General features: G+C 26.1%; 30 protein-coding genes. 28 read left to right on the forward strand and 2 right to left on the reverse strand.

Features of this window, described 5'->3' with window-relative positions; all coding sequences use genetic code 11:
- Positions 1-647 (forward strand): hypothetical protein (locus AB0T67_RS12040; protein ID WP_369220517.1); only part of this gene is annotated, 647 nt, incomplete at its 5' end.
- A gap of 236 nt (positions 648-883) precedes the next feature.
- On the opposite strand, the gene AB0T67_RS12045 is transcribed toward AB0T67_RS12040, so the two are convergent.
- Positions 884-1384 (reverse strand): hypothetical protein, encoded by a 501-nt coding sequence (locus AB0T67_RS12045; RefSeq protein ID WP_369220518.1) that lies wholly within the window; start codon positions 1382-1384, stop codon positions 884-886.
- Positions 1385-5732: 4348 nt separating this feature from the next.
- On the opposite strand from AB0T67_RS12045, the gene AB0T67_RS12050 reads away from it, so the two are divergent.
- From AB0T67_RS12050 to AB0T67_RS12090, 9 genes are all read left to right on the forward strand, one after another.
- Complete coding sequence (locus AB0T67_RS12050; RefSeq protein ID WP_369220519.1) at positions 5733-6689, forward strand: hypothetical protein; 957 nt, start codon at positions 5733-5735, stop codon at positions 6687-6689.
- 210 nt (positions 6690-6899) lie between these two features.
- Complete coding sequence (locus AB0T67_RS12055; RefSeq protein WP_369220208.1) at positions 6900-7904, forward strand: IS30 family transposase; 1005 nt, start codon at positions 6900-6902, stop codon at positions 7902-7904.
- A gap of 60 nt (positions 7905-7964) precedes the next feature.
- A complete protein-coding gene (locus tag AB0T67_RS12060; RefSeq protein WP_369220520.1) occupies positions 7965-8777 on the forward strand; it encodes a hypothetical protein in 813 nt (270 codons plus the stop codon).
- Positions 8778-9506: 729 nt separating this feature from the next.
- Positions 9507-10454, forward strand: a complete 948-nt coding sequence (locus tag AB0T67_RS12065) for a CNNM domain-containing protein (protein ID WP_369220521.1) — start codon at positions 9507-9509, stop codon at positions 10452-10454.
- A 71-nt stretch (positions 10455-10525) separates the two neighbouring features.
- Positions 10526-11413, forward strand: coding sequence for a bestrophin family protein (locus AB0T67_RS12070; protein WP_369220522.1), 888 nt, complete (start codon positions 10526-10528; stop codon positions 11411-11413).
- A 670-nt stretch (positions 11414-12083) separates the two neighbouring features.
- Positions 12084-12980, forward strand: coding sequence for a nucleotidyltransferase domain-containing protein (locus AB0T67_RS12075; protein ID WP_369220523.1), 897 nt, complete (start codon positions 12084-12086; stop codon positions 12978-12980).
- A 116-nt stretch (positions 12981-13096) separates the two neighbouring features.
- Entirely contained in the window at positions 13097-13582 is a 486-nt protein-coding gene (locus AB0T67_RS12080) for a Cap15 family cyclic dinucleotide receptor domain-containing protein (RefSeq protein WP_455432252.1), read from the forward strand.
- Positions 13583-13733: 151 nt separating this feature from the next.
- A complete protein-coding gene (locus tag AB0T67_RS12085; protein WP_369220525.1) occupies positions 13734-14621 on the forward strand; it encodes a hypothetical protein in 888 nt (295 codons plus the stop codon).
- A gap of 752 nt (positions 14622-15373) precedes the next feature.
- Entirely contained in the window at positions 15374-18034 is a 2661-nt protein-coding gene (locus AB0T67_RS12090; protein ID WP_369220526.1) for a tetratricopeptide repeat protein, read from the forward strand.
- Positions 18035-18586: 552 nt separating this feature from the next.
- Here AB0T67_RS12090 and AB0T67_RS12095 read toward each other — a convergent pair.
- The gene (locus tag AB0T67_RS12095; RefSeq protein WP_369220527.1) at positions 18587-19039 is read right to left on the reverse strand and encodes a Panacea domain-containing protein; all 453 of its coding nucleotides are present in this window, start codon (positions 19037-19039) and stop codon (positions 18587-18589) included.
- A 358-nt stretch (positions 19040-19397) separates the two neighbouring features.
- Between AB0T67_RS12095 and AB0T67_RS12100 the strand changes: the two genes are divergently transcribed.
- From AB0T67_RS12100 to AB0T67_RS12185, 18 genes are all read left to right on the forward strand, one after another.
- On the forward strand, positions 19398-20402 hold the full coding sequence (locus AB0T67_RS12100) for an IS30 family transposase (protein ID WP_369218598.1): 1005 nt from the start codon (positions 19398-19400) through the stop codon (positions 20400-20402).
- 39 nt (positions 20403-20441) lie between these two features.
- On the forward strand, positions 20442-21728 hold the full coding sequence (locus AB0T67_RS12105) for a hypothetical protein (protein WP_369220528.1): 1287 nt from the start codon (positions 20442-20444) through the stop codon (positions 21726-21728).
- 1270 nt (positions 21729-22998) lie between these two features.
- Positions 22999-24240 carry a hypothetical protein gene (locus tag AB0T67_RS12110; protein WP_232118762.1) on the forward strand — a complete coding sequence of 414 codons (1242 nt, stop codon included), beginning with the start codon at positions 22999-23001 and terminating at the stop codon, positions 24238-24240.
- Between the two features lie 161 nt (positions 24241-24401).
- On the forward strand, positions 24402-24983 hold the full coding sequence (locus AB0T67_RS12115; RefSeq protein ID WP_271230361.1) for a hypothetical protein: 582 nt from the start codon (positions 24402-24404) through the stop codon (positions 24981-24983).
- A 696-nt stretch (positions 24984-25679) separates the two neighbouring features.
- Entirely contained in the window at positions 25680-26684 is a 1005-nt protein-coding gene (locus AB0T67_RS12120; protein ID WP_369220208.1) for an IS30 family transposase, read from the forward strand.
- Between the two features lie 1839 nt (positions 26685-28523).
- Positions 28524-29474, forward strand: coding sequence for a DUF4238 domain-containing protein (locus AB0T67_RS12125; protein WP_369220529.1), 951 nt, complete (start codon positions 28524-28526; stop codon positions 29472-29474).
- Positions 29475-30658: 1184 nt separating this feature from the next.
- Positions 30659-31183 (forward strand): hypothetical protein, encoded by a 525-nt coding sequence (locus AB0T67_RS12130; protein WP_369220531.1) that lies wholly within the window; start codon positions 30659-30661, stop codon positions 31181-31183.
- Between the two features lie 1474 nt (positions 31184-32657).
- Positions 32658-33131 carry a hypothetical protein gene (locus AB0T67_RS12135; RefSeq protein ID WP_369220532.1) on the forward strand — a complete coding sequence of 158 codons (474 nt, stop codon included), beginning with the start codon at positions 32658-32660 and terminating at the stop codon, positions 33129-33131.
- Between the two features lie 403 nt (positions 33132-33534).
- Positions 33535-33660 (forward strand): hypothetical protein, encoded by a 126-nt coding sequence (locus AB0T67_RS12140; protein WP_369220533.1) that lies wholly within the window; start codon positions 33535-33537, stop codon positions 33658-33660.
- Positions 33661-33673: 13 nt separating this feature from the next.
- Positions 33674-33799: a hypothetical protein gene (locus AB0T67_RS12145; protein WP_369220534.1), complete on the forward strand. Its 126-nt coding sequence runs from the start codon at positions 33674-33676 to the stop codon at positions 33797-33799.
- 7 nt (positions 33800-33806) lie between these two features.
- Positions 33807-34043: a hypothetical protein gene (locus AB0T67_RS12150; protein WP_369220535.1), complete on the forward strand. Its 237-nt coding sequence runs from the start codon at positions 33807-33809 to the stop codon at positions 34041-34043.
- 244 nt (positions 34044-34287) lie between these two features.
- Entirely contained in the window at positions 34288-34434 is a 147-nt protein-coding gene (locus AB0T67_RS12155) for a hypothetical protein (RefSeq protein WP_369220536.1), read from the forward strand.
- A gap of 644 nt (positions 34435-35078) precedes the next feature.
- Positions 35079-36269: a hypothetical protein gene (locus AB0T67_RS12160; protein ID WP_369220537.1), complete on the forward strand. Its 1191-nt coding sequence runs from the start codon at positions 35079-35081 to the stop codon at positions 36267-36269.
- Between the two features lie 4 nt (positions 36270-36273).
- Entirely contained in the window at positions 36274-38187 is a 1914-nt protein-coding gene (locus AB0T67_RS12165; protein ID WP_369220538.1) for a prenyltransferase/squalene oxidase repeat-containing protein, read from the forward strand.
- Positions 38153-39349 (forward strand): zinc metalloprotease, encoded by a 1197-nt coding sequence (locus AB0T67_RS12170; protein WP_369220539.1) that lies wholly within the window; start codon positions 38153-38155, stop codon positions 39347-39349. The genes AB0T67_RS12165 and AB0T67_RS12170 overlap by 35 nt, the downstream gene beginning before the upstream one ends.
- Before the next feature lie 258 nt (positions 39350-39607).
- Positions 39608-39853 (forward strand): hypothetical protein, encoded by a 246-nt coding sequence (locus tag AB0T67_RS12175; protein WP_369220540.1) that lies wholly within the window; start codon positions 39608-39610, stop codon positions 39851-39853.
- Positions 39854-39863: 10 nt separating this feature from the next.
- Complete coding sequence (locus tag AB0T67_RS12180) at positions 39864-40289, forward strand: hypothetical protein (RefSeq protein ID WP_369220541.1); 426 nt, start codon at positions 39864-39866, stop codon at positions 40287-40289.
- Between the two features lie 1299 nt (positions 40290-41588).
- Positions 41589-43427 (forward strand): hypothetical protein, encoded by a 1839-nt coding sequence (locus AB0T67_RS12185; protein WP_369220542.1) that lies wholly within the window; start codon positions 41589-41591, stop codon positions 43425-43427.
- Positions 43428-43563: the final 136 nt, after the last annotated feature.

A 43563-nucleotide genomic window follows, 5' to 3' on the forward strand; every position in this document is an offset into this window, starting at 1 on the left:
AAAAACGTTGTAGCACATTTGACCAAAAACCAATGAACATAGTTAAAAAAAATAGAGATTTTAACAAACCAATAAAATGGAATGGTGACTTAAAAAACGATTGCATAGCGAAATGGTCAGGTCTAATATTACGTGCTGAATGGATGGACGAAAATTATTGGTGGTGGTGTGTTTACGATATACTTAATAAAGAAAACCAAATTGATAGTTCTAATGAATATGATAAACGAATTATTTGCGGAGAGAAAGCAAGAGGAAAAGTTGAACAAATTGCTCGAAACTATCTAAAAGAGGAGTTGATTAATAAACTGAAAAAAGGTGAAGAAGAAGCAGATATAGACAAATTAATTGTGGATTTAAAACTTATTGGAATCTCGCCAATGCATTCTATTCTTACTTTAATAAAAGATTTCGGATTTAACCATAAAGAAGCAAAAAACAAGGTATTTAATTCACCTATTTGGAAAGGATTAAGAGAACAATCTGAAATGTTGACACAAGCCTTTTTGAATGTTGGAGTAGAAAATTCTGATGAAGTGGAAATCGTTGATGGACAAGTAGCTTCAATAACTTTTGATTTGACAAAAGACGATACTAAAAAAGAAAAACAAACTTTTTGGAAAAGAATAAAAACGAAATTTAAATAATAAAAACGTACTACAACACCGTATATAATTTATTGCTAGTACTAACCTACTTACGAAAATCCTTAGGGGATTTTCTATTCCGCTTTTATTTACTAAATTAGGTGCTTGAAATACGCAACAAATAATATACAAAAACGTTGGGCAACATAACCGATAATAATTTATAAATTATGAGTGAAGAAAAAGAAAAACCTAAAGGCTTAAAACCAAAATCTAGACCTAAAATAACATCTAGCCTAACAACTTTGAGTGCAGACATAAGCAAACAAAATAAAAAAAACAACAAGAAATAGAATAAAGCAATATATTGAGTTTTTATATCTTTTTACCATTTTAGTTATAAGCGTTTTATTTATATCCATTGAATCTTCATAACTTAATATAGTAGATATTAGATACTCCTTTTCAAGACCTTCCCCTTTGAATGAATCAAAATATTCTAAAAAAAAACGAGAAGGGGAAGCTCCTATTATTTCTCTATTATTTGGAAAAATATTACGTCTAATGAATAATATACTAATAACGCCTCCAACTAATAAAACAATATACTCGTAATCTTGAGTAATTATTTTAGAGAAAGAAAAAGTTATTAAGGTTATATAAATACCAAGTAAAACGAAAGACCTATTTATGTTTCTATTTACTGAATTTAATATCTCTGTGAAATGTTTATTTGCCTCATTAAAAATGAATTCTAAAGAGTTCTTTGTTTGATTTTCTATATTTATTTCTTTCATTTTTTTTTGTAAATTTAAGTTAATATTCTGAATTAAAAAACGTTGCCCAACAACATATATAATTTATTGCTAGTGCTAGCCTACTTACGAAAATCCTTAGGGGATTTTCTATTTCGTTTTTATTTAATATATTTAGTGCTTTAAAAACGCAACAAACCATATACAAACCGTTGCCAAAAACTCAGAAAAATAAAATGCTGAAAACCAATATTACGGAATAAAAAAGTCAAATTGACATTTTACTTAAATTTAATAATTTAGAATTTATTGAAAAACCCGAAGTTTATAAAATTGAAAATAAATATCGCGGAATTTAAAACGTAGAATTAAAGTTTTACTCAAATTGAATAGTTTAGAAAATATTGAAAATTTAGAGGATTATAAAAACTGAAATAAATATCGCGGAATTAAAACGTGGAATTAAAATTTCACTTAAATTGAATCATTTAAAAATATTGAAAATTTAGAGTTTTATAAAAACTGAAAATAAATATTACGGAATTAAAAAATGCTGAATTAAAGTTTACTTAAATTCAATAATTTAGAAAATATTGAAAATTTAGAATTTAAACAAAAAATCGCATTTGGCAACAACATATATAATTCATTGCTCGTTTATTTTCCTTCGGAAAATACTCACAAATGTAGATGTTTGAGTTTTTTAAACTATATTAGTAACTTGAAACACGCAACAAATCATATATAAAACCGTTGCCAAAAACTCAGAAAAATAAAATGCTGAAAACCAATATTACGGAATAAAAAAGTCGAATTGACATTTTACTTAAATTTAATAATTTAGAATTTATTGAAAAACCCGAAGTTTATAAAATTGAAAATAAATATCGCGGAATTTAAAACGTAGAATTAAAGTTTTACTCAAATTGAATAGTTTAGAAAATATTGAAAATTTAGAGGATTATAAAAACTGAAATAAATATCGCGGAATTAAAAACGTGGAATTGAAATTTCACTTAAATTGAATAATTTAAAAATATTGAAAATTTAGAGGATTATAAAAACTGAAATAAATATCGCGGAATTAAAACATGGAATTAAAATTTCACTTAAATTGAATCATTTAAAAAGATTGAAAATTTAGAGTTTTATAAAAACTGAAAATAAATATCGCGGAATTAAAAAATGCTGAATTAAGTTTTGCTAAAATTCAATAATTTAGAAAATATTTAAAGTTTAGAATTTAAACAAAAAATCGCATTTGGCAACAACATATATAATTCATTGCTCGTTTATTTTCCTTCGGAAAATACTCGCAAACGTAGATGTTTGAGTTTTTTAAACTATATTAGTAACTTGAAACACGCAACAAATCATATATAAAAACGTTGCCAAAAACTCGGAAAAATAAAATGCTGAAAACCAATATTACGGAATAAAAAAGTCGAATTGACATTTTACTTAAATTGAATAATTTAGAATTTATTGAAAAACCCGAAGTTTATAAAATTGAAAATAAATATCGCGGAATTTAAAACGTAAAATTAAAGTTTTACTCAAATTGAATAGTTTAGAAAATATTGAAAAATTAGAAGTTTATAAAAAACTGAAAATAAATATCGCGGAATTTAAAACGTAGAATTAAAGTTTTACTCAAATTGAATAGTTTAGAAAATATTGAAAAATTAGAGTTTTATAATTTTATAAAAACTGAAATAAATATCGCGAAATTAAAACGTGGAATTGAAATTTCACTTAAATTGAATAATTTAAAAATATTGAAAATTTAGAGGATTATAAAAACTGAAAATAAATATTACGGAATAAAAAAATGCTGAATTAAAGTTTACTTAAATTCAATAATTTAGAAAATATTGAAAGTTTAGAATTTAAACAAAAAATCGCATTTGGCAACAACATATATAATTCATTGCTCATTTATTTTCCTGCGGAAAATACTCGCAAATGTAGATGTTTGAGTTTTTTAAACTATATTAGTAACTTGAAACACGCAACAAACCATATATAAAACCGTTGCCAAAAACTCCGAAAAATAAAACGCTGAAAACCAATATTACCGAATAAAAAACGTAGAATTAAAGTTTTATTTAAATTGAATAATCTAAAAAATATTGAAAATTTAGAATTTATAAAAACTGAAACAAATATTACGGAATTAAAAACGTGGAATTAAAGTTTTACTCAAATTTAATAATTTAGAAAATATTGAAAATTTAGAATCTTATAAAAACTGAAACAAATATTACGGAATTAAAAACGTGGAATTAAAGTTTTGCTCAAATTTAATAATTTAAAAATATTGAAAATTTAGAGTTTTATAAAACAATAAATATCACAGAAATTAAAACGTAGAATTGAAGTTTTAATCAAATTTAATAATTTAGAAAATATAGAGTTTTATAAAAAATGAAGACAAATATCGCGGAATTAAAAAATGCTGAATTAAGTTTTGCTAAAATTCAATAATTTAGAAAATATTTAAAGTTTAGAATTTAAACAAAAAGTCGCATTTGGCAACAACGTGCATAGTTCATTGCTTGTTGATTTTCTTGCAGAAAATCCTCGCGCACATTCAAGTTTCAGTTTTTTAAACTATATTAGTGCTATAATTCCGCAACGAAACCATGCACAAAAACGTTGCAAGTAATGGCGGAATTTCAGCCTGAAATTCCTAATTAGTGATTTATCTTTTCTAGAAATTAATATTGAATAATATTGCGCTGGAAAAATTGAAAATGACTTCTAATCTATTTTTATAAAATCAATCCTAAAAAGAGAAAAACAGAATTTAACGCTGAAAAATAAAGCGTGAATAAATAAGCGGAAATTAATTAAAGCGGAGTTTTAAGTAGAAACGTCAAAAAAGCAGAAGTTAACGCTGAAAATAAATCGTGAATAAATAGGCGGAAATTAATTAAAGTGGAATTTTAAGCAGAAACGTAAAAAAAAAAGAGAAATAAAACGGAAAAATTGAAAATTAAGAAATGAAAAATATAGTTAGAAAATCACTACTTGCAACACCGTATATAATTTATTGCTAGTTTTTAAATATTTATGAAAATATTTTTTTAAATTTTATATTTCGCTTTTTTTTACTAAATTAGTTGCTCGAAATACGCAACAAATAATATACAAAAACGTTGTGTCTAATGGCGGAATTTCCTCAGAAATTCCTAATCAGTATTTTATAACCGAAAAATTAAGCTGACACAAACTCTAGACAAAAAACACTAAAAACTGAAAAAGACTTCTACTCTATTAAAATAAAAAATTGAAACGTGAAAAAATCAGCGCAGAAATAATTATTTTAATAAAATAGCTGAATACAAGTAGAAACGTAAAAAACTCAGAAAATCGGCGGAATTAAGCTCTGAAGTGCAAATTAAAAAGTAATTATGAAAATTCATAAATAAATTGAAAAATTTAAGCTTTTAATAAAATGAATGAATTGAAAGTTGAAACGTAAAAAAATCGGCTGAATTAAAATCTGAAATCAAAAAAGCTCATTAAAATGAAAATGAAATTATAAATAAATTGAAAAATTTGAATTTCTAATAAAATTAATGAACTAAAATGCAAAAACCACTAAACACAACAACGTATATAATTTATTGCTAGTTTTTAAATATTTATGAAAAGCTTTTTTAAAATTTTATATTTCGCTTTTATTAACTAAATTAGTTGCTCGAAATACGCAACAAATAATATACAAAAACGTTGCCAAAAACTCGGAAAAATAAAACGCTGAAAACCAATATTTCCGAATAAAAAACGTAGAATTAAAGTTTTACTTAAATTGAATAATCTAAAAAATATTGAAAATTTAGAATCTTATAAAAACTGAAACAAATATTACGGAATTAAAAACGTGGAATTAAAGTTTTGCTCGAATTGAATAATTTAGAAAATATTGAAAATTTAGAGTTTTATGAAAAATGAAAACAAATATCACGGAATTAAAAAATACTAAATTAAGTTTTGCTAAAATTCAATAATTTAGAAAATATTGAAAATTTAGAGTTTTATAAAAAATGAAAAGAAATATCGCGGAATTAAAAAATGCTGAATTAAGTTTTGCTAAAATTCAATAATTTAGAAAATATTAAAAATTTAGAGTTTTATAAAAAATGAAAACAAATATCGCGGAATTAAAAAATACTGAATTAAGTTTTGCTAAAATTCAATAATTTAGAAAATATTGAAAGTTTAGAATTTAAACAAAAAGTCGCATTTGGCAACAACGTGCATAATTCATTGCTTGTTGATTTTCTTTCAGAAAATCCTCGCGCATGTTCAAGTTTTAGTTTTTTAAACTATATTAGTGCTGTAATTCCGCAACGAAACCATGCACAAAACCGTTGTGCATAATATGAACAAACCCGATTACTTTTGGAAAAATTTTCGACTTGGAACAGAAGTACAAGTTGCAGGAACTCATATTTACAATGCAATATATTTTTTAGATAAACTCGAATATCTAAGAAATGAGGAAGATATTTTTGAATTTCTTTATAATGTTTCTGTTGGTATTGAGAGAATTCAAAAAATAGCCATAATACTATTAGAACATAACGAAAATGTAGATCAAGAAAAATTTGAAAAAGATTTAATAACACATAATCACCTTGAATTATTAAATCGAATCAAAAAAGAAAAAGAAATTAATTTCGGAAAAACTCACAAGAAATTCCTGAATTTAACTTCTGACTTTTATAATTCTTATCGCTATCAAAGATTTAATAAATCATCTGTTTACGAGAAAAACTCTGACAAACATAAATTTTTAGAATTTATTATTACGGAACTAAAATTAGAAGTTAATAAAGACTATGAATATATAGAAAACACTAAACAAGTTAAAAAATTTCTTGGAAAGTGTGTAAGTAAAATAGTTTGTGATTTTTACACTATTGTTAGGGAAAGAGCATTCGAAATCGGAACATTTACTTATGAAATAAGATATGAGTCAAAAGCGTTTAAAATATTCACTGCTAAACAGTACACATTTGAGAATGAGAATAACTTAAAAAGAGAGATAATCATTAGTTTAATTAATGAAAAAGGATTGAAAGATGATTTTACAGATTATATCAAATCTATTACACCTTTAAACTTTGAAAATCATAATTCTAGTTACTACATAAAGCATCTATTCAATGACATTAATGATTTTAGTGCAATTAATGATTATGAATATCTAATAGACGACAAACAAATTCCTAAAGAAAGGAATGAACTTATTAAAGAAATTGGAAATAGTCATCATTTACAAAGTGACTTTCCAGAAAGTAATTTCTTAGAAGATATTTTAGATGAAGAAGAATAAAATACTATGCACAACACCGTATATAATTTATTGCTGGCTTCTCGCCTACTTACGAAAGTCCTCGCGGACTTTCTTGGTCGGTAATTATTTACTAAATTAGTTGCTTAAACTACGCAACAAACCATATACAAACACGTTGGCAATAATAGAAAAATACCGAGCTCCATTCAATAACTTAACGCAACAAATCTAAAATTATAGATTTGTAAAATGGAAATAAAAAAGCATAGACGTTTAACTCTAAAAGAAAGAGTTATTATTCAGACTCTTTTAAATGAAAAAAAGTCTAAATCTTATATCGCTAAAACATTAAAAAGAGCACGTTCAACAATCTTTAGAGAAGTCTCTAAATGGGTACAAAATAAAGAAGATAAATATGATGCTGAATTAGCACATTGGAACGCTAAAGATGATTATGTGAACAAAAGAAACCTTGATAAAATAAGCACCTATTCCCTACTCAAATTTTTTGTTTATAAAGGACTTTTATCTAACTGGACTCCTGAACAAATTTCAGGAAGACTCAAAGAGTTATATCCAAACAACCCAATAATGTCTATTTCACATGAAGCTATCTATAGACACATTTACACCAGACCACAAGCTAGTTTAAATAAAAAATTAATAAAACTTCTAGTTCGTAAAAAAACAAGGCGGAGACCTCATAAAAAAAAACGTGGTGGTGGCTCTAAAATAATCAATCAAGTTAGTATTGACAACAGACCTAAGCATATTGAACTTAGAGATGAAGTTGGACATTGGGAAGGTGACTTAATCATTGGAAAAGACCATAAAAGTGCTATCGGAACAATTGTTGAACGCAAAACAAGGTTCACTTTAATCATCAAACTAAAATCGAAAAAAGCGATGGAAGTTGCCAATCAGTTTAGTAAAATATTGAATAAATTAAATCCTATTTATAAAAAATCAATGACATATGACAACGGAATTGAAATGGCAAGGCATCAAAAAATAACACAAAAAACAGGTATGAAAATTTACTTTGCACATCCATATTCTTCGTGGGAAAGAGGCACCAATGAAAACACAAATGGACTCATTAGACGATATCTGCCTAAGGGTACTAATTTTAATGAAATTAGCCAAAATCAACTACAAATTATTCAACAAAAATTAAACAATAGACCTCGGAAAATTATAGCGTACAAAACTCCTAAAGAAATGATGGATATTGAAATAAAAAACATAGCTTAGTACCATCAAAAATTAACAACGCTTTGTTGCGTTAGAACATTGAATCCAAGCGATACAGAAATGAAAAAAATACTGATAATTTTACTTTTTACATATTTTAATATTAACGCTCAAAACGAAAATCAGAAGAAAAAAGAGTTAATAATTAAGAACAATATCAGTGAAATATTAACTTATCAATACAATCAAAATGGAGATAGTATTCAAACAGGAATTGATATTTATGACAAAAAAGGAAATCACATAGAAGATTTAAGACTAAAAAGTGGAAAAGTTGTTTTTAAGTACTTGATTGAATACAATGAAAAAAACTTAATGACAAAACAAACTGGCTATAAAGAAAATGGAGAAATTTCTTCTATTTTATTATATGAATATGACGATAATGGAAATCAAACTTCTTACAAACAGGTAAAGGAAAATGGAGAAATATTAGGACATCAAAAAAGGAAATATAATTCTAAAAATCAAAATACTGAACTATACAATTTTAATAAAAAAAATAATGATTTCTTTTTAAGTTACAAATTTTTCTACAATAACGAAAATCAATATGATTATACAGAAAGTTATAATTCAACTGGTAAATTAATTAACAAATCTGAATACGAATATGAAGATGGGAATTTGATTAAATTAATTAGTAAATCAAAAAAAAAGTATAAAACTTCATATGAATATGATCAAAAAAGTCGTCTAATTAAGAAAAATCGTAATAGAAAAAGAACAGTAATTCTGAATGGGAAGAAAATAATTTTAAAAAAATGGAATGAAAAATTTGAGTATGATTTTGAAGACAACATAATCTCAAAAATTTCTTCAGGAAACGGAATAAATTTTATAATTGAAAAATATTTTTATAAAAAACATTAGAAATCCTGAACAAACAAAAGAAACTACTATTGCCAACACCGTATATAATTTATTGCTGGCTTCTCGCTCACTTACGAAAGTCCTCGCGGACTTTCTTAGTCGGTAATTATTTACTAAATTAGTTGCTTAAACCACGCAACAAATCATATACAAATCCGTTGCCAAAAACTCCGAAAAATAAAACGCTGAAAACAATATTACCGAATAAAAAACGTAGAATTAAAGTTTTATTTAAATTGAATAATCTAAAAAATATTGAAAATTTAGAATCTTATAAAAACTGAAACAAATATTACGGAATTAAAAACGTGGAATTAAAGTTTTACTCAAATTGAATAATTTAGAAAATATTGAAAATTTAGAATCTTATAAAAACTGAAACAAATATTACGGAATTAAAAACGTGGAATTAAAGTTTTGCTCAAATTAAATAATTTAAAAAATATTGAAAATTTAGAGTTTTATAAAAAATGAAAACAAATATCGCGGAATTAAAAAATGCTGAATTAAGTTTTGCTAAAATTCAATAATTTAGAAAATATTTAAAGTTTAGAATTTAAACAAAAAGTCGCATTTGGCAACAACGTGCATAATTCATTGCTTGTTGATTTTCTTTCAGAAAATCCTCGCGCATGTTCAAGTTTTAGTTTTTTAAACTATATTAGTACTGTAATTCCGCAACGAAACCATGCACAAAACCGTTGTGTGTAATGCCAAACAAAAATCAAAATGACGATATTTATAATTAGTTTATTAGTTGTAATTACAGTTTCATTTCTATGTTCATTAACAGAAGCAGTTCTTTTAAGTTTAAACAGCGTTAAAATTGAAACAGACAAACAAAAAGGCCTAAAATACGCCATAACTCTTGACAAGTTGAAGGGTAATATTAACAAACCAATTGCTGCTATATTGATTTTAAATACAATTGCACATACAGGAGGTGCAACAATTGCTGGGAGCGCATTTGACAAAATATATGGAGTCGAAAACATTTGGGTGTTTTCTGTAGTTTTTACAATTGTTGTACTATTCGGAACAGAAATTCTTCCTAAAGTTATTGGTGTCACCAATTCAGAAAGTCTATCCAAGCATATTGCACAACCCTTAAATATTACAATAAAAATATTATCGCCTCTGATTTTCATCACTGAACAGTTTAATAGACTGATATTAAAAAATAAAGAAAAAACAACTAAATATACTTTAGAAGATATTCAAACGATTGTTAAAACCTCCCAAGTAGAAAACCTTATTAATAAAGAACAAGAAGACATAATTATTAAAACGACTAAACTGAAAAGCAGAAAAATCGAAGAGATAATACTCACTCTTTCTAAAGTAATTTATTTCCGTCAAGACATTGGAATCGATGAATGTTTTGAACTAGCTGAAAAGCACTTACACACAAGATATCCTGTAAGTAAGACGAATTTACCGCAAGATATATTTGGATATATAAACCTAAAGGAAATCGCTTTACAACGCGATAAAATCATATCTGATGACCTATCTATATTCATAAGACCTATTCTTATAGTGAAAAATACAGATAGCATCATACATGTTTTAAAAGAACTAAACTCAAAAAAAGATCACATAGCAATTGTAGAATGTGATAAAAATGGATTTATTGGAATGGTTACTTTAGAAGATATTGTTGCAGAAATAGTATGAGAAAAAGTAGATGTATTCGATAATTAATAACTAAATACTACTCACAACTCCGTGTAATAAAAATCAAAAAAATGATATTAGAAAAAAGAATACCTTTTAAATATTGGTTTAATCTTATAAAATGGGAATTTATTACGATTTCTTTGCTATCAACAGGAATTTATTTTTTGTCAGAAAAATATATTGATTTCATAATTCCCACGGCATTACCTGGGTTTTTAGGAACTTCTATAGCCTTACTTCTATCATTCAAGTTAAGTCAATCGTATGATAGATGGTGGGAGGCTAGAAAAATATGGGGAAGTATTGTCAACGACTCAAGAAGTCTTGTTTTGCAATTACTTAAATTTTCGGATAAAAAAGCAATTGATATTGTAAAGAAAATTGGGCTAAGACAAATTGCATGGTGCTATTCTCTAGCGTTTACTTTAAGAAACCAAAATAATCTATCATATTTAAATAAATTTATTTCTCTAAAAGAGGTGGAATCTTTAAAACATTATAAAAATCTACCGCTTGGAATTCTAAACCAACATAATGAGAACTTTAGGAAATTATACAAAGAAAAATACATAACTGATTTTCAACATATACAATTGGATGATACCATTATTAGACTTTGTGATTCTATGGGGAAATTGGAGCGAATAAAGAAAACTATTTTTCCAAAAACTTATAGAATAGTCTTAAGGTTTTTTATTTATCTTTTTTTAATAATTCTTTCAATTTCACTAACTGCAATGGATAGTTGGATTGAAATACCTTTAATAGTTGCAATTTCTACACCCTTTTTCTTACTTGAAAGGATTTCCAATAATATGCAAAATCCTTTTGAGAACAAACCAACAGATACACCAATGCTAGCAATTTGCCAAACAAACGAAGTAAATATTAAACAACTGATAAACGATAAGAATTTGCCAAAAGAGGAAGAAGCATCAGGTTTTTACTTGATTTAAAAAACACTACACACAACAACGTGTATAATTAATTGCTACGGAATTTCCTCGCAGGAAATTCACTTGAATTAATTACATTTGGGTACGTTGGAAAATCACAACTGATTTTCCGCAACTAACCATACACAAACCGTTGCAAATAATGGCGGAATTTCAGCCTGAAATTCCTAATTAGTGATTTATCTTTTCTAGAAATTAATATTGAATAATATTGCGCTGGAAAAATTAAAAATGACTACTACTCTATTTTTAGAAAAGAAATCCTAAAAAAGAGAAAAAACAGAATTGAACGCTGAAAAAATGAAGCGTGAATAAATCGGTAAAAATTAATTAAAGCGGAATTTTAAGCTGAAGCGTGAAAAAAAGCAGAATTGAACGCTGAAAATAAATCGGGAATAAATAGGCAGAAATTAATTATGGCGGAGTTTTAAGCAGAAACGTAAAAAAGAAAGAGAAATAAAACGGAAAAATTGAAAATTAAGAAATGAGAAATTTAGTTAGAAAATCACTATTTGCAACAACATATATAATTTATTGCTAGTGCTTATCTACTTACGAAAATCCTTAGGGATTTTCTATTCCGTTTTTATTTAATATATTTAGAACTTGAAACACGCAACAAACCATATATAAAACCGTTAGGCAACATTTGAAAGAACATCAGAACTAAATGACAAAATTTACAGAAGAACAATTAAAAAGATTTACACGTCCACCAAGTACTACTGAAGAAAACAAGCTCAAGAATTCAGAAAAAATGGTTCGTGATGCGATTAGTTCTGATGAGAAACTAAAAGAAAAATCAACAGAAACTTTCGGACAAGGTTCCTATGCGAACAATACTAATGTCCGTTTGAATAGCGACATAGATATTAACGTCAGGTACACAGGTGGATTTTATTTCAATCTACCAAAAAATAAAGAAGAAGAAGATGTTGGAATTGACAAACTTCCATCACCAGAATACTCATATAGTGAGTTTAAAGATGATGTAGAAAATGCATTAATTAATAAGTTTGGAAAAGAATTTATAGAACGAAATGATAAATGCATAACAGTTTTACCTAATACTAATCGAGTAATTACAGATGTTGTACCAACTTGGAATTTTAGACAATATTATAAAAACAATTCATACAACCTCGGAACAAGGTTTGAATCAGATAAAGGTAAAACTATAACAAATTTCCCAAAACAACATATTACTAATGGAATTAAGAAAAACAAAGATACTTCTAGAAGGTACAAGCGTTTAGTTCGTTTACATCGTCAATTGAGATATAAAATGATTGATGACGGAGAAGATGTAAGCGACAATATATCATCATTTTTATTAGAATGTTTAGTTTGGAATGTTCCTAATAAAAAGATTGATAACTATGACAATTGGAATGACCGATTAAAAGAATCTATAGCTTATATTTTTAACAACACGATTAAGAAATCTGATTGCGAAGAATGGGGAGAAGTTTCAGAACTTTTTTATCTTTTCCATAGTGGCAGAAAATGGTCATATTCTGACGTAAACGAATATATGGACACTCTTTGGAACTATTTAGAATATTAATAATTTAAGATATGATAAAATATAACATAAGAATTTATGCTTTCACTATAATAGGCTTCGCTTTCTTTATTTATGGAATTATATTTTTAATTACCCAAAATTTAGAAAGTATTAATTTGACCAAAGCTTTGAGTCATATCTCTACCGCTATTTCTATTAACATCATAATTTGGTTAATATTCATAAAATGGTTGTGGAAATGTAAAATTTTCTATCCTTGGCTAGTACCATTTCCAAATTTATCAGGAGAATGGGAAGGAGCTTTATTGTCAAACTATAAAGACAAAAGTCTTGCCCCAATAACAACAGAAGTAAAAATAGAACAAAATTTTTTCAATATTCAAATCAGAATTAAAACTGGAGAAAGTACGAGTTACAGTACAGGAGCATCTTTCGATATAGACACAGAAAGAGGTCTTCAAAGACTTTTTTATTCTTATCAAAATACACCTAAACGAAGTGTTAGAGAAAGAAGTGAAATACATTACGGAACAACTTTATTGACTTTTGATGGATTTAAAATTTCGGAAATGGAAGGAGAATATTGGACATCTAGAGAAACTACAGGAGAAATCAAATTGAAGAGAAAAAACATTGCCTAACACCGTATATAATTTATTGCTTAGTGCTAGCCTACTTACGAAAATCCTTAGGGGATTTTCTATTCCGTTTTTATTTACTAAATTAGTTGCTTGAAATACGCAACAAACCATATACAAAAACGTTGCCATTAATTAAAAACCGAAACTCCGAATGAAAAATTTATTGACAATATTATTCTTTTTTGTATTATCAACTTTATTTTCTCAAAACGAAAAATTATTTGACCGTTTACAAGCAATTGAGAATAATGGCTTGACATTCTATGAAGTAGATGGAATTAATATTTCAAGTCAAACATTGAATTATAAATTTACAGATAAAAAACTGAAGAAAATTTATAGAAAATATTCAATAAAAAAGACAGACAAAAAAACAATTGACACTACTTTAAAATATAAAAATTATTATATTAGTAAAACTGATTTAATAACTGAAAATTTAACACAAAATAGTTCCTACTATTTTTTAGAAAGTAAGGACAAAAGAACAACTATAATTCAATTTGGCTCAATCAATAAGAAAGAAAAAGTGTTTGAAAGAAAAATGGTTGAATTAATAATGGAAAATAAAATCCCACGGAAATGTTATAATTCATTAGTAATTGATAATATTAACTTTGCAGGTAGAAAAATAAAATTAGGGAATAATTGCCAATGGCAAAATGTGAATAACGTTCAATGTCCTTATAATGGACAAATGAATTGGTCTGTTCATAAAGACTTAAAAGATGCAGAAAATACAGTTGAACAACAATTTGAAATAACAAAATCTAAAAAAAGCGGAAAAGTTATTTCAGAAGAAATAATTGAAATTGAATTTGAAGGAAATGAAACTAAAGCGAAAAAAGTTATTTATGACTTTACTGGAATAACTTCTGTTTTAGCAAATATGTCTGGAGGAAAAACTTTAACAATTTATTATATTGCATCTGAAGTAAGAGATAATTATGTTAGTTGTGTTTTGAGTTTTTGGAATAATGATACTATAACAAAAAATGGACTTGCTCCATTATTAGAAGAAGTTATGAAATTAAAATAATAACTAATGGCAACACTGTATATAATTTATTGCTAGCTTCTTGCCTACTTACGAAAGTCCTTTCGGACTTTCTTGGTTGGTAATTATTTACTAAATTAGTTGCTTGAAACACGCAACAAACCATATACAAACACGTTGTATTTAATGGCGGAATTTCCTCAGAAATTCCTAATCTGTATTTTATAAAATAAAAATTAAGCGGACACAAACTCTAGACAAAAAAGTGAAAACTACTTCTACTCTAGTAAAATAAAAATTTGAAACGTGAAAAAATCAGCGCAGAAAAAATTATTTTAAGAAAATAGCGAATACAAGTAGAAACGTAAAAAATTCAGGAAATCGGCGGAATTAAGCTCTGAAGCGCAAAAAATTGTTAATATTAAAAAGTAATTATGAAAATCCTTAAATAAATTGAAAATTAAACGTTTAATAAAATTAATGAATTGAAAGTTGAAACGTAAGAAAATCAGCGGAGTTAAACTCTGAAATAAAAAAGCTCATTAAAACGAAAATGAAATTATAAATAAATTTAAAAATTTGAATTTCTAATAAAATTAATGAACTAAAATGAAAAAACCACTAAATACAACAACGTATATAATTTATTGCTAGTTTTTAAATTTTTATGAAAAGCTTTTTTTAAATTTTACATTTCGCTTTTTTTTACTAAATTAGTTGCTCGAAATACGCAACAAATAATATACAAAAACGTTAGCCACAATTAGAAAAAAAAACGAAATCTGAATTAAAATATGTCAAAAATAACAGAAGTAAGATTAACTTTAGCTGCTCTAATTTATGGATTAGAAATTGATTTAAAATCAACAATAAATCGATTTATAGTTCCATATTATTCAGATTTAACTTTTTTTAAAAATACAGAACTTGAAGAAAAAGTTATTTCAAGATATCAAAAAGATAATCCAGGCTCTGACATTTTAAACAATATTGATGAGGCTATTGATTTTTTAGATTTCCACGATACATTCACTATTTTAAATAAAAATAATTCCTTTTTAACAAAAGAAGCTAGTGCATATCTGAAGAGTATTTTTAATGAATTATCTGAAATAACTCCTATTAGAAATAGAGTAATGCATACTAGACCGCTACTGGGAGGTGATTTTTCTATAATTTACGATTTTGTTTCTAAAATAAAAAAGACATCTCCTATTGAATGGAATATAACATTAGAAACAAGAGAAAAAATTGAAAAAGACCCTACCTATGTTCTAACTTTAACTATACCATCAATCGAAAGAGAAAATTTAGAAAAAAAAGTTATTCATAATTTACCCAGACCAGATTTTGATGAAACTGGTTTTATTGGTAGAAAAAATGATGTTGAAGATATAAAAAAACTAATTTTCAGTAATTCGGTTGTAAGTATTATTGGTGACGGTGGAATAGGGAAAACAGCCTTAGCTTTGAAAATTGCATATGACATAGTTGATATGGGAGAAAATAGCCCATTTGAACTAATTATTTGGACATCTGCAAAAACAACTATGTTAACATCAAAAGGTATTGAAGAAATTCATAATACAATAACTAACTATACTGGGTTAATTGATTTAATTTCTGAAACATTAGAAGTTGAAAAATCTCAAAATAAACTTGAGGAAATACTTGAATATTTAAGTCTATTCAAAACTCTAATAATCATAGATAATCTAGAAACAATTCAAAGTGAAGAGGTAATAAATTTTATCCGTGAAGCTCAAATGAAGAGTACAATTTTAATAACTTCTAGGATTGGTTTAGGAGAGTTAGAATATCGTAGAAAATTAAAAGGCTTTTCAGAAAATGAATCAACTAGATTAATCCGAGAAATTGCAAAAATTCGTAATAGTGACACTTTAATTAACTTACCTCAAAAAACGTTAATTGACATATCTTCAAAATTATATTATAATCCACTAGCAATTAAATGGTTTGTGAGCACTGTTGAAGCGGGAATTTCACCTTCAGAGGTTCTTAGTAACAAAAATGACCTATTAAATTTTTGCCTAACAAATGTATATCATAAACTGAGTGACGGAGCAAAAAATATTTTAGATACAATTAGAGCAGCCAGAAAAAGTTTGCGTACCGCAGAAATAATATATTTAGCCGAAATTGAACCAATACTAGTACGACAATATCTACTTGAACTTTTCAGAACGACACTTGTAAGCAGTGAAATAAATGACAGAGAAAATATCGAAGACACTAGCTATTACATATCGGATTTCGCAAAAGATTTCTTGACAAAAACTCATCCTATAGAAATTAATTATGTAAAATCCATTTCTAGAAAAATAAGAGAGCTAACAAATTCCACAGCACAACTAAAGAAAATAAACTCTTATAATGAATTTGATATTAATGCTATTTCTTATAAAGATTCAAATGAAAAAATAGCTGCTAAATTTTTAACAGAAGCTTTAGCCTTATCTTGGAAAAAAGATTTTCCAAATGCACTTAGAAAAGTTGAAGAAGCACGTAATATAATTCCGAGTTATTTTGAAACTTATCGTGTTGGTGCATTTATTAAAGCTACTGAAGGCAATGTTTTAGGTGCTGATGACGACTATCAATTAGGACTAGAAGTTGCTCCCAATAGTCCAAAATTACTCTTTTTTTATTCTCAATTCTTACTTTTTCAAATGGACGATTGTGATAATTCACTTGTTTATGCTGACAAATTATTTAAGTTAAAACCTGAACATCCTATTATAACATTTTTATTCGTTCGTATCTATAACACAAAAAGAGAATATAACAAAGGAGTTCATAAAATAAAACTCCTATTAGACACAGAATTAGATTCCAAAAATGAACGTGTAGCATATACTGAACTTATCTCTCTCTATAATCATATGGGACAAAGTTTTTCAAGAATTGAGCAAGATTATGAAAATGCACTAAATCATTTTAAAAAATCAATTTCAGTTTATGAAGAATGCTACAATAAAAATATTTTAGACCCTAAAATGATTAAGAACTTTTGTGAGACACTTTTAGCGTGCTTTCAACAAATCCCGGTTTTATCAGAAGAATCAGACAAAGACTATTTTAAAGAATTAATTATAAAAAATAATTCAAAAATAGGACTAACACAATTAAAACATAAAATTATACATAGGTTTTCAGATAAATTTGATGACTTTTCTTTAAATTATTTATTAGATGATTCTACACCAAATTCTAATGAAAGAATTATGGGAATAATCTCAAGAAGTAAGAATAACATAAGTAAACCTTTTGTATTTATCGAATCTGAAAGTAAACGACATTATGCTAATATGATTGACTTCATAGATATTAATAATCGTAGTGAATGGAAAAAAATTGAGAATGGTCAACTAGTGAGTTTTGAATTAGGACAAAACTTTGAAGGAGAATGTGCGAAAAATATAAAAATAGAATAACTGTGGCTAACACCGTATATAATTTATTGCTAGTACTCGCCTACTTACGAAAATCCTTAGGGGATTTTCTATTCCGCTTTTATTTACTAAATTAGTTGCTAGAAATACGCAACAAATAATATACAAAAACGTTGGCAATAATATTAAGTACGTAATTTAAAATTCAACCAGTAGCGTATTAACTTTTGTCAAATTAGCTTGTTTTTGGAAACAATCCTTTTAATATTATAATCATCATTCCTATAATATTTAACGTTGTAGTAGTTAATAATGTAATTAACACATTTTCCGTTATGTGGTATTTATGATGGTTGCCAATAAGTATGTATATTACCGACAGTAACCATAAAAATATTATTGTAATAAATAAATACGTTGTATTTCTTCTTAATTCTGTATTACTTGTAATACGAGCTACATTAGCTGCCTCTCTAATAGATTCATTTACGACTTTCTCCTCTTCTTTTGCTTTTGAATCTTGACGATTTAATCTCTCTTTTCGTTATTTAAACCTTTCGCAAGTAAATCAAAATCAATAGCCATAAAGAATTATTAATTAGTTAGTTTCGGATAATAATGTTTTAATATCATCTCATCGGTTATAACATTATTCATCATAGGAATATAAGACTCATCCCATGGAGTCCCATCTGAATGGGTCATTGCGCTAAGCTCAACACCTGTGTACTGTCCGTATTTACCCCAAATCTTATCTAAGAATAAAGATATTTCATTTGTTATTACTTCTTCATTATAAGTTGGTAATTTAGATTGAACTTCTAACTTACCGTTTTTCTTCAATCTATCATATAAGCTACTAAATACAGGCCCGTACTTCCATGCTTGGGGCTTTTCGTTTAAAAGACTTAATTCTCCTTTTGAAAGTGCTAAGTACCAACTATAAGATAAATAGGTTAATTTAATTATTTTCATAGGTGTTAACTTCCCTAAACTAGATTTCTCTTGAATAAAATAATTCGCGATTGTTGTAGGTTCGTAAGCCATAGTATTGAATTTTGAATAAGTAAAGACATATATAATATATCTTTTACACAAAAATACGAAAAACAACACTACTACAACCAATAAAAACACTAAAACCTCCATTTTATAATATTTTTCAATCTAAAAACACGATTTCAAAAACGTGAAATAATACTATTGCCAACACCATATATAATTTATTGCTAATGCTAGCCTACTTACGAAAATCCTTAGGGGATTTTCTATTCCGTTTTTTTTAATATATTTAGAACTTGAAACACGCAACAAACCATATGTAAAACCGTTAGGCATAATAAAAAAATGGATAGGCTCCATTCAATAACTTAACGCAACAAATCTAAAATTATAGATTTGTAAAATGGAAATAAAAAAGCATAGACGTTTAACTCTAAAAGAAAGAGTTATTATTCAGACTCTTTTAAATGAAAAAAAGTCTAAATCTTATATCGCTAAAACATTAAAAAGAGCACGTTCAACAATCTTTAGAGAAGTCTCTAAATGGGTACAAAATAAAGAAGATAAATATGATGCTGAATTAGCACATTGGAACGCTAAAGATGATTATGCGAACAAAAGAAACCTTGATAAAATAAGCACCTATTCCCTACTCAAATTTTTTGTTTATAAAGGACTTTTATCTAACTGGACTCCTGAACAAATTTCAGGAAGACTCAAAGAGTTATATCCAAACAACCCAATAATGTCTATTTCACATGAAGCTATCTATAGACACATTTACACCAGACCACAAGCTAGTTTAAATAAAAAATTAATAAAACTTCTAGTTCGTAAAAAAACAAGGCGGAGACCTCATAAAAAAAAACGTGGTGGTGGCTCTAAAATAATCAATCAAGTTAGTATTGACAACAGACCTAAGCATATTGAACTTAGAGATGAAGTTGGACATTGGGAAGGTGACTTAATCATTGGAAAAGACCATAAAAGTGCTATCGGAACAATTGTTGAACGCAAAACAAGGTTCACTTTAATCATCAAACTAAAATCGAAAAAAGCGATGGAAGTTGCCAATCAGTTTAGTAAAATATTGAATAAATTAAATCCTATTTATAAAAAATCAATGACATATGACAACGGAATTGAAATGGCAAGGCATCAAAAAATAACACAAAAAACAGGTATGAAAATTTACTTTGCACATCCATATTCTTCGTGGGAAAGAGGCACCAATGAAAACACAAATGGACTCATTAGACGATATCTGCCTAAGGGTACTAATTTTAATGAAATTAGCCAAAATCAACTACAAATTATTCAACAAAAATTAAACAATAGACCTCGGAAAATTATAGCGTACAAAACTCCTAAAGAAATGATGGATATTGAAATAAAAAACATAGCTTAGTACCATCAAAAATTAACAACGCTTTGTTGCGTTAGAACATTGAATCCAAGTAGCAACCCAAAAGGAATTGAAGGAGAGAATTTTGTAAATAATATTGCAAATAATAATTTTTTAGAATATTGGTGCTATCCTAGTCCTAAAGATGAAAAAGGAGATAAAAAAGAAATTTGTGACTTACTTATAATATTTCAAAACATATTAATTATAGTATCTGTTAAAAACTACGATTTTAAAGGTGATTATGACAGATACTTTAATAAGACTATTGAGAAAGCTCTTAAACAAATTCAAGGAGCAGAAAGAAAACTATTTAGTACAAAAGAAACCTATTTTAAACATCCTAAAAAAGAAATAGAATTATTTAAAAAAAATAAATACTCTAAAATATTTAGAATAATAGTTAACTTAGGAAGTGGACTTAAATTTTATCACCCTTCAGCTTACACTAAATCTAATCATCATGTTACAATTATGGATAGATCGACTTGGTCTTCTATAGTAAATGAAATGAATACAATTATAGATTTTACAAATTATTTGACAGAAAGAGAAAATCTTCTTAAGCAAAAAAATGTACTAATGCTTACTTGTGCAGATAATGAATTGGATGTAGAAATTTTTTCAAAAGTTAATGAATACCTTGATGAAACAATAAGACAAAATAAAAAACAAGTTTATATTTCTGGAAATGAATTAGATCTCTTAGCTTCTTATATAAAAAATTCAAATAGTTATTCTGATGAATTAAAAAGTAATGAGTTTCAAGGAATGTTTTTTGACATAAATAATGTATGGAAAAATTTTATATCAACTCCAGAATATTTATTAAAGAAACATAATGATAGAGAGAGTTTTTTTATCGATAACTTTGTAATTGAAGAAATTGGCTACAGGAATGAATTAAAGGGATTAGCTGAAAAATTAATGTCGTTATCTAGGTTTAAACGAAGAATTGTTTCTAAGCATTTTTTTAAATTTTACAAGAAGTATAAAAATAGTTCAAATAATTATTTAGCTAGAGTTTTTACAGATGTTTATAAATATGGTTTTATTTTTGTAAAATATCCTAAAAACCTGAGAGGAGAACAATTGAATAATATATTACTATTGGCAATTGAAAGTTTCGCAGTTCATACAAAATATTTGAAAAAGGATTTTATTCTTATTGCATATTGTGAAGACTTTAAAGATTTAAGGTATTGTAATTATGAATTATTAAATTCATTCTCTAAAAAAGAAGAAGAAGAAATAATGAAAAATGCCAAATCATTAGGTTGGTTTTCAGATTCATTTAAATATAGAGATATAAATGAAAAAGAATACTAAAAAACTATGCCTAACACCGTATATAATTTATTGCTAGTTCTAACCTATTTACGAAAATCCTTAGGGGATTTTCTATTCCGCTTTTATTTACTATATTTAATGCTCGAAATACGCAACAAATAATATACAAAAACGTTGCAAATAATCGCGGAATTTCAGCCTGAAATTCCTAATTAGTGATTTATCTTTTCTAGAAATTAATATTGAATAATATTACGCTGGAAAAATTGAAAATTACTGCTACTCTATTTTTAGAAAATAAATCCTAAAAAAGAGAAAAAACAGAATTGAATGCTGAAAAATGAAGCGTGAATAAATAAGCGGAAATTAATTAGGGCGGAGTTTTAAGCTGAAACGTGAAAAAAGGCAGAATTGAACGCTGAAAATAAAGCGTGAATAAATAGGCGGAAATTAATTAAGGCGGAGTTTTAAGCTGAAACGTGAAAAAAGGCAGAATTGAACGCTGAAAATAAAGCGTGAATAAATAGGCGGAAATTAATTAAGGCGGAGTTTTAAGCTGAAATGTAAAAAAGAAAGAGAAATAAAACGGAAAAATTGAAAATTAAGAAATGAGAAATTTAGTTAGAAAATCACTATTTGCAACAACATATATAATTTATTGCTAGTACTTATCTACTTACGAAAATCCTTAGGGGATTTTCTATTCCGTTTTTATTTAATATATTTAGAACTTGAAATACGCAACAAACCATATATAAAACCGTTGCAAGTAATGGCGGAATTTCCTCAGAAATTCCTAATTGGTGATTTATCTTTTATAGTAATATTAAAAAACATTTAGCTGAAAAAATTGAAAATGACTTCTACTCTATTTTTAGAAAATGAATCGTAAAAAATGAGAAAAGACAGAATTTAACTCTGAAAAATGAATCGTGAATAAATAAGCGGAAATAAAATAATATGGAGTTTTAAGCTGAAACGTGAAAAAAGAGCAAAAAAACAGAATTTAACTCTGAAAATAAATCGTGAATAAATACGCGGAATTTTAAGCTCAAAACGTGAAAAAAAATGAAATATAAAATCTTAAAAATAATTCAAATAGAAAATTAAGAAATGAAAAATATAGTTAGAAAATCACTACTTGCAACACCGTATATAATTTATTGCTAGTTTTTTTTTAAATTAAGAATATCATTTTTTAAATTTTATATTTCACTTTTATTAACTAAATTAGTTGCTCGAAAACGCAACAAATCATATACAAAAACGTTGTAGTACATTGAATTGAAGAAAAAGAAAAACTATAAAAATGAGCATTGTAAAAAGAGTACGAATAAATCAATATGATAAATCTGATAAAGGAATTTTATTGACAGAAGCTTTTAAATTAGTAGAAGACTTTGAACTTAAAGAAGAATTAATAAATCAATTTGATATAGATTTAAACAAAGATGTCTTTTTAAATATAAAAGGAGCTAAAACATTAGTTGATTCTATTTTAAATTTAGAAAAGAAGGTTAAAAAATTTGACATTGATACTGATATAAAAAACATTCACATAAGTAAGTTTAGTGAAAAAAATCAAATTCAAGTCGAAGTTTTTAATATCTCAGATTCTGATATTTCACAAAATTTAAAAAATATCAAATCTGATAGGATTTCTGCTATTTCAGCTTATTCAGTAAGAAATGATTTACTCGATGGTTTTTATAAAGCTGATAAATTTTTCAGTAACTTAAATAAAAAGAAGTTCAACGATTTAATTCAATTAAATATTGAAAAATTAGAAGAATTGAATAAAAATAGTTCTGAAAAAAGAAAATTAAGATATGTTGAAAGTAAAGATGAAAAATTATATTTAAGAGCAATAACATCTACTAATGTTTACAAAGATTATAACATAGCCTTTTCTGTTTTTATAACACTTTATCAATTGAATATTTTGAAAAGTTATGGACATAGCTTTGAAGTAGAACATTTTAGTTTTGATGAATCTGAAATATCAGTCATATTCAGAGAAATTAACAATGAAAAAAATATTAATGATGAAGTATTCCTTTCTTTTGCTATAGAATTAACAAATAGTGAAATTAAAAGTAAAGCTGTAAAATTAAATGGAAATTTTATTATTCAAACAAAAGACCATTCTATATACACTAAAAATGATATTAAAACAACAATACTGAGTATTGGTCATGGTAACACCATAAAAAAAGCGAAAGAATATATTAAAAATTTACCTGATAATATTAATGAATATATATTTGATTCTATTGATAACTATATGAGTATTGGGAAAATAAAAAATTTCAATGATATTCAAACTTACCTTTTAAATAGATTACAAAGGTCTAATAGCCCTGAAGTAAAAAAGTATAATCCTGAATTTCAAAGGACTTTAAAAGGTCAAATAAAATCATTAGTAGAATTGCTTGAAAAGATTAATAAATTAGAAAATCTTATTAAAGATGAAGATATAAAGGTTCTTGAATTTTTACGTGAAAAAATATATCAATCAATGATTAGTAAAGGAAATAACACTAAAATTTAGTTCAAAAAACGTACTACAACACCGTATATAATTTATTGCTAGTTCTAGCCTACCTACGAAAATCCTTAGGGGATTTTCTATTCCGTTTTTATTTACTAAATTTAGTGCTTCAAAAACGCAACAAACCATATACAAAACGTTAGCTTTAATATGCTAAAAAAATGAAACTAAGACAAAAACGAGGAGAAAAAATTAAAGAGTTTGAATTAATAAATAATGAATTATTCATCAAAGAAAAAAGTCTTTTAAACTCAAAAGAATGGTCTGTAAATATTGAGAATATTGCTCATCACAAAACAATTGAAACTTACTCTAAAAAAGGAGTTAATATTATTGGAATGGTATTTATTCTCATTCCAATTTTATCATGGATTGGATTATATATTGAAGGAAATCCTAATGGAGAAAAAGACGGAATTATTTGGGCTGGAATTTTCATGCTCATTATAGGAATTATTACTTTAAAAGCTCCAATGAATAATACTTTGACTATTAATACAACTCATGGAAATTTAATTTTTTATTTAGACTATCCATCAAAAAAAGAGGTTGAAGAATTTTCTTCAATTTTAATTGAAAAGTCTAAAAAGGTTTTAGTTGAAAAATATTCTAGAGTGGATTTTGATATTCCTGAAGAAACTTTTATAGAACAAATAAATTGGTTACTGAATAATAACTTAATTGACATCAACTTATATAATGAAAAGAAAAATGAATACAAAATAAATAGATTAATCAAGTAAATACTAAAGCTAACAACGTATATAATTTATTGCTAGTACAAGCCTACTTACGAAAATCCTTAGGGGATTTTCTATTCCGCTTTTATTTACTAAATTAGTTGCTCGAAATACGCAACAAATAATATACAAAAACGTTGTAATTAATGGCGGAATTTCAGCCTGAAATTCCTAATTAGTGATTTATCTTTTCTAGAAATTAATATTGAATAATATTACGCTGGAAAAATTGAAAATGACTGCTACTCTATTTTTAGAAAGTAAATCCTAAAAAAGAGAAAAAACAGAATTAAACTCTGAAAAGTAAAGCGTGAATAAATCTATGGAAATTAATTAAAGTGGAGTTTGAAGCAGAAACGTGAAAAAAAGGCAGAAATTAACGCTGAAAATAAAGCGTGAATTAATTAAGGCGGAGTTTTAAGTAGAAACGTAAAAAGAGAAATAAAACGGAAAAATTGAAAATTAAGAAATGAGAAATTTAGTTAGAAAATCACTAATTACAACAACATATATAATTTATTGCTAGTGCTTATCTACTTACGAAAATCCTTAGGGGATTTTCTATTTCGTTTTTATTTAATATATTTAGAACTTGAAACACGCAACAAACCATATATAAAACCGTTGCCAAAAACTCCGAAAAATAAAAGCTCCATTCAATAACTTAACGCAACAAATCTAAAATTATAGATTTGTAAAATGGAAATAAAAAAGCATAGACGTTTAACTCTAAAAGAAAGAGTTATTATTCAGACTCTTTTAAATGAAAAAAAGTCTAAATCTTATATCGCTAAAACATTAAAAAGAGCACGTTCAACAATCTTTAGAGAAGTCTCTAAATGGGTACAAAATAAAGAAGATAAATATGATGCTGAATTAGCACATTGGAACGCTAAAGATGATTATGTGAACAAAAGAAACCTTGATAAAATAAGCACCTATTCCCTACTCAAATTTTTTGTTTATAAAGGACTTTTATCTAACTGGACTCCTGAACAAATTTCAGGAAGACTCAAAGAGTTATATCCAAACAACCCAATAATGTCTATTTCACATGAAGCTATCTATAGACACATTTACACCAGACCACAAGCTAGTTTAAATAAAAAATTAATAAAACTTCTAGTTCGTAAAAAAACAAGGCGGAGACCTCATAAAAAAAAACGTGGTGGTGGCTCTAAAATAATCAATCAAGTTAGTATTGACAACAGACCTAAGCATATTGAACTTAGAGATGAAGTTGGACATTGGGAAGGTGACTTAATCATTGGAAAAGACCATAAAAGTGCTATCGGAACAATTGTTGAACGCAAAACAAGGTTCACTTTAATCATCAAACTAAAATCGAAAAAAGCGATGGAAGTTGCCAATCAGTTTAGTAAAATATTGAATAAATTAAATCCTATTTATAAAAAATCAATGACATATGACAACGGAATTGAAATGGCAAGGCATCAAAAAATAACACAAAAAACAGGTATGAAAATTTACTTTGCACATCCATATTCTTCGTGGGAAAGAGGCACCAATGAAAACACAAATGGACTCATTAGACGATATCTGCCTAAGGGTACTAATTTTAATGAAATTAGCCAAAATCAACTACAAATTATTCAACAAAAATTAAACAATAGACCTCGGAAAATTATAGCGTACAAAACTCCTAAAGAAATGATGGATATTGAAATAAAAAACATAGCTTAGTACCATCAAAAATTAACAACGCTTTGTTGCGTTAGAACATTGAATCCAAGAAACGCTGAAAACCAATATTACCGAATAAAAAAGTCGAATTGACATTTTACTTAAATTTAATAATTTAGAATTTATTGAAAAACCCGAAGTTTATAAAATTGAAAATAAATATCGCGGAATTTAAAACGTAGAATTAAAGTTTTACTCAAATTGAATAGTTTAGAAAATATTGAAAATTTAGAGGATTATAAAAACTGAAATAAATATCGCGGAATTAAAACGTGAAATTGAAATTTCACTTAAATTGAATAATTTAAAAATATTGAAAATTTAGAGGATTATAAAAACTGAAATAAATATCGCGGAATTAAAACGTGGAATTAAAATTTCACTTAAATTGAATCATTTAAAAAGATTGAAAATTTAGAGTTTTATAAAAACTGAAAATAAATATTACGGAATTAAAAAATGCTGAATTAAAGTTTACTTAAATTCAATAATTTAGAAAATATTGAAAATTTAGAATTTAAACAAAAAATCGCATTTGGCAACAACATATATAATTCATTGCTCGTTTATTTTCCTTCGGAAAATACTCGCAAACGTAGATGTTTGAGTTTTTTAAACTATATTAGTAACTTGAAACACGCAACAAATCATATATAAAAACGTTGCCAAAAACTCAGAAAAATAAAATGCTGAAAACCAATATTACGGAATAAAAAAGTCGAATTGACATTTTACTTAAATTTAATAATTTAGAATTTATTGAAAAACCCGAAGTTTATAAAATTGAAAATAAATATCGCGGAATTTAAAACGTAGAATTAAAGTTTTACTCAAATTGAATAGTTTAGAAAATATTGAAAATTTAGAGGATTATAAAAACTGAAATAAATATCGCGGAATTAAAAACGTGGAATTGAAATTTCACTTAAATTGAATAATTTAAAAATATTGAAAATTTAGAGGATTATAAAAACTGAAATAAATATCGCGGAATTAAAACATGGAATTAAAATTTCACTTAAATTGAATCATTTAAAAAGATTGAAAATTTAGAGTTTTATAAAAACTGAAAATAAATATCGCGGAATTAAAAAATGCTGAATTAAGTTTTGCTAAAATTCAATAATTTAGAAAATATTTAAAGTTTAGAATTTAAACAAAAAATCGCATTTGGCAACAACATATATAATTCATTGCTCGTTTATTTTCCTTCGGAAAATACTCGCAAACGTAGATGTTTGAGTTTTTTAAACTATATTAGTAACTTGAAACACGCAACAAATCATATATAAAAACGTTGCAAGTAATGGCGGAATTTCAGCCTGAAATTCCTAATTAGTGATTTATCTTTTCTAGAAATTAATATTGAATAATATTGCGCTGGAAAAATTGAAAATGACTTCTAATCTATTTTTAGAAAATCAATCCTAAAAAGAGAAAAAACAGAATTGAACGCTGAAAAATAAAGCGTGAATAAATAAGCGGAAATTAATTAAAGCGGAGTTTTAAGTAGAAACGTCAAAAAAGCAGAAGTTAACGCTGAAAATAAATCGTGAATAAATAGGCGGAAATTAATTAAGGCGGAGTTTTAAGTAAAAACGTAAAAAAAGAGAGAAATAAAACGGGAAAATTGAAAATTAAGAAATGAAAAATATAGTTAGAAAATCACTACTTGCAACACCGTATATAATTTATTGCTAGTTTTTAAATATTTATGAAAATATTTTTTTAAATTTTATATTTCGATTTCATTAACTAAATTAGTTGCTCGAAATACGCAACAAATAATATACAAAAACGTTGTAGCCAATTTAAGAACTTTCGAACACATAAAAAACTATGAGTGACATAAAGAAAAGACAACATTATGTTTGGAGACATTATTTAAGGAATTGGTCTGACAAAGAAAATATTTGGACATTTTTTAAAGAATTAGATAAAATAGAAAAGCCCGGATTGATGGGAGTTGCACTGGAAAAATATTTCTATAAGTTAATAGATTTTACGGATGAAGAAGAAAGTTTTCTGAAAAAATTCCTTGAGGAAACAACACCTAAAGACTTAAAAGGCTTGGTGTTCGACTATTTTACAGCTTTTACAAGTATTAGTAAATTAAAAAAACTAATGCAAAGATCATCTAAAAATAAGAGTATTGAATTGACTGATGAGATTAAAAAATTGGAAATTAATGCTATGGAAGATGCGCATAGCTTGATAGAAAATACAGGTCATAAGTTAATTAGATGTGAAAGCTTATCTGATTTAAAATCATTAGAAAATGAAGAGTATGATTTATTTGGAGCAATTATGTTCCTTTCTTTTCAATACTTCAGAACTAAAAAAATGAAAACAGCAACTTTGAAGTCATTCAAAGGAGATGGTAAATTTGAAAATCTTGCTAAAAAATGTTGGAATATTATTAGTTATCAAATGTCTACCAAACTTGCGAAGAGTATTTGTTTGGATAGAAAATTAAGATTTGTTTTTATTCAAAATGAAACTGAAATTCCATTAATTACTGGAGACCAACCAGTCTTTAATATATTAAGTGACAAACTTGATAATGAAGGAAACGTAACAGATTTAGAATTATATTATCCTTTATCACCAAAAAGAGCTATAAGAATTCATTTTAACGAAATCCAAACCGAAAAATTTATTGAAGACAAAGCAAGTAAGGAATTAATAATTTTTTTGAATAAAAAAGTTGTTGAAAATTCTTCTTTTTATGTTTTTTCAGATAATAAAGAGACATTGGAATTAATAAAAACTGGCTACAACACCGTGTAAAATTAATTGCTAGTAAAAGCTCACTTGGGAAATTCCTTCGGAATTTCGCCGTTCGGGATTAATCTAGTAAATTAGTTGCTTGAAACACGCAACTAACCTTACACAATCACGTTGTGTTTAATAGCGGAATTTCCTCAGAAATTCCTAATGAGTATTTTATAAACTAAAAATTAAGCAGACACAAAATCTAGACTAAAAAGTAAAAAATACTTCTACTCTAATAAAAAATTGAAACGTGAAAAAACCAGCGTAGAAAAAATTATTTTAAGAAAATAGCTGAATATAAGTAGAAACGTAAAAAGCTCAGGAAATCCGCGGAATTAAACTCTGAAGCGCAAAAAATCATTAATATTAAAAAGGAATTATCAAAGTTCATAAATAAATTGAAAAATTTGAGCTTTTAATAAAATTAATGAATTGAAAGTTGAAACGTAAGAAAATCAGCGGAATTAAACTCTGAAACATTAAACTCATTAAAACTTAAAAGAATTATAAATAAATTGAAAAGTTTAAAATTCTAATAAAATTAATGAACTAAAATGAAAAAACTACTAAACACAACAGCGTATATAATTTATTGCTAGTTTTTTTAAATTAAGAATATCATTTTTTAAATTTTATATTTCACTTTTATTAACTAAATTAGTTGCTCGAAATACGCAACAAATAATATACAAAAACGTTATGTTTCATTGCTCAGGAGAATCTGAAACTGGAATAAAATGAGTGAAAAATGAGCTAGAATCTGATTGAATTATCACTCAAATTTTGAATTGAAAATCTTTGCGGAATTTAAGCTCATTTACGAAAACGGAATTGCGTCCTGAATAATCTTATCACTGATTTTTCATCTGACTGAATTTAGCAAGTTTGCAGAATTAAAATGTAAGAAATCGCTCAAAATGTAAAAAGAAGGAATTTGTTCGGAAATTTTTCCCTAAATTAGTTTTTTAAAGTAAAAACATAGGAATTTACTCAAATGTGTGAAAATTGAAAGCAGAATCAAAATGTGTTTACTCAAATGTTTCGCAAAAAAACATAACACAGTATAAAAAAAATTCCTAAGTTCGTGCTTTATCAAAGGCTGTTGCATTTTTGCCAACTTCTGAATTTCCAAAGGAAATTCCTCGCTGACAAAACCGCAACTATTTTTATACAAAAACGTTACCACACATTAATCAAAAATGACGAAAAAAAAACGAAAAATATTTTATCCAACAATTTTTATTTTAGGTTTGTCTTTAATGGCTTGGCAAATCACAATATTTAGGAACACAATAATTGATTTAAAAATCTTAATCGGAATTATTCTTATTGTGGGAATTACAACTTTTCTTGTTGACTATAAAAATTACGGAAAAACTTATAAATACAGTGGAATTGGACTTTATTTTTATTCTTCAATACATTATTTGTGTGGATTTGGATTTATGGCTTGCTCAATTTTTATTTTAACGAATTATTACTTTGCTGACAAAACAACAGTGAAAAAAACGTATGAAATTGTTGAACGTTCATCTTTACCTGGAGGAAAATATCAGAGAGACGAAAGAAAACCAACTTTCCAAATAAATTATGACGGAAAAATAAAAGAGTTAGTTTTTAATAACGAATATTATGAAAAAATGGACTTTTTTACTAATGTAGAATTAGAAGTTAAAAAAGGTTATTTCGGATTTGATATTTTGGAAAACAAAAAACTGAATTAATAAAATAACGGAATAAAAACGTGTGGTAACACCGTATATAATTTATTGCTAGTGCTAGCCTACTTACGAAAATCCTTAGGGGATTTTCTATTCCGCTTTTATTTACTAAATTAGTTGCTAGAAATACGCAACAAATAATATACAAAAACGTTAGTTTTTATCGCTCGAAAAAATTAACATCTAGAGAAAATAATAAATAATTGAAAATTTTAAAAAGTAATTTAATCAAAAACCTATAACTCTGTGAGTTAAAAACAACAGCGGGAATTTAGCTTGTTTTCGGGACATAAAACACGAAAATGAGTTCGCACAATTTCTCTAAAAATAAAAATGTAGAAACGTGAGTTATTTGCTGAATTAAAAAACTCCATAAAATAAAAGAATTAAAACCTTAAAAAAATTAAAAGAGTTTTTAAATCAAAAAAATTGTGAGAGTTTATGGAAAAAAGTAGAAACGTAAAGTAAACGTGCTTATTTAAATGTCTCGCAACAAAAACTAACAACATATATAATTCATTGCTTATTGATTTTCCTGCGGAAAATCTTCGCAAACGTAGATGTTTGAGTTTTTTAAACTATATTAGTGCTATGATTTCGCAACGAAATCATATACAAACCGTTGTGTTTAATAGCGGAATTTCCTCAGAAATTCCTAATGAGTATTTTATAAACTAAAAATTAAGCAGACACAAAATCTAGACTAAAAAGTAAAAAATACTTCTACTCTAATAAAAAATTGAAACGTGAAAAAACCAGCGTAGAAAAAATTATTTTAAGAAAATAGCTGAATATAAGTAGAAACGTAAAAAGCTCAGGAAATCCGCGGAATTAAACTCTGAAGCGCAAAAAATCATGAATATTAAAAAGGAATTATAAAAGTTCATAAATAAATTGAAAAATTTGAGCTTTTAATAAAATTAATGAATCGAAAGTTGAAACGTAAGTAAATTGGCGGAATTAAACTCTGAAACATTAAACTCATTAAAACTTAAAAGAATTATAAATAAATTGAAAAGTTTAAAATTCTAATAAAATTAATGAACTAAAATGAAAAAACTACTAAACACAACAGCGTATATAATTTATTGCTAGTTTTTTTAAATTAAGAATATCATTTTTTAAATTTTATATTTCACTTTTATTAACTAAATTAGTTGCTCGAAAAACGCAACAAATCATATACAAATAACGTTGCAAGTAATGGCGGAATTTCCTCAGAAATCCCTAATTAGTGATTTATCTTTTCTAGAAATTAATATTGAAAAATATTGCCCTATAAAAATTGAAAATGACTTCTACTATATTTTTAGAAAATGAATCCTAAAAAAGAGATAGTTTTACTTGTAAAAATGAATCGTAAATAAAATAGACAAAGTAGATATTGGAGAAGCAACCTTTGCTACTAAAAGAGAATTCTGGAAAAAAACAAGGGATTCTTCGTAACCATAGATTAAATAACATAAACATTTAAAACATGAAATATATAGTTTTCTTTTTGTCTTTTTTTTTATTTTCAAAATGTGAATATCCTGATACTTTTTATGGATTGAGTGTTCGAAATAATTCAAATAAACCTATATCTTTTTATCAAGCATCTAATGTTTCACAAAGCCTATTGAATGAAAAACTTATTTCAAAACTTCAATATCCAGATACACTAATTAACAGTTCAAATATTACAAGAATTGTTGGTTTATCAACAGCTTCAATTGATATTCCAAAGAGTTGGAGAGAGGTAGTGTCTGATTTATCAAAAGATACTTTGTCAATATTTATTTTTGATATGGATATAATAAAAAAAGAAGGCTGGGGAAAAGTTAGAAAAGACTATTTAATATTAAAACGATATGATTTAAGTATTGAAGATTTAGAGCTATTAAATTACAAAATACCTTATCCACCAACAGCAGAAATGTTTAAAATGAAGCAATATCCATCTTTTGATTAAAATGTATTACTAAAAAGATAAGCGGAAATAAAATAATGCGGAATTTTAAGCTGAAACGTAAAAAAAAGAAGGAAAAATAAAAATTTAAAATTAAGAAATGAAAATATAGTTAGAAAATCACTACTTGCAACACCGTATATAATTTATTGCTAGTTTTTAAATATTTACGAAAAGGTTTTTTTATATTTCATATTTCACTTTTATTAACTAAATTAGTTGCTCTAAATACGCAACAAATAATATACAAAAACGTTGGCATTAATTAAAAACGAAAATAGAAAACATTAAGAAATCCTTGGAAACAGGGGTAGACAATATGCTCTGCAATGGTTTTGTTCCAGTAGCTTTTTTAGTAACTTTAAGGTTCATATTAAACCAAATAACCTTTAAAAAAAATACGAATATGGAACAAATAAAAAACAAAAACAATAACGTCAGAACAAATATTATGAATGGAATAAAATCTACGATTGAGTCAGTTTGGGCTATTGGAACATCCATTGCAGGCGCTATTGCGCTAACAAATTAAATCTAAAATTATTATGGAAAAGAAAAAATACGAATGTGATAAATGCGAAGGGTCAGGAATTATTCAATCTGAAAATGGAGACGAAAGTATTGAGTGCCCAAAATGTCAAGGTTTAGGAACTTACAATCCCTATAAATAATTTTAGAATGAAAATTGGAAATATTACTTTAATAATTGGAGAAACATATTTTACGAAATTTGAAAATATTATCGAAAAATTAAAGCTTGACAAAATTCATCACGAAACGATTAGTGAGAACGAAGTTAAAGTAAGCGTTCGAAGTTTTCCTAAAAAACCAAATGAAAAAAACTTTGACTCTTGGTTACTTTGGAGTAGTGAAATATATCATACAAGAGAAGAAGCTAAGAACGAAAAAAACTAATGCCAACAAGGTTTGACAGTAATTTAAAAAAATATAAATAGCTAAGAAATGGTATAAATTGAAAAAATATTTAGTTAAAAAAAAGAATTACTTAACTTATATAAATAGTTATTGAAATCATTAACTTAATTAGATAAAACAAAGAATTACAGCGACTTAATGTCGTCTACATATGCCATAATGACAATATTAACTGTCTGGTATTGATTTTGACATAAATTAATTAAATCTTAAAAAAAATATTATGAGTAAAAAAACAACACCAAGTCAGAACAGTTCAAATCAACAGAATGCCAACAAAGGTTCAAATGGAACTAATAAAGCATACTCTCAAAATCAAGGTAATAGAGGAAAACAAATGAATCCTAATCAAGGGACTAAAAAAAGTTAAATAAATATTTACTTAATGATTTCAGTCCTTCTTATTTATTTTAAGAAGGACTGATTATTTAATACCGGTAAATTTTATTTGAAACTAACATAATTAGTAAGCATTAAAATAACAAACCCTTCTTTTAAATATAAACTCAATGAGTTTATAAAAAATATGATTAACTCTGAATATATTAGTATAATGACGATTATGAGCATTAGTAATGAAGAAAAACTAATGCCAACACCGTGTATAATTAATTGCTGGTTTTAGCCAATTTACGAAAGTCCTCGTGAACTTTCTATCTGTGATTTATTTACTAACTTTAGTGCTTAAAACACGCAACTAATCATACACAAACACGTTGCCATTCATTGTCTAGCAAGTTTACGGAAATAAAAGAAAGGAGAAGCCGAAAATCCTGTAAAGAGTAGGCATAATTTTTGATAAATCTATATTATATGAAAAATCAAAAACAGTTAGTTGACAAATTTCAACTCGAAGAACTAGAACATCGCTATGAAATGGCATGGATTAGTGAAGTTAAAGTTACTGGTAGTTACGAGGGACAAAGTGTTTCGGTTACAGTTCCAATAAAGTAACAATTATTCATTACAAATGGGGTAGTTTACTCTATCCCATTTTATTAAATTTAAAATATTATGAAAAAAATATTATTTCCTTTTCTTTCTTTTCTTTCTTTTCTTGGTTACAGCCAAGAAAAAGAAATAATTGTATTAGATGAAAACACTAAGCAACCAATTTCTCAAGTTCACTTATTTTATCGAGATTTGAATGAAGGCTCTATTTCAAATGAAGAGGGTAAAGCAAACTTACTTATCAAGAACAGTAATTTGTCTTTATTACATCTTAACTATAACGAAAAACTCATTTTAAAAAATAAAATTACGGAATTGGATACTATTTGGTTGTCACAAAAAAACAATCTGTTAGAAGAGGTTAAAGTAACTAATGTTAATATAAAAAAAAAGTTGCAATATGTACTAGATAATTTTTCAGATCTGTATGTTGAATATCCGACTAAAAAAGAATGTTCTTTTAAAGAAACATTTTTATTTGATGGTAATTATAAAAGACTTTTTCTTTCTCAAATACTTTGGTGGAGCAAAAGTTCTGAACATCCTTTTAAAAAAAATTACAATAAATTCGCAAAACTCAAACTTAATGAAATTAGTTACAGTAAAAATATCCCTTTAAATTTAGATAACAAAAAAAGTAAAGACGAAGAAAATAATTCTGGTGCAATTGTTTCTAAAAGTTTAATAAATTTTTTCTATTTAAATCACGCAATTAACTCTTTATTATTACCTGATATTGGTGAGATTTATTCTTCAATTGAAGAATCTGATGATAATAGTATTACCGTTTCTTATTCAACAGATTGGAAAATAAATGAAGAAGGTGTTTCAAATAGAAATAATGGTAAAATTATTTTTGATAAAAAAACAAATGCTATAATTAATTTTTCAAAAAACATAGAATTTCAAAATAGAATTTCAAAAGAAATAGGTAAAGAAACTGGCAAAACAGCTATTACTGATTATAAAAATAATTCTTTCGATTATAGTTTTGCTCAAAATAATGAGGGTAAATGGTCTCTTAATTTTTTTAACACGACTATTAACCTTTTATTTAATTATGATAAAACGCCACATACTATAAAGTTTTCAAATAGCTTATATGTTTTAAAAGAATCAAAATCAAAAAGAGTAAATGATGATGGTCTAATAGATTTAAATAATCCAATATATAAAAGCTTACCTTCTCAAACAATTATTAATTCTAATAATATTCTATTAACAAAAAAAGAAAAAGCATTTATTAATAATTAAAATAATGAAGAATGATTCGTTTATAGAAAATCAAAAATCTAATTATAAAGATTATGTTTCAAAATTGGAGATAATTGATAATGTAAAGTTGTTGTTATCCGATGAGGGGTTTATAAATAGTAACCCTCTATTTTATCTTTATTACCCAAAACTTTTTACAACTCCATTTTACGTAGAAAATATAAATAACTTATGCATTGCAGGTTACCTTTACTATCAATCAACACTTTTTCTAGATGACATCATTGATGATAACAAAAAAGATAAAATTTTATCTATTATGATTTCACAAGAAGAATCTGTTAAATTATTAACTAATATTTTTGGTTTAGATTCACCCTTTTGGAATCTTTGGAACAACAGAAGAAAGGAATACTTCAAAGCTGTAAAAATTGAAGAAAAATTAAAACAAGAAAAAAATGCTGATTTTAGCGAATATAAAATACTAGCAGGCTATAAATCATCTTTTGGAAAATCTGCAATTGATGCCGTTTTTATTCTATCTGAAGGCAATGATTATGATACATATAATTCATTATTAAAGTCCCATGATTACTTTTCGGTAGCATTTCAATTAAATGATGACATACAAGATTTTAAGAAAGATTTTGAAAAAGGTCAATTTAACTGGGCTTATTATTTGATGAAAAAAAATAATGATGTCAATAGTGATATTTCAACTTTAAATAAATTATTATATATAAAAGGATACGCAAAAAAAATATTTTTAAAAGCAATCAAATACTTAGACAAAGCTCAACTAGAAATAGAAAGTATTAAAGTTCCATTATGGTTAGACATATTAACAACTACTAAAAAACAATTTGAAAGTTCTATAATAGAAATAGACAACTATTTAGAGCTACTAAATGCTGATGTCTCTTTATCTAAAACAATTATTAAAAACAACTCTTTATCAAAGAGTATTGCAAAAGCTAAACAATACATTATAAGTCAACAAAAAACAGATGGTTCTTGGCATGAATATATTAATCAAGGAGGTATAAGTTCCACTTGGTCTACAGCTTACATTGTCTCAACAATTTCAGATACTGAACTCTCTTGTTTTTTTAAAGAAGAAATCAAAAAGGCTCTATCTTTTTTAATTAAATCAAAAAAAGATAATCTTTGGGGTTATAATGCTACTTGGATTAGCGATTCAGATACTTCAAATTTTGTTTTTTTAGCTTTTTTATTTAATGGCATTAATATACCAAAATCATCTTTAAAAGAATGGTTTAAATTTCAGAAAGATGATGGTAGTTTTTCAACATACAAAGATGAAAAATATTTGCTAAATTCTTTAAATGATAAAAACATCAAAAATGCTAAAGGTTGGGTCTCTACACATCATTGCGTTAGTGCAGTTTCTTTATTTGTTCTTTTACAAATAAAAATTAAAACTTTAGGTGTTAAAAAAGCCATCACATATTTTGAAAAACAAAACCTAGATAAAATAACCTCCTATTGGTGGACAAGTCCTATATATACATTTTATTATCTAGCTAAAAGTTATCTACTTTTAGGAAAAGAAAAACAATTAAAAGTAATAATACTAGAATTAAAAAAACACCAAAATAAAGACGGTAGTTTTAGTGACAAATATGGTGTTAACTTATTCTATACAGGTTTAGCATTAGAAGTTTATTTACTTGATGATATAAACTTTAATAATGAAGCAAACATGACAAGCAAATATATATTAAATAATCAATTTGATAATGGTTCATGGAAAAATTCAAACGCCTTACAAGTTCCCGATTCAAGTGATACAATCCCTAAACACATGAAATACCCCATATCAAAAAAAGGAATGAACGTTAGAGCTAAAGAATTTAATCGCTTATTTACAACTACAACAATATTAAAATCATTAGCTTTATATGAAAAAAGAACTACTAGTCCCAAGAATTTCTAAAGACGTTTCTTTTCATACATTTTCAAAAGATTCATACTTGATCCATCAATCAAAATATAATCATAGAATTAAAGTAACAAAAGAAACTTTTGATATACTTAATAAAATAGACAATGTTAAAAACTTATTAACTATAAATTCTGATATTGACAATATTCTTGATGTAAATGAATTGTTTAATCTTTTATTTATAAATTTTGCAGAATATGGTATCATTGAAAGTACATATGTGACTATTAAAAAAAGTAAAAAACCCGATTATTTAAAATTAAGTTTTATTTTATTTCCCGAAAGATTAATTGAAAAAATAACTCCATATTTAAAGTTTCTCTTTCAAAAAAAAATAATGGCATCTATACTTTTTGTCTGTTTTGTTCTTATAACAACTAGTGTAATTAATAATTTTGATATAATTATTTCTCAAAATTTTAAAGCGTATGATTGGTTATTTATTTTTATTTTAGGTTTTGTTAGCGTAACATTCCATGAATTAGGACACGCAACTGCAACAAGTTATTTTGGAGCGAAACATGGAGGTATTGGTGGTGGGTTTTACCTTTTTTCTCCAGTTTACTTTGCTGATGTTTCAGATATTTGGAAATTAAAACCAAGTCAGAGAATCGTTGTAAACTTAGCTGGTATTTACTTTGAACTTATTATTAGTTCTTTATATATATTAATTGGTTTTATTTGGGGTAAAGAAATTTTACTAATAACAGGTGTATTAATTTTTACCAAATCTTTATTAAATCTAAATCCCTTTTTAAGAAGTGATGGTTATTGGATATTATCTGATGCTACTAATATACCTAATTTACATAAAATATCTAAATCTCTTTTGTTTAGTTTTATAGCATCATTATTTAAAAAAAATCTTCTTTTTTCGACTTCAATAAAAAATATTTTTTTAATTCTTTATGCTTCAATAAATTATATGATTTTATTGCTTTTCTTAGGATTTTATATCTTCTCAAATCCAGAATCAGTAGTTTATTTTCCTTATAATTTTTATATTTTTGTAGAATCTATTATTTGTGGAAGTAAGCCTTTTTCTATAAGCTCTATAACCCAATTTATACTTCCATTACTATTCTATTATTTACTATTTAATTTACTCAAAAATTTAATATTAAGAAGGCAAATTAAAAGAGGTATGAAATAATATAAAAAAAACTAATGCATCATTAAAAAAATAATATGAAAGCTGAAAAACAACGAAATGGCAACAATGTATAAAAAACATAGGGCTTTTGTGCTAAATCCAAAGTCCTGTGCCTATTTGTAAAGTCCGCCAAATATAAAATTTGGCATTTCAGTATAAAAGATAAATACAAAATATTATATTTGGCTAAGTGTCAAACCCGAAGTTCAGTGTTTACCCTCTGCCCTACGTATTTTATACTAAACGTTGTAGGTAATTATGAGAAAAGACCCTGAAAAACTTTATTTTGAATTATTAACTGATAAAAATTATCATTTAAAAACTGTTGAAATCAAATTTAAGAAACTTAATGTTGATACATCGAAATACAATTTATTTCAAGTAAAGTCTGCTATCATATATTTATCTCGATTTGAAAATGAAATTGATTCAATAATCAATGAAGCAAATAATGACTTATTATCAATTTTAAATGCTGCAACTGTAAAAGAAGAACGAGGTTAAAAGTAGATGAATGAGAAATATATTTAAGAAAAAAACGAACGAAACTGAAGAAATTAAAGAGGAATTTATAATTGGAAATTATAATTTTTCATTTGACCGAGAAAAATCAACGATTGAAATTAATGGGAATGAAATAATTGATTTGACAATTAAGTCAGATGAAAATATTTTTGATGAACTCTGTGAAAAGGAAGATTTTGAATTTGGTTTCGGAATATACTCGCCTGAATTTTATGCACGTGAAATAGATTTAGGAAAAAAAGGACAAATTGTAATTAACGAAGAAAATCAAAACGATTATGAAACTGCTGTTTATTTTATGGAACATAACGACTTGAATATTAATTTAAGTTTGCATCCTAATTGGATTTTAATAGTTGGTTGGACAAAAATTAGCGGAAAAGAATATCCGATTTCAATAAGAATGAAAAGATAAAAACTACCTACAACACCGTATAAAAAAAATTGCTGGTAATAGCTTACTTACGAAAATCCTCGCGGATTTTCTTGGTTCGTGTTTTATTTACTAACTTTATTGCTTAAAACACGCAACTTTTCTTATACATAAACGTTGCCAAAAACTCAGAAAAATAAAATGCTGAAAACCAATATTACGGAATAAAAAAGTCGAATTGACATTTTACTTAAATTTAATAATTTAGAATTTATTGAAAAACCCGAAGTTTATAAAATTGAAAATAAATATCGCGGAATTTAAAACGTAGAATTAAAGTTTTACTCAAATTGAATAGTTTAGAAAATATTGAAAATTTAGAGGATTATAAAAACTGAAATAAATATCGCGGAATTAAAACGTGGAATTGAAATTTCACTTAAATTGAATAATTTAAAAATATTGAAAATTTAGAGGATTATAAAAACTGAAATAAATATCGCGGAATTAAAACGTGGAATTAAAATTTCACTTAAATTGAATCATTTAAAAAGATTGAAAATTTAGAGTTTTATAAAAACTGAAAATAAATATTACGGAATTAAAAAATGCTGAATTAAAGTTTACTTAAATTCAATAATTTAGAAAATATTGAAAATTTAGAATTTAAACAAAAAATCGCATTTGGCAACAACATATATAATTCATTGCTCGTTTATTTTCCTTCGGAAAATACTCACAAATGTAGATGTTTGAGTTTTTTAAACTATATTAGTAACTTGAAACACGCAACAAATCATATATAAAACCGTTGTAATTAATGGCGGAATTTCAGCCTGAAATTCCTAATTAGTGATTTATCTTTTCTAGAAATTAATATTGAATAATATTACGCTGGAAAAATTGAAAATGACTGCTACTCTATTTTTAGAAAGTAAATCCTAAAAAAGAGAAAAAACAGAATTAAACTCTGAAAAGTAAAGCGTGAATAAATCTATGGAAATTAATTAAAGTGGAGTTTGAAGCAGAAACGTGAAAAAAAGGCAGAAATTAACGCTGAAAATAAAGCGTGAATTAATTAAGGCGGAGTTTTAAGTAGAAACGTAAAAAGAGAAATAAAACGGAAAAATTGAAAATTAAGAAATGAGAAATTTAGTTAGAAAATCACTAATTACAACAACATATATAATTTATTGCTAGTGCTTATCTACTTACGAAAATCCTTAGGGGATTTTCTATTTCGTTTTTATTTAATATATTTAGAACTTGAAACACGCAACAAACCATATATAAAACCGTTGGCAACAAGCAAAAACGCACAATCACCATTAGAAAAATAAAATGCACGAATCAAATTCAGAAGCAATTAAAGCATTGAAAAAAAAATATGATGCTATGCAGAAAATTCGTTTATCGAGAAGAACGCAAGAGGAAATAATTAATGACCTTTCATCATTAATTAAAGGTTTTAAAAAGGAGTCATTTTTGCCATATTTGACACAAATGACAATTCATATTGACCAAAGAGAAACTTCCGAGATTTTTAAAAACTTAATGTCACCAATGAAACAGTTTGTGTATCTAACAGATTTATTCTTTTCGGTTGAAATTGACGGTAACAAAGTTGGGTTTTCGAAAGAAGAATGGGAAAAAATCACAAAACTTCTTAATGAAATAGAAATGACCTATTTTGGAGATATTGGTTTTTTTGAAGAAAATATGAAAGATAGTCCTAACCGTGATAAAATTTCAGTCTCACTAACTTCATTTCTAAATTATTTTAATAACGCACAACTTTCATATGATGAACAAACTTTAGAAAGGCTAAAAAGGAATTGTGGAAATTTTGACGAAGAAGTAAAAAAACATCTTGGATTTACAGTCTCTGAATCTATTACCTTTTGCAATCATATTAAGGGTTTAATTAATAAAAAATATACTGACTGTAATTTTTACCCATTAAATCAAGAGGAATGGCCAAAATTAACAGAAAAATTTATTAAAAGAGGAATAAATGACCCCAAAGATTGGTGGGATGAACCAGAATTGGCTTTATTAAAAGAATATAAATTTAAGCCTGGTTTTATTTTTATTCAAAATATTAATGACATTTATAGTGTCGATTTACCAAAAGGAATTGTTAAAAAATTAATCGAATATTTAACCTATGATGAAAATTTAAATAAAGGTAAAATAGTTTATTACGCTGATAAAAACCCATTTTTTGATACACCTTTAATAAAGCTAAATTCAGTAGAATATTTATGCCCACAATACAAGTTCTTAATAGAAAGCTTATACAACAGAATTAATTCTAAACTATCTGAAATTAAGAAAGAAAAATATACTCAATTCAAGAATCAAATGCTTGAAAAGAAAGTAGAAGAAGTTTTCAGAAAATTATTTGGAAAAGAAGCTCTAATATTTAATTCATACTATGTCGATAATAAAAAGTCTGAACAAGATTTATTAATTAACTTCAAAGGTTTTTTCTTCATCATAGAAATTAAAGACACTCTTTTCAGAGCACCAATGCGTGACCCAATAAAAGCATTTGACAAGATAAAATCTGATTTTAAAAAATCAATTCAAAATGGATATGAACAATGTGTCCGAGTTGAAAATAAATTCGAGGAGGAAAAAGATTTTGATGTTTTTGACAACAAAACTCAAAAAAGCATATTCAAAATAAAACCAAACAAAGTCAAAGATTATTTTTCAATAATTGTTACTCAATTCAAATATGGTAATATTCAAACAAATCTGGAGAATCTATTAATAAAAGAAAAAGATGCATTATACCCTTGGTCTATATGCATTGATGATTTAGAAGCTTTTGTACTTGCTTTAAGAAAATTAAAGAAAGGAATGGCAAGAACACAGTTTATAAATTACTTGAAAAATAGAGAAGCTTATAATGAACATTTAATCTGTGGAGATGAACTGGAATTATGTGGTTATTTTATCAACGAACCAAAAGACTTTGAAAAACTCTCGACTATTGAGGAAACTTTTTGCGCAGACCCAAGAATGTCGGAATTGTTCGATGCTGAATATTATAATGGATTAGGTTTTAAAAATGAAATTGATATAGATATCAAAAAACATCGAAAAGTTCGAGAATATCAGAAAAAATGGGAATTTGATTTAGTTAGTGGAAATAACTTTATTGATAAATAGAATAAGCCAGTTGCCAACAACGTATATAATTTATTGCTAGTTCTAGCCTACTTACGAAAATCCTTAGGGGATTTTCTATTCCGCTTTTATTTACTAAATTAGTTGCTCGAAATACGCAACAAATAATATACAAAAA

Source organism: Tenacibaculum salmonis (assembly GCF_041053065.1).
GTDB lineage: Bacteria > Bacteroidota > Bacteroidia > Flavobacteriales > Flavobacteriaceae > Polaribacter > Polaribacter pacificus_A.

Excerpts from the sequence above, each read along its gene's own strand:
- AB0T67_RS12045 (WP_369220518.1), bottom strand. The coding sequence starts at position 1,384 with ATGAAAGAAATAAATATAGAAAATCAAACAAAGAACTCTTTAGAATTC.
- AB0T67_RS12050 (WP_369220519.1), top strand. The coding sequence starts at position 5,733 with ATGAACAAACCCGATTACTTTTGGAAAAATTTTCGACTTGGAACAGAA.
- AB0T67_RS12055 (WP_369220208.1), top strand. The coding sequence starts at position 6,900 with ATGGAAATAAAAAAGCATAGACGTTTAACTCTAAAAGAAAGAGTTATT.
- AB0T67_RS12060 (WP_369220520.1), top strand. The coding sequence starts at position 7,965 with ATGAAAAAAATACTGATAATTTTACTTTTTACATATTTTAATATTAAC.
- AB0T67_RS12065 (WP_369220521.1), top strand. The coding sequence starts at position 9,507 with ATGACGATATTTATAATTAGTTTATTAGTTGTAATTACAGTTTCATTT.
- AB0T67_RS12070 (WP_369220522.1), top strand. The coding sequence starts at position 10,526 with ATGATATTAGAAAAAAGAATACCTTTTAAATATTGGTTTAATCTTATA.
- AB0T67_RS12075 (WP_369220523.1), top strand. The coding sequence starts at position 12,084 with ATGACAAAATTTACAGAAGAACAATTAAAAAGATTTACACGTCCACCA.
- AB0T67_RS12085 (WP_369220525.1), top strand. The coding sequence starts at position 13,734 with ATGAAAAATTTATTGACAATATTATTCTTTTTTGTATTATCAACTTTA.
- AB0T67_RS12090 (WP_369220526.1), top strand. The coding sequence starts at position 15,374 with ATGTCAAAAATAACAGAAGTAAGATTAACTTTAGCTGCTCTAATTTAT.
- AB0T67_RS12095 (WP_369220527.1), bottom strand. The coding sequence starts at position 19,039 with ATGGCTTACGAACCTACAACAATCGCGAATTATTTTATTCAAGAGAAA.
- AB0T67_RS12100 (WP_369218598.1), top strand. The coding sequence starts at position 19,398 with ATGGAAATAAAAAAGCATAGACGTTTAACTCTAAAAGAAAGAGTTATT.
- AB0T67_RS12110 (WP_232118762.1), top strand. The coding sequence starts at position 22,999 with ATGAGCATTGTAAAAAGAGTACGAATAAATCAATATGATAAATCTGAT.
- AB0T67_RS12115 (WP_271230361.1), top strand. The coding sequence starts at position 24,402 with ATGAAACTAAGACAAAAACGAGGAGAAAAAATTAAAGAGTTTGAATTA.
- AB0T67_RS12120 (WP_369220208.1), top strand. The coding sequence starts at position 25,680 with ATGGAAATAAAAAAGCATAGACGTTTAACTCTAAAAGAAAGAGTTATT.
- AB0T67_RS12125 (WP_369220529.1), top strand. The coding sequence starts at position 28,524 with ATGAGTGACATAAAGAAAAGACAACATTATGTTTGGAGACATTATTTA.
- AB0T67_RS12130 (WP_369220531.1), top strand. The coding sequence starts at position 30,659 with ATGACGAAAAAAAAACGAAAAATATTTTATCCAACAATTTTTATTTTA.
- AB0T67_RS12135 (WP_369220532.1), top strand. The coding sequence starts at position 32,658 with ATGAAATATATAGTTTTCTTTTTGTCTTTTTTTTTATTTTCAAAATGT.
- AB0T67_RS12140 (WP_369220533.1), top strand. The coding sequence starts at position 33,535 with ATGGAACAAATAAAAAACAAAAACAATAACGTCAGAACAAATATTATG.
- AB0T67_RS12145 (WP_369220534.1), top strand. The coding sequence starts at position 33,674 with ATGGAAAAGAAAAAATACGAATGTGATAAATGCGAAGGGTCAGGAATT.
- AB0T67_RS12150 (WP_369220535.1), top strand. The coding sequence starts at position 33,807 with ATGAAAATTGGAAATATTACTTTAATAATTGGAGAAACATATTTTACG.
- AB0T67_RS12155 (WP_369220536.1), top strand. The coding sequence starts at position 34,288 with ATGAGTAAAAAAACAACACCAAGTCAGAACAGTTCAAATCAACAGAAT.
- AB0T67_RS12160 (WP_369220537.1), top strand. The coding sequence starts at position 35,079 with ATGAAAAAAATATTATTTCCTTTTCTTTCTTTTCTTTCTTTTCTTGGT.
- AB0T67_RS12165 (WP_369220538.1), top strand. The coding sequence starts at position 36,274 with ATGAAGAATGATTCGTTTATAGAAAATCAAAAATCTAATTATAAAGAT.
- AB0T67_RS12170 (WP_369220539.1), top strand. The coding sequence starts at position 38,153 with ATGAAAAAAGAACTACTAGTCCCAAGAATTTCTAAAGACGTTTCTTTT.
- AB0T67_RS12175 (WP_369220540.1), top strand. The coding sequence starts at position 39,608 with ATGAGAAAAGACCCTGAAAAACTTTATTTTGAATTATTAACTGATAAA.
- AB0T67_RS12180 (WP_369220541.1), top strand. The coding sequence starts at position 39,864 with ATGAGAAATATATTTAAGAAAAAAACGAACGAAACTGAAGAAATTAAA.
- AB0T67_RS12185 (WP_369220542.1), top strand. The coding sequence starts at position 41,589 with ATGCACGAATCAAATTCAGAAGCAATTAAAGCATTGAAAAAAAAATAT.